Origin of the sequence: Actibacterium ureilyticum (assembly GCF_002285435.1) — a bacterium.
GTDB classification, from domain to species: domain Bacteria; phylum Pseudomonadota; class Alphaproteobacteria; order Rhodobacterales; family Rhodobacteraceae; genus Actibacterium_C; species Actibacterium_C ureilyticum.
Genome location: NZ_NSBT01000037.1, coordinates 1 through 55876 on the forward strand (window position 1 = coordinate 1; position 55876 = coordinate 55876).

55 protein-coding genes, 2 tRNA genes and 1 pseudogene (1 of these 58 cut by a window edge) are annotated in these 55876 nt (G+C 64.6%); 38 read left to right on the top strand and 20 right to left on the bottom strand.

The genetic code is table 11. The features are described 5' to 3' along the window. Window positions 1-6: 6 nt before the first annotated feature. Entirely contained in the window at window positions 7-849 is an 843-nt protein-coding gene (locus CLM60_RS12885; RefSeq protein ID WP_095589553.1) for a ferredoxin--NADP reductase, read from the bottom strand. A 225-nt stretch (window positions 850-1074) separates the two neighbouring features. On the opposite strand from CLM60_RS12885, the gene CLM60_RS12890 reads away from it, so the two are divergent. After that, window positions 1075-1530 (top strand): Lrp/AsnC family transcriptional regulator, encoded by a 456-nt coding sequence (locus CLM60_RS12890; protein WP_095589554.1) that lies wholly within the window; start codon window positions 1075-1077, stop codon window positions 1528-1530. Between the two features lie 6 nt (window positions 1531-1536). Here the strand turns inward: CLM60_RS12890 and CLM60_RS12895 are convergent, their stop codons facing one another. Next, window positions 1537-2208 carry a hypothetical protein gene (locus CLM60_RS12895; protein WP_095589555.1) on the bottom strand — a complete coding sequence of 224 codons (672 nt, stop codon included), beginning with the start codon at window positions 2206-2208 and terminating at the stop codon, window positions 1537-1539. Between the two features lie 199 nt (window positions 2209-2407). On the opposite strand from CLM60_RS12895, the gene CLM60_RS12900 reads away from it, so the two are divergent. From CLM60_RS12900 to CLM60_RS12925, 6 genes are all read left to right on the top strand, one after another. Continuing rightward, window positions 2408-3244 carry a glycosyltransferase gene (locus tag CLM60_RS12900; protein WP_095589556.1) on the top strand — a complete coding sequence of 279 codons (837 nt, stop codon included), beginning with the start codon at window positions 2408-2410 and terminating at the stop codon, window positions 3242-3244. A gap of 58 nt (window positions 3245-3302) precedes the next feature. Beyond that, window positions 3303-5108: a sensor histidine kinase gene (locus CLM60_RS12905; protein WP_095589557.1), complete on the top strand. Its 1806-nt coding sequence runs from the start codon at window positions 3303-3305 to the stop codon at window positions 5106-5108. Then, window positions 5105-6337: a sigma-54-dependent transcriptional regulator gene (locus CLM60_RS12910; RefSeq protein WP_095589558.1), complete on the top strand. Its 1233-nt coding sequence runs from the start codon at window positions 5105-5107 to the stop codon at window positions 6335-6337. The genes CLM60_RS12905 and CLM60_RS12910 overlap by 4 nt, the downstream gene beginning before the upstream one ends. 255 nt (window positions 6338-6592) lie before the next feature. Then, window positions 6593-7594 (top strand): TRAP transporter substrate-binding protein, encoded by a 1002-nt coding sequence (locus CLM60_RS12915; protein ID WP_095589559.1) that lies wholly within the window; start codon window positions 6593-6595, stop codon window positions 7592-7594. 84 nt (window positions 7595-7678) lie between these two features. After that, window positions 7679-8365, top strand: a complete 687-nt coding sequence (locus tag CLM60_RS12920; RefSeq protein ID WP_095589560.1) for a TRAP transporter small permease — start codon at window positions 7679-7681, stop codon at window positions 8363-8365. Window positions 8366-8369: 4 nt separating this feature from the next. Then, the gene (locus tag CLM60_RS12925) at window positions 8370-9767 is read left to right on the top strand and encodes a TRAP transporter large permease (protein ID WP_095589561.1); all 1398 of its coding nucleotides are present in this window, start codon (window positions 8370-8372) and stop codon (window positions 9765-9767) included. 205 nt (window positions 9768-9972) lie between these two features. Here the strand turns inward: CLM60_RS12925 and tpiA are convergent, their stop codons facing one another. From tpiA to rimK, 6 genes are all read right to left on the bottom strand, one after another. After that, window positions 9973-10713, bottom strand: a complete 741-nt coding sequence (gene tpiA, locus CLM60_RS12930) for a triose-phosphate isomerase (RefSeq protein ID WP_095589562.1) — start codon at window positions 10711-10713, stop codon at window positions 9973-9975. A gap of 73 nt (window positions 10714-10786) precedes the next feature. After that, a complete protein-coding gene (locus tag CLM60_RS12935) occupies window positions 10787-11158 on the bottom strand; it encodes a HesB/IscA family protein (RefSeq protein WP_095589563.1) in 372 nt (123 codons plus the stop codon). Between the two features lie 29 nt (window positions 11159-11187). Further along, window positions 11188-11907: a DUF3307 domain-containing protein gene (locus CLM60_RS12940; protein WP_095589564.1), complete on the bottom strand. Its 720-nt coding sequence runs from the start codon at window positions 11905-11907 to the stop codon at window positions 11188-11190. 57 nt (window positions 11908-11964) lie between these two features. Then, window positions 11965-12591, bottom strand: a complete 627-nt coding sequence (locus CLM60_RS12945; protein WP_095589565.1) for a hypothetical protein — start codon at window positions 12589-12591, stop codon at window positions 11965-11967. An 86-nt stretch (window positions 12592-12677) separates the two neighbouring features. Continuing rightward, window positions 12678-13040, bottom strand: a complete 363-nt coding sequence (locus CLM60_RS12950) for an SUF system Fe-S cluster assembly protein (protein ID WP_095589566.1) — start codon at window positions 13038-13040, stop codon at window positions 12678-12680. A 35-nt stretch (window positions 13041-13075) separates the two neighbouring features. Next, on the bottom strand, window positions 13076-14512 hold the full coding sequence (gene rimK, locus CLM60_RS12955) for a 30S ribosomal protein S6--L-glutamate ligase (RefSeq protein WP_245848408.1): 1437 nt from the start codon (window positions 14510-14512) through the stop codon (window positions 13076-13078). A 73-nt stretch (window positions 14513-14585) separates the two neighbouring features. On the opposite strand from rimK, the gene tgt reads away from it, so the two are divergent. Further along, a complete protein-coding gene (gene tgt, locus CLM60_RS12960) occupies window positions 14586-15716 on the top strand; it encodes a tRNA guanosine(34) transglycosylase Tgt (protein WP_095589567.1) in 1131 nt (376 codons plus the stop codon). A 122-nt stretch (window positions 15717-15838) separates the two neighbouring features. Then, window positions 15839-16915, top strand: a complete 1077-nt coding sequence (locus CLM60_RS12965) for an alkene reductase (RefSeq protein WP_095589568.1) — start codon at window positions 15839-15841, stop codon at window positions 16913-16915. Between the two features lie 38 nt (window positions 16916-16953). Here CLM60_RS12965 and CLM60_RS12970 read toward each other — a convergent pair whose 3' ends face one another. After that, the gene (locus CLM60_RS12970) at window positions 16954-17826 is read right to left on the bottom strand and encodes a hypothetical protein (RefSeq protein WP_141246507.1); all 873 of its coding nucleotides are present in this window, start codon (window positions 17824-17826) and stop codon (window positions 16954-16956) included. Between the two features lie 313 nt (window positions 17827-18139). Between CLM60_RS12970 and lon the strand changes: the two genes are divergently transcribed. Together lon and CLM60_RS12980 are read left to right on the top strand one after the other, a co-directional pair. Then, on the top strand, window positions 18140-20548 hold the full coding sequence (gene lon / locus CLM60_RS12975; RefSeq protein ID WP_095589570.1) for an endopeptidase La: 2409 nt from the start codon (window positions 18140-18142) through the stop codon (window positions 20546-20548). Between the two features lie 382 nt (window positions 20549-20930). Next, window positions 20931-21005 (top strand) — tRNA-Val (locus tag CLM60_RS12980). 76 nt (window positions 21006-21081) lie between these two features. On the opposite strand, the gene CLM60_RS12985 is transcribed toward CLM60_RS12980, so the two are convergent. Beyond that, a complete protein-coding gene (locus tag CLM60_RS12985; RefSeq protein ID WP_176473871.1) occupies window positions 21082-22020 on the bottom strand; it encodes a glucokinase in 939 nt (312 codons plus the stop codon). 174 nt (window positions 22021-22194) lie between these two features. Between CLM60_RS12985 and CLM60_RS12990 the strand changes: the two genes are divergently transcribed. The 4 genes from CLM60_RS12990 to CLM60_RS13005 all read left to right on the top strand — a co-directional run bounded on the left by CLM60_RS12990 (window position 22195) and on the right by CLM60_RS13005 (window position 28667). After that, the gene (locus CLM60_RS12990; protein ID WP_095589572.1) at window positions 22195-23166 is read left to right on the top strand and encodes a TDT family transporter; all 972 of its coding nucleotides are present in this window, start codon (window positions 22195-22197) and stop codon (window positions 23164-23166) included. Between the two features lie 79 nt (window positions 23167-23245). Continuing rightward, entirely contained in the window at window positions 23246-24694 is a 1449-nt protein-coding gene (gene guaB, locus CLM60_RS12995) for an IMP dehydrogenase (RefSeq protein ID WP_095589573.1), read from the top strand. A gap of 42 nt (window positions 24695-24736) precedes the next feature. Further along, window positions 24737-25909, top strand: a complete 1173-nt coding sequence (locus CLM60_RS13000) for an RsmB/NOP family class I SAM-dependent RNA methyltransferase (protein WP_095589574.1) — start codon at window positions 24737-24739, stop codon at window positions 25907-25909. A gap of 103 nt (window positions 25910-26012) precedes the next feature. Further along, on the top strand, window positions 26013-28667 hold the full coding sequence (locus CLM60_RS13005) for an ATP-binding response regulator (RefSeq protein ID WP_141246508.1): 2655 nt from the start codon (window positions 26013-26015) through the stop codon (window positions 28665-28667). An 11-nt stretch (window positions 28668-28678) separates the two neighbouring features. Here the strand turns inward: CLM60_RS13005 and CLM60_RS13010 are convergent, their stop codons facing one another. Next, on the bottom strand, window positions 28679-29287 hold the full coding sequence (locus CLM60_RS13010) for a gamma-glutamyl kinase (RefSeq protein ID WP_095589576.1): 609 nt from the start codon (window positions 29285-29287) through the stop codon (window positions 28679-28681). Between the two features lie 182 nt (window positions 29288-29469). Between CLM60_RS13010 and recA the strand changes: the two genes are divergently transcribed. From recA to CLM60_RS13025, 3 genes are all read left to right on the top strand, one after another. Further along, the gene (recA, locus tag CLM60_RS13015) at window positions 29470-30537 is read left to right on the top strand and encodes a recombinase RecA (RefSeq protein WP_095589577.1); all 1068 of its coding nucleotides are present in this window, start codon (window positions 29470-29472) and stop codon (window positions 30535-30537) included. A gap of 184 nt (window positions 30538-30721) precedes the next feature. Next, complete coding sequence (gene alaS / locus CLM60_RS13020) at window positions 30722-33382, top strand: alanine--tRNA ligase (RefSeq protein WP_095589578.1); 2661 nt, start codon at window positions 30722-30724, stop codon at window positions 33380-33382. Between the two features lies 1 nt (window position 33383). After that, window positions 33384-33674 carry a DUF1330 domain-containing protein gene (locus CLM60_RS13025; RefSeq protein ID WP_095589579.1) on the top strand — a complete coding sequence of 97 codons (291 nt, stop codon included), beginning with the start codon at window positions 33384-33386 and terminating at the stop codon, window positions 33672-33674. Here the strand turns inward: CLM60_RS13025 and CLM60_RS13030 are convergent. Both CLM60_RS13030 and typA read right to left on the bottom strand, forming a co-directional pair. Further along, complete coding sequence (locus tag CLM60_RS13030; RefSeq protein WP_141246509.1) at window positions 33671-34627, bottom strand: hypothetical protein; 957 nt, start codon at window positions 34625-34627, stop codon at window positions 33671-33673. The two genes, CLM60_RS13025 and CLM60_RS13030, sit on opposite strands and share 4 nt — an antisense overlap. A gap of 78 nt (window positions 34628-34705) precedes the next feature. After that, on the bottom strand, window positions 34706-36523 hold the full coding sequence (gene typA, locus CLM60_RS13035; protein ID WP_095589581.1) for a translational GTPase TypA: 1818 nt from the start codon (window positions 36521-36523) through the stop codon (window positions 34706-34708). Window positions 36524-36718: 195 nt separating this feature from the next. Here typA and CLM60_RS13040 point away from each other — a divergent pair, with 195 nt between their 5' ends. Further along, entirely contained in the window at window positions 36719-37777 is a 1059-nt protein-coding gene (locus tag CLM60_RS13040) for a YjgN family protein (RefSeq protein WP_095589582.1), read from the top strand. Further along, the gene (locus tag CLM60_RS13045; RefSeq protein WP_095589583.1) at window positions 37737-38810 is read left to right on the top strand and encodes a M48 family metallopeptidase; all 1074 of its coding nucleotides are present in this window, start codon (window positions 37737-37739) and stop codon (window positions 38808-38810) included. The genes CLM60_RS13040 and CLM60_RS13045 overlap by 41 nt, the downstream gene beginning before the upstream one ends. On the opposite strand, the gene CLM60_RS13050 is transcribed toward CLM60_RS13045, so the two are convergent. From CLM60_RS13050 to CLM60_RS13065, 4 genes are all read right to left on the bottom strand, one after another. Further along, window positions 38807-39136, bottom strand: a complete 330-nt coding sequence (locus tag CLM60_RS13050) for a DMT family transporter (RefSeq protein ID WP_095590693.1) — start codon at window positions 39134-39136, stop codon at window positions 38807-38809. The two genes, CLM60_RS13045 and CLM60_RS13050, sit on opposite strands and share 4 nt — an antisense overlap. 18 nt (window positions 39137-39154) lie before the next feature. Further along, on the bottom strand, window positions 39155-39790 hold the full coding sequence (locus tag CLM60_RS13055; RefSeq protein ID WP_095589584.1) for a YitT family protein: 636 nt from the start codon (window positions 39788-39790) through the stop codon (window positions 39155-39157). A gap of 77 nt (window positions 39791-39867) precedes the next feature. Next, window positions 39868-41082, bottom strand: a complete 1215-nt coding sequence (locus CLM60_RS13060) for an NADP-dependent isocitrate dehydrogenase (RefSeq protein WP_095589585.1) — start codon at window positions 41080-41082, stop codon at window positions 39868-39870. Between the two features lie 135 nt (window positions 41083-41217). Next, a complete protein-coding gene (locus CLM60_RS13065) occupies window positions 41218-41565 on the bottom strand; it encodes a winged helix-turn-helix transcriptional regulator (protein ID WP_095589586.1) in 348 nt (115 codons plus the stop codon). Between the two features lie 99 nt (window positions 41566-41664). Here CLM60_RS13065 and CLM60_RS13070 point away from each other — a divergent pair, with 99 nt between their 5' ends. Beyond that, window positions 41665-42687 (top strand): zinc-binding alcohol dehydrogenase family protein, encoded by a 1023-nt coding sequence (locus tag CLM60_RS13070; RefSeq protein ID WP_095589587.1) that lies wholly within the window; start codon window positions 41665-41667, stop codon window positions 42685-42687. A 39-nt stretch (window positions 42688-42726) separates the two neighbouring features. On the opposite strand, the gene CLM60_RS13075 is transcribed toward CLM60_RS13070, so the two are convergent. Then, window positions 42727-42960: a hypothetical protein gene (locus tag CLM60_RS13075; RefSeq protein WP_095589588.1), complete on the bottom strand. Its 234-nt coding sequence runs from the start codon at window positions 42958-42960 to the stop codon at window positions 42727-42729. 4 nt (window positions 42961-42964) lie between these two features. Next, window positions 42965-43618: an alpha/beta hydrolase gene (locus CLM60_RS13080; RefSeq protein ID WP_095589589.1), complete on the bottom strand. Its 654-nt coding sequence runs from the start codon at window positions 43616-43618 to the stop codon at window positions 42965-42967. Window positions 43619-43775: 157 nt separating this feature from the next. On the opposite strand from CLM60_RS13080, the gene iscR reads away from it, so the two are divergent. From iscR to CLM60_RS13155, 17 genes are all read left to right on the top strand, one after another. Beyond that, window positions 43776-44237 (top strand): Fe-S cluster assembly transcriptional regulator IscR, encoded by a 462-nt coding sequence (iscR, locus tag CLM60_RS13085; RefSeq protein WP_095589590.1) that lies wholly within the window; start codon window positions 43776-43778, stop codon window positions 44235-44237. Between the two features lie 85 nt (window positions 44238-44322). Beyond that, window positions 44323-44763: a hypothetical protein gene (locus CLM60_RS13090; RefSeq protein WP_095589591.1), complete on the top strand. Its 441-nt coding sequence runs from the start codon at window positions 44323-44325 to the stop codon at window positions 44761-44763. Beyond that, entirely contained in the window at window positions 44760-45818 is a 1059-nt protein-coding gene (locus CLM60_RS13095; protein WP_095589592.1) for a cysteine desulfurase family protein, read from the top strand. Before CLM60_RS13090 ends, CLM60_RS13095 begins: the two co-directional genes overlap by 4 nt. 46 nt (window positions 45819-45864) lie before the next feature. Continuing rightward, complete coding sequence (gene sufB, locus CLM60_RS13100) at window positions 45865-47385, top strand: Fe-S cluster assembly protein SufB (RefSeq protein ID WP_095589593.1); 1521 nt, start codon at window positions 45865-45867, stop codon at window positions 47383-47385. A gap of 19 nt (window positions 47386-47404) precedes the next feature. Then, window positions 47405-47752, top strand: coding sequence for a hypothetical protein (locus CLM60_RS13105; protein WP_095589594.1), 348 nt, complete (start codon window positions 47405-47407; stop codon window positions 47750-47752). A 37-nt stretch (window positions 47753-47789) separates the two neighbouring features. Beyond that, on the top strand, window positions 47790-47933 hold the full coding sequence (locus tag CLM60_RS20960) for a hypothetical protein (RefSeq protein ID WP_176473872.1): 144 nt from the start codon (window positions 47790-47792) through the stop codon (window positions 47931-47933). Further along, the gene (locus CLM60_RS20690) at window positions 47926-48111 is read left to right on the top strand and encodes a hypothetical protein (protein ID WP_141246510.1); all 186 of its coding nucleotides are present in this window, start codon (window positions 47926-47928) and stop codon (window positions 48109-48111) included. The genes CLM60_RS20960 and CLM60_RS20690 overlap by 8 nt, the downstream gene beginning before the upstream one ends. A 20-nt stretch (window positions 48112-48131) precedes the next feature. Beyond that, on the top strand, window positions 48132-48455 hold the full coding sequence (locus CLM60_RS13110; protein ID WP_095590694.1) for a heavy metal-binding domain-containing protein: 324 nt from the start codon (window positions 48132-48134) through the stop codon (window positions 48453-48455). 72 nt (window positions 48456-48527) lie between these two features. Continuing rightward, entirely contained in the window at window positions 48528-49055 is a 528-nt protein-coding gene (locus tag CLM60_RS13115; protein ID WP_141246511.1) for a hypothetical protein, read from the top strand. Between the two features lie 12 nt (window positions 49056-49067). Further along, a complete protein-coding gene (locus CLM60_RS13120) occupies window positions 49068-49649 on the top strand; it encodes a hypothetical protein (RefSeq protein WP_095589596.1) in 582 nt (193 codons plus the stop codon). A gap of 117 nt (window positions 49650-49766) precedes the next feature. Beyond that, window positions 49767-50522 carry a Fe-S cluster assembly ATPase SufC gene (gene sufC, locus CLM60_RS13125; protein WP_095589597.1) on the top strand — a complete coding sequence of 252 codons (756 nt, stop codon included), beginning with the start codon at window positions 49767-49769 and terminating at the stop codon, window positions 50520-50522. After that, window positions 50522-51817, top strand: a complete 1296-nt coding sequence (sufD, locus tag CLM60_RS13130) for a Fe-S cluster assembly protein SufD (protein ID WP_095589598.1) — start codon at window positions 50522-50524, stop codon at window positions 51815-51817. Before sufC ends, sufD begins: the two co-directional genes overlap by 1 nt. Further along, on the top strand, window positions 51818-52321 hold the full coding sequence (locus CLM60_RS13135) for a YIP1 family protein (protein ID WP_095589599.1): 504 nt from the start codon (window positions 51818-51820) through the stop codon (window positions 52319-52321). A gap of 11 nt (window positions 52322-52332) precedes the next feature. Next, window positions 52333-52935: a Yip1 family protein gene (locus CLM60_RS13140; RefSeq protein WP_176473873.1), complete on the top strand. Its 603-nt coding sequence runs from the start codon at window positions 52333-52335 to the stop codon at window positions 52933-52935. Further along, window positions 52928-54148 carry a cysteine desulfurase gene (locus CLM60_RS13145; protein WP_095589601.1) on the top strand — a complete coding sequence of 407 codons (1221 nt, stop codon included), beginning with the start codon at window positions 52928-52930 and terminating at the stop codon, window positions 54146-54148. The genes CLM60_RS13140 and CLM60_RS13145 overlap by 8 nt, the downstream gene beginning before the upstream one ends. 24 nt (window positions 54149-54172) lie before the next feature. Continuing rightward, window positions 54173-54649 carry a hypothetical protein gene (locus CLM60_RS13150; RefSeq protein WP_095589602.1) on the top strand — a complete coding sequence of 159 codons (477 nt, stop codon included), beginning with the start codon at window positions 54173-54175 and terminating at the stop codon, window positions 54647-54649. Window positions 54650-54719: 70 nt separating this feature from the next. Next, window positions 54720-54796, top strand: a tRNA-Arg gene (locus tag CLM60_RS13155). Between the two features lie 541 nt (window positions 54797-55337). On the opposite strand, the pseudogene CLM60_RS13160 reads toward CLM60_RS13155, so the two are convergent. Further along, a pseudogene (locus CLM60_RS13160) lies at window positions 55338-55876 on the bottom strand (recombinase family protein) (its annotated part continues 460 nt past the right edge of the window); the annotation flags it as partial.

Below are 55876 nucleotides of genomic sequence, written 5' to 3' on the forward strand. Positions count from 1 at the left end.
CGCCCGTCAGTCCAGAAACGCCTTTTCGACCACGTATTCGGCGGGCTTGGAATTGGCGCCCTCGGTCAGGCCATAGCCTTCGAGCAGCTCCTTGATCTCCAGGTTGAAGGCCAGGTTGCCGCAGACCATCGCGCGGTCGGTTTCCGGGCTCAGTGGCGCGACACCCAGGTCGGCGAACACCTCGCCCGCGCGCATCAGGTCGGTGATGCGGCCCATCTTGGGGCTCTGCTCGCGGGTCGTGGTGGGATAGTACCGCAGCTTGTCGGCGAAGCCCTCGCCGATCAGCTCGGCCAGCATCTCATCGCCGCGGATTTCGTCGATCAGCGCCGCGCCATAGGCCAGCTCGCCGACCTCGCGGCAGGTGTGGGTGATGATCACCTCGTCATAATCGGTAAAGGTCTGCGGGTCGCGCAGCAGGCTCGCGAAGGGCGCAAACCCGGTGCCAGTGGCAAAGAGCCACAGCCGCTTGCCCGGCAGCAGCGCGTCATGGACCAGCGTCCCCACGGGCTTGGGCCGCAGGATGATCTGATCGCCCGGCTGGATATGCTGCAACCGGCTGGTCAGCGGGCCGTCTTGCACCTTGATCGAGTAGAATTCCAGCTCCTCATCCCAGGAAGGCGAGGCGATGGAATAGGCCCTGAGCAGCGGTTTTTGCTTGCCCGTCTTGGGGTCGGGATCGCCCATCAGGCCGATCATCACGAACTCGCCCGACCGAAACCGCAAGCTGGCGGGCCGCGTCACGCGGAAGGAAAACAGCCGGTCGGTCCAGTGCGTCACCGCCGTCACGGTTTGCGCATCGGGCAGGGTGGGCAGTTTGGGTGTGGCGGGGTCGTTCACGTCAAGGCTCATCTTTGATCCGTCGTTACCTGTTCCTAGACCGCCGCCCGGGGCGCGAAAACCCCAAACAGGTGCGGCAGATATCGCTTTTGCCACCCTGATGGCGTGCCCACGCCGCCCGCGCCGTGACAAAGATCAAACCGGCGGCGCAAGATCGGACTGGATTGCGGGAAACCGTTCCTGTATGCCAATATCCGATTGCGCGAAACAGAACAAATTCCCGGATAGGAGCCGCCGATGCGACTGGATGCGACGGATCGCAAGATTCTGGCCGAATTGCAGGTCGATTCCGGCCAGTCGCTGGACGAGATCGCCAAGAAGGTCGGGTCGTCGAAAACCCCGGTCTGGAACCGCATCCGCAAGATGCGCGAGGGCGGGGTGATCCGTGGCCAGGCCGCGATCCTGGACCCCGAGGCGCTGGGGCTGGAGGCCTGTTTCTTCGTCCTGATCCGCACCGCCGAACACGAGGCGGATTGGCAGAAGACGTTCCTGGAGGCGCTACGCGCCCGCCCCGAGGTGATGGAGGCCCACCGCCTGGCCGGCGATATCGACTATATCCTGAAGGTGCGGGTGCCCAATGCGCGGGCCTATGACGCGTTTTATCAGGCGCTGATCGCCGAGGTGCGCATTCACAATGTCACCGCGCTTTTGTCGATGGAAGAGATCAAGGCCACCACCGCGCTGCCGCTCTAGCCGCCCTCAGGTGCCGCCAACGGGCGCGCAGGGCGTGCCCAGCACGAAACGGTCGACCGAGCGGCTTTCGATGGCCGACCAGGTGGGCGGTTCGCCGAACATGTCGAGCCCGGTGCCCGCGGGAAACGGCGCGGGAGAGATCGAGATCCGCTGCTCGACCCGGTTGACGAAGAACTTGCCGCGAAACGACAGGCAGACATCGATCTCCGAGACCGTGCCCGCAACATCCGTCTTGGGCACTGCGCCCCGGATCTGGCTGTCGCGGGCCTGAAGCATATGCGCGCCCTTGAAATGGTCGCGATAAAGCACCCTGTCGCCGTCGCGCAGGGCGAAATGTACCGTGACATCGTCGGCATCGCGTTCCGACGTGTTGGAAATCAGCAGGATATAGGATTTGAAGCGGTCGGGGATCGCGTCGATCTGCATCTGTTCGGTGGCGAATGCGCGGGCGGCGGGCGCGGTCATGCTGCCCGGTTGCAGGCTGGCCTTGAGCGTGTCGGTATAGGCGCGGACCTGTTGTTCGGTCGGTGCCTCGATCGCGGCGACATCCAGTTTCGCGACGGCAAAGCTGTAATCGGTGCCGATGATGCCCGATATGTCGGCCACCAGCCCGACCGCCGCCAGAAGACCGGCGATGATGACGGTCTTTCGGTTGATGAACTTCTCGTAAAGTGACATGCCGCGCCGCCGCTCTTTGTGATCCCTTGCCCAACACCGCCCCGGCCCGGTCCGGCGCCCGGTCGATCCGCTGGTCGTCCCCGCAGATTAACCGCAAAGGGGGGCGGCGCAATTGTTTATCCCGCCGGGCGCGCGGCGCGGATCCAGTTGAAATGCGGCCCCGGGGGGGCTAGGACAGCGACAGGCAGACGAGGGTTGCATGCGCACCGAACTGATCATCTCGACCTATAACAGCCCCTGGGCGCTGACGCTGACGCTGTTGTCGGTCAGCCGCCAGACCCGGTTGCCCGACAGTGTCTGTATCGCCGATGACGGCTCGGGTCCCGAAACCCGCGATACCATCGCGGCGCTGCGCGACCGGCTGCCAGAGCTGACTATCCGCCACGAATGGCACGAGGATCGCGGCTTTGAAAAGAACCGCATCCTGAACCGGGCGATTGCCAGCTCGGATGCCGAGTACCTGATCTTCATCGACGGCGATTGCCTGATCCATCCCGGTTTCATCGCCCGCCACCTGCAAGTGGCGCGGCCCGACCGGTTCTGTTCCGGCAGCCTGATCCGGCTGGACGATCCCACGACCCGATCGGTCACGGAAGAGGACGTGCTGTCGGGCCGGGTGTTCGACCGGGCCTGGCTGCGCGAAACCAACACGCTGCGCCGGTTCACCACATGGCTGAAGACCGCGCCGCTGCCGCTGCCGATGCTGGCGCTGATCGAACATGTCTATCCGGTCGGGCGCAACTGGTGCGGGGGCAATGCCTCGGCCTATCGGTCGGCGATCCTGCGGGTGAACGGCATGGACGAAGAGATGAAATACGGCGGCGGCGACAAGGAATTCGGCATTCGGCTGGCCAATGCCGGGGTCAAGGGGCGGCATCTGCGGTTCAGCGCGCCGCTGGTGCATCTGGATCATCCGCGCGGGTACAAGGACCCTGAAAAGGTCCGCGCGCACCGGCGCAAGATCGACGCGGCCCGGCGCCAGCGCCTGGTCTGGACCACCGATGGCATCGAAAAGGGCAAGGCGGCCCCGGCCTAGGGGCACCTGTCGCACGCGCGGGCCGGGCCCGCACCACAAGGAAAACGCAGGAGGTCGCATGACACGGATCGTCCCCGCCATTGCCGGTTTCCTGATGCTGGTCGCGGCGGTGTTCGCCGGGGTCTGGTGGGTTAGCTATCGCGCGGGTCTGGACCGGCTGGCCGATCGCGGACAACTGGACCTGTCGCTGGCCTCGGCCCGGTTGCTGGGCGCGTTGCAGCAATATCGCGAACTGGCCGTGGTGATGGCCGAACATCCGACGCTGCAGGCGGCGCTGCGGGGCGACCCGGCGGCGATGGCGGCGGCGGAAACGGTGCTGCTGCGCACCGCCGACAAGACCAACACGCTGGATCTGCATGTGGTGGGGCCCGATGGGCGGGTGCGGTTCAGCTCGCAGCGCAAATCGCCGCTGTCGGAAAAGACCCGCGCCGACATGCCGTCCTTTCGCCGGGCGATGCAGGGCGCGCTGGGGGTGCATCACCAGCAGATCGACGGGGTCGAGGGGCGCGCGTTCGTCTTTTCGGCGCCGGTTTTCGCGCCGGGGGGCGGGGTGCTGGGCACGCTCGATGTCGATGTGAACATATGGGAGGTTGAATCCGCCTGGCTGGGCGATCCGCAGGCGATCTATTTCACCGATGCGGCGGGGGTGGTGTTCATCACCAACCGGAACGAGTTGCTGTTTCGCACCCGCGATCTGGAAACCGCGCTGCGGATCGGCCAGCCCCGTTACGGCTATGCGCGCGACATGCTGAGCGCGTTTCCGGCGGCGCGCGAAACCACGCGGTTCGGGCACGAGGTCTGGGCGCTGGACGGGGGGCGGTACCTGCCGCAGCGGGCGCTGCATCTGGTGCAGGATCTGCCGGTGATCGGGATGCGCGGCGAATTGCTGCTCAGCGTCGACAGTGCCGCGCGCATCGCCTGGTTGCAGGCCATCGCGGTCAGCGCGGTGATCCTGATCTTCGGCGGGCTGCTGCTGATCGTGTCCGAACGCCGCCGCGCGCTGAGCGAACGGCTGCGGATCGAGGCCGCCGCCAACGCCCGGCTGGAGGAACGCGTGCGCACCCGGACCCGCGCGCTGTCGGATGCCAACGCCACCCTGCGCCACGAGGTCGCCGAGCGGCTGGAGGCCGAGGCCGCGCTGAAACGCGCGCAGCAGGATCTGGTGCAGGCGGGCAAGCTGTCGGCCCTGGGCAAGATGTCGGCGGGGCTGAGCCACGAGCTGAACCAGCCGCTGATGGCGATCCGGTCCTTTGCCGAAAACGCCAACCTGTATCTGGAACGCGGCGCGCCGGAAAAGGCGGCCGAGAACCTGACGCGGATTTCCGAACTGGGCCGCCGCATGGGGCGGATCATCCGCAACCTGCGCGCCTTTGCCCGGCAGGAAACCGAGCCGATGACCGATGTCGATCTGGTGGCGGTGATCGACACGGTGCTGGAGCTGAGCGCGCCGCGCATCGCCGCCGATCAGGTCACGCTGGTCTGGGCGCGGCCCGATCGCCCGGTGATGGCCCGCGGCGGCGAGGTGCGGCTGCAACAGGTGGTGCTGAACCTGGTGACCAATGCGCTGGATGCGATGGGCGCCAGCGCCGAACGGCGGCTGGACATCACGCTGGACCGCCAGGCGGGGCGCATCGCGCTTTCCGTGGCCGATACCGGCAGCGGCATCGCCGAGCCGGAAAAGATCTTCGATCCGTTCTATTCCACCAAAGAGGTCGGCCAATCCGAAGGCATGGGGCTGGGGCTGTCGATCTCCTATGGCCTGCTGCAAAGCTTCGGCGGGTCGATCAGCGGGCGCAACCGGGACGGGGGCGGAGCGGTCTTCACGATCCTGCTGGACCCCGCCAAACGGCAGGAGGCCGCATGAACACCACGGTGCTTCTGGTCGATGACGACGCCCCCGTGCGCGAGGCGCTGGGGCAGACGCTGGAGCTGGCGGGGCTGTCGCCCATTCTGGCGGGGTCCTATATCGAGGCCAAGGATCACATCTCGCCGGTGTTTCAGGGCGTGGTGGTCAGCGATATCCGCATGCCGGGCAAGGACGGGTTCGCGTTGCTGGAATTCGTCCACCAGATCGACGCCGACCTGCCGGTGATCCTGTTGACGGGCGAGGGCGACGTGCCGACCGCCGTGCGCGGCATTTCGGCGGGCGCGTTCGATTTTCTGGAAAAACCCTGCTCGCCCGGCGATTTTCTGGCCATCGTCGAAAAGGCGCTGCGGACCCGCGCGCTGGTGCTGGAAAACCGGCATCTGAAGCACCAGCTGGAAAACGGTGATGCGGCGGCGCGGCTGCTGTTCGGGCAATCGAAACTGGCCGAGGATCTGCGCGCGCGGGTGCGGGCGGTGGCGCGCGCCTCGGCCGAGGTGCTGATCACCGGCGAGCCGGGCACCGGCACGTCCAAGGTGGCCGAAGTCATTCACATGCTGTCCGGCGCGGCCCAGCACCCGTTCCAGAAACTGTCTGCCGCCACCGCCACGCCCGACATGCTGAACGCCTGTTTCGAACGGGCCGAGGGCGGGTCGCTGTTTCTGGACGAGATCGCCCGGCTGCCCGCGCCGGGGCAGTTCACGCTGCTGGATCTGCTGGACCGCAACGCCGCGCCCCGGGTGCTGGCGGGCACCTATGCCGATCTGTCGGCCGAGGTCGAGGCCGGGCGTTTCAACCCCGACCTTTACTACAAGCTGGACGTGATGCGGGTGCGCATCCCCGCGCTGCGCGAACGGACCGAGGATATCCCGGTGCTGTTTCGCCATTACGTCGCGATTGCCTGCGAACAGGCCGCGCTGCCCATGCCCGAGATCACGCCCGACGTGATCGCCCGGCTGATGGCGCAGGACTGGCCGGGCAATGCGCGGTCGCTGATGAATGCCGCGATGCGCTTTGCCATGGGCCTGTCGGAACTGGACGAGGCGCGCAGCCTGGGCTTGGCCGAACAGATGGCACAGGTCGAACGCTCGTTGCTGATCGACGCGCTGAAACGCGCGCAGGGCCGCGCGACCGAGGCCGCGCAGGCGTTGAAACTGCCGCGCAAGACCTTCTATGACAAGCTGGCCAAGCACGGGCTACGGCCCGAAGATTTTCGCGCCCGCGACTAGGGGCGAATCCCGGATCTGTGCGGAAATCCGCACAAATCCCGGCGTGGCCTGTGCGGATTTCCGCCACAAAGCCGTCTGTCGCCGGCTGGATGGTCAGAAACGGTCGGATCAAGCCTTTGAAAAACAATAATATTGCGGGCGCTTCGGCCGGTCCGGCATTTCCCGGTTGAGCCGCCCGATCAGGCCGGTTCTGTTACTGTCAGGCCGGCCCTCGTGCCGCCAGACCTGTTCAAAGGAAATCTGGGAGGATTCCAAATGAAATTCGTAACCGCTGCGGCTGCTGCCGTTGCCATGTCCCTGTCGGCCGGTGCCGCCACCGCGGCCTGTGAAGATGGCGAGATCGTCATCAAGTTCAGCCACGTGACCAACAGCGACAAGCACCCCAAGGGCATTGCCGCGACCCTGCTGGAGCAACGGGTGAACGAGGAAATGAACGGCAAGGCCTGCATGGAGGTCTATCCGAACTCGACCCTTTACAACGATGACCAGGTGCTCGAGGCGCTGCTGCAGGGCGACGTGCAGATGGCCGCGCCGTCGCTGTCGAAATTCGAGCAGTTCACCAAGAAATTCCGCATCTTCGACCTGCCGTTCATGTTCTCGAGCATGGAAGCGGTCGATGCGTTCCAGGCCTCGGAAACCGGGGTGGCGATGAAGGAATCCATGGTGCGCCGCGGCGTTCTGGGCCTGGCCTTCTGGCACAATGGCATGAAACAGTTTTCGGCCAACAAGCCGCTGCTGGATCCCAGCGACGCCAAGGGCCTGAAATTCCGCGTCCAGACCTCGGATGTGCTGGTCGCGCAGATGGAAGCCCTGGGCGCCAGCCCGCAGCCGATGGCGTTTTCCGAAGTCTATGGCGCGCTGCAGACCGGCGTTGTCGACGGGCAGGAAAACACCTGGTCCAACATCTATGGCAAGAAGTTCTTCGAGGTGCAGGACGGCGTGACCGAAACCAATCACGGCGTGCTGGATTACCTGGTCGTGACCTCGACCGATTTCTGGGACAGCCTGCCTGATGACGTGCGCACGCAGCTGGCCACCATCATGCAAGAGGTGACCGACACCCGCAACGCCGAGGCCTTCGCCGTGAACGAGGCCGCCAAGCAGTCGATCATCGAACAGGGCGGCACCGTGCGCGAACTGACGCCCGAACAGCGTCAGGCCTGGGTCGATGCGATGAAGCCGGTCTGGGATCAGTTCGAAGCCGATGTGGGCGCCGAGAACATCGCCGCCGCACAGGAAATCAACGCGTCGATGTAAGCCGTTTCGGCCAATGCTGTGGCGACCCGATCCGTCGGGTCGCCCTTTTCATATCACCGATCACAGCCAAAGGAGGGGACAGCGATGGCCGGATCAGCCGAACAGCCTGAACTGTCGGGTTTTGCCCGGATCGTGAACGAGATCGAAGAAAACGCCATCGCCCTGATCCTGGGTCTGATGGTCGTGGTCACCTTCGTGAATGTCGTGCTGCGCTATGTGTTCTCAAGCTCGCTGATCTGGGGGCAGGAACTGACGCTGGTGCTGTTTGCCTGGCTGGTGGTGTTTGGCGTCAGCTACGGGTTCAAGGTGACGGCGCATCTGGGGGTCGATGCGATCCTGAACCTGCTGTCGCAGCGCGGCCAGCGGACCCTGGGGCTGATCGCGGCGCTGTGCTGCCTGGCCTATGCGGGGCTTCTGATGAAGGGCGCCTGGGATTACTGGGCCCCCTTTGCCGGGCTGGACGCGACCACCGGGCGCTGGTTCCCGACCGGCTTCGCCGACAGCCGCGACCAGGCCTGGTACGAGACCGAACAGATCCCGATCCCCATCCTGAAGGGCTGGCTGGAGGCCACGTTCAACTTCGGCGAGGAATACGAGAAACTGCCGCGGTTCATCCCCTATGCCATCATGCCGTTCGGCTGTGCCCTGATCCTGTTCCGGATCGTGCAGGCCAGCCTGCGCATCGTGACCGGCAAACAGAAAAGCCTGATCGTCAGCCACGAGGCCGAAGACGCCGTCGAAGACGTCGCGGCCCGGAACGCGGGAGAATAAGAATATGGAAGTCGCCGTTCTTTTTGGCATGATCGTGGGCCTGCTGCTGATCGGGGTGCCGATCGCGGTGTCGCTTGGCCTCAGCTCGATCGTCTTCCTGCTGGTGCTGTCGGACACGTCGCTGGCATCGATCGCGCAATCCTTCTATCAGGCGATGGCGGGGCATTATACGCTCTTGGCGATCCCGTTTTTCATCCTGGCGTCCAGCTTCATGTCGACGGGCGGGGTGGCCAAGCGGATCATCCGGTTTTCCATTGCCTGCGTCGGGCATCTGCGCGGCGGTCTGGCCATCGCGGGCGTCTTTGCCTGCATGCTGTTTGCCGCGCTGTCGGGCTCCAGCCCCGCGACCGTGGTCGCCATCGGCTCCATCGTCATCGCGGCGATGCGGCAGGTGGGCTATACCAAGGATTTCGCCGCCGGTGTGATCTGCAACGCGGGCACGCTGGGCATCCTGATCCCGCCGTCGATCGTGATGGTGGTCTATGCCAGTGCGGTCGAGGTGTCGGTGGGCCGGATGTTCCTGGCCGGTGTCTTCCCGGGCCTGCTGGCGGGTCTGCTGCTGATGGTCACGATCTATGTCATGGCCACGATCCGCAACATGCCCAAGGGCGAATGGGCCGGCTGGTCCGAGATCTGGGCCGCGTTCCGTGACGCGTTCTGGGGGCTGATGCTGATCGTCATCATCATGGTGGGCATCTATGGCGTGCCGGGCGTGACCGGGGCGATCTTCACCCCCACCGAAGCCGCCGCCGTCGCATCGGTCTATGCGTTCTTCGTGGCCTGTTTCATCTATCGCGACATGGGTCCGCTGAAACCGGCCGAAGAGGGCGCGCGCCCGGTGCCGCTGATCGAGAAACCCTATGCGGTGCTGACCGCGCTGTTCCATCGCGACACCCGCGCCACCCTGTTCGAGGCCGGCAAGCTGACCGTCACGCTGATGTTCATCATCGCCAATGCGCTGATCCTGAAACACGTGCTGACCGACGAACAGATCCCGCAGCAGATCGCCGGTGCGATGCTGAACGCGGGCTTCGGCAAGATCATGTTCCTGGTGGTCGTGAACGTCATCCTGCTGATCGGTGGCCAGTTCATGGAGCCTTCGGGCCTGTTGGTGATCGTGGCGCCGCTGGTTTTCCCGATCGCGATCGAGCTGGGCGTCGACCCGATCCATCTGGGCATCATCATGGTGGTGAACATGGAAATCGGCATGATCACCCCGCCCGTGGGCCTGAACCTGTTCGTGACCTCGGGCGTGGCGGGGATGCCGATGATGCGGGTGGTCAAGGCGGCGCTGCCGTTCCTGATGGTGCTGTTCGCGTTCCTGATCCTGGTGACCTATGTGCCCGCGATCTCGACCTATCTGCCGAATGCGGTCATGGGCCCCGAGATCATCACGAAATAGACCAGCAGAATGACTGGGGCAGGGGCCGTCCGGCTGGGCGGCCCTTTTCCGTTCTGTCGGGCCATGCGGGGCGCGCCGGGGGGCAAGCCCCCCGGACCCCCCTGAGTATTTATGGAGCAATGAAATGGCGCGGGGGCCTTCATTTCATTGCTCTGCAAATACTCAAATCCCGAAGGCAGGGCCGGGCGCGTCGTTTGGAGGGGGATCAGGCCTGGGCCAGGGCGTCAATGATGCCCGCGAAATCATCGGCCTTGAGCGAGGCGCCGCCCACCAGCGCGCCATCCACGTTCGAGAGCGCGAAGATCTCGGCCGCGTTGCCGGGCTTGACCGATCCGCCGTAAAGCAGCCGGGTCTCGGCGGCGCTGTCGCCAAAGCGCGCGACCAATTCGGCGCGCATCAGATTGTGTACCTCTTCGATCTGGTCATGGGTCGGCACGCGGCCGGTGCCGATGGCCCAGACCGGCTCATAGGCCACGACGATCTGTGCCCCATCCAGCCCGTCGGGCAGCGAGCCGGCCAGCTGGCTGCGGATCACGTCCAGGGTCTGGCCCGCGTCGCGTTCGGCCTCGGTCTCGCCCACGCAGACGACCGGCGTCAGACCGGTGTTCAGCGCGGACACGGTCTTGACCCGCACCGTGGCGTCGGTTTCGCCATGATCGGTGCGGCGTTCGGAATGGCCCAGGATGACATAGCTGGCCCCGGCATCTTTCAGCATGTCGGGGGCGATGTCGCCGGTATGGGCACCGGAATGAGCGGCATGGCAATCCTGGCCGCCGGTGGCGATGGCGGGACCCGCGGTATCGGATGCGCGGGACAGCAGCGTGGCGGGGGGGCAGATCAGGATATCGACCGGCGCGCTGTCGTAACGCGCGTTCAGCGCCGCGATCTCGGCCAGCGCCGCAGCGGTGCCGTTCATTTTCCAGTTGCCAGCGGCCAGTTTACGCATGTCTCTCCCCCGTTCGCGGTGTTCGGGGGCAGACTAGGTCAGATCGCGCGCGGGGGGAAGCGGGCAGGTTGTCCTACCCGGGCTGGTCCAGTTCGGTCACGTCCTTGAACTTGACCGATTCGCCGCAGCCACAGGCATCGGCGACGTTCGGGTTGCGGAACCTGAAACCCGATTCCAGCAGCGAAACCTCATAGTCGATCTCGGTCCCGAACAGGAACATCTGTGCCATGGGGGCGATCATCACAACCGCGCCGTCCTGTTCGACCCGTTCGTCATTCGGGTCGACCTTATCGACGTAATCCATGGTGTATTCCATGCCCGCGCAGCCGCCTTTCTTGACGCCGATGCGCAGCCCCTTGGACCCGTCGCGTGCCATCAGCTTGGCGATTTGCGTCGCTGCGGCGGGGGTCATGGAGACGGCCTGTTTGCCGGGTATGCCGAACATGTTGGAGTTCCTTCTTCCTGCCCCATAACCTAGGGAAGCGGTCGGGAAATCTCAAGCGCTGGCAGGTGATCCAATGCGGCAAAGGTGGCATAGGCGGCCAGAATCGCCCAGCCGAAGGACGCCAGCGTGCCGATGATCACATATTCGGCGCTGCGCTGGTCGCGGGTCGCGGTGCCGAAGCGCAGCACCGATTTCGCCGCCACAAGGAACCCCACGCCCAGCGGCTGGCCCAACCCGATCAGGGCAAATATCAGCCCGCGTTCCAGCATCCCGATCACCCGGCCGCCGTTCCGCAGCCCCGCATTGTTCACCCGCCCGCGATAGGGGCGCATCAGCAGCGCGATGGCGTATTCGCCCGCGCGCAGGGTGACGATCAGCCCGGTCAGCAGCACCATAAGGTGCAGCAGCGCGGGATAGGGCGCCCAGGCGCCCGCGTCCCACAGACCGGGCCAGATCCACACGAGGACGCAGATCGTGGTAAGATGCGCGGCCTGATCGACCAGAAAGGCCCGCAGGTCCCGAAACCCGCCGAATGTCTTGACCGCGTCGATGGCCATATGCGCCCCGACCAGCGCCGCCAGCGGCAGGGGCGCGGGAAAGCCCAGCGCGATCCAGGCGGTCAGGGCGACCACCACCGCATGGGCCAGAAAGCCCTTGGCCTGCGTCTTGTGCGCGATCATCCAGTTGGTTTGGAACACGAAATCGGCCAGCACATGGGCGAAAAGCAGGGCGGTCAGGGTCGCGATCATCGCCGTGCCCCCTGTTGGTGCAGGTGAAAGGGCTTGCTTTCGGGGAATGCAGGTCGATCAGCTTGCATGAAAATCCCTTTCGAACAGGGCGATGGCCTGGTGCAACGCGGGATAACCGGCCGCGCCCAGGGCCTGATCCACCGCCTGGCGGCTGATGCCCAGCGCCTGCGCGGCCGCGGCATGGGTCATGTCGGTTGGGGGCAGCATCCGGGCCACGGCCCGCGCCTGCGCCGGGGTCCAGCCCGCGCTGATATGGTCGGCCAGCCGGAACACCGCGTCGCGCGCGCCGCCTGCGGCCCAGACCAGTTCGGTGCCGCGCGGCATGGCGTCCAGCGCCCGGCCCGAGGCGACGAAGTTGGGCCCGGTTTCGCCCGACAGGTCCGGCCCGGCGCCCAGCGCCTCGACCCCGGTGGCCAGCGCGATCCGGGTGGCAAAGGGTTTGCCCAGCACCCGCAGGCTGGCGCGCAGGAACAGCGCCGCGCGCAGCGCGCGGGCCGGGTCGCGCAGCACCATCTGCCAGCCATCGCCGCGATAGGGGGTGAAGCGGGCGGGCGCAGCGTCTGGCCAGCCGGAAATCTGCCCGGCCGCGTCGCGCAACGCCGCCATGGCCGCCGCCACCTGTCCGTCGGGCAGGGCGGTCGATCCGATCAGGTCGCCGGTCAGGACGCAGAGTGGCTGTTCCATGGCGCAAGCGTAAGCCGCACACGCGCCTTAAGGCAAGTAAATTCGCTTGCAAATGAAAAAGGCAAGCGATTAAGCTTGCCTTTGGATCACATGAAGCCCAGTTCCAGCCGGGCCTCGTCGGACATCATCTCCATCCCCCAGGGCGGGTCCCAGGTGATGTCGACATCCACCTGCTTGACGCCATCCAGCGGCTCGATCGCCTCGGCCAGCCAGCCCGGCATCTCGCCCGCCACGGGGCAGCCCGGCGCGGTCAAGGTCATCAGGACCGAAACCGCGTTCTCGGCGTCGATCTCGATCGTATAGACCAGACCCAGATCATAGATGTTCACCGGGATCTCGGGGTCATAGACGGTCCGGCAGGCCTCGACCACCTTGTCATAAAGCGGGTGATCGGTGGTTGACGGTTTGATCAGGGGCGCCCCTTCGAGGGGCTGCGAAGCGTCGGTCATCGGCCTGTCCTTATTTCCGACCAATCATATAGGATTTAACGGCCGGGCCGTAAAGTGCCGGGCTTGGCCGATGCGCCACGTTTGCGGGCCGGGGCCGGGCGGACACGCTTTTCGATCTCGTCGAACAGCAGGCCGGCCACGTTCTTGCCGCTGGCCTTTTCGATCCCCTCGAGCCCGGGTGAGGAATTCACCTCGAGCACCTTTGGCCCCTCGGACGAGCGCAGCAGGTCCACACCGGCCATATGCAGCCGAAAGGCGCGGGCGGCGCGCAGGGCGGCCTCGCGTTCGTCCTTGGTGATGCGCACGCGCTCGGCCTTGCCGCCCTGATGCAGGTTCGACCGGAACTCGCCCGGCTCGGCCACCCGGCGCATGGCGGCGACGACCTTGTTGCCGATCACCAGACAACGCACATCCTCGCCCGCGGCTTCCTTGACGAAATGCTGGACCAGGAAGCTGGCCTTCAGCCCGCGAAAGGCGGAAATCACCGATTGCGCGGCCTTCTTGGTTTCGGCCAGCACCACGCCCTTGCCCTGGGTGCTTTCCAGCAGCTTCACGATCAGCGGCGCGCCGCCCACCAGCCCGATCAGGTTGTCGGTATCCTTGGGCGAGGCCGCAAAGGCCGTCTGCGGCATCCCGATCCGGTGCCGCGCCAGGATCTGATGCGCGTGCAGCTTGTCGCGGCTGGCGGTGATCCCGTCCGAGCCGTTGACGCAATAGGTGCCGATGGTTTCGAACTGCCGCACCACGGCGGTGCCATAGGCGGTGACCGACGAGCCGATGCGCGGGATCACCGCGTCATAGCGCGGCAGGCGCTGGCCGTCATAGAACACCTCGGGCGAGAGCGCGTTCATCGCCATGTAGCAGCGCGTGGTGTCGATCACCTCGATCACGTGGCCGCGGCTTGTGCCCTCTTCGACGATGCGGCGGGTCGAGTAATTGGTTTCCTCGCGGCTCAGCACGGCAATGCGCAGGGCCCGGACCGGCTGCGCGGCCAGCGTGGCGGCGGAATGATAGGCGTCGTAATCCAGCACCGGCTGGCAGAAACTGTCGGTGGGCGCAATCAGGATGTCGTCCAGCAGCGCCTGGCGGCCCAGCAACATGCGATAGGCCATGCTGCCCCGGTCGGTCAGCGTGACCTCGATCGGCCAGTCGCGCCCGCCGATATGCAGCTGCGTGCGGATGACATAGCGCAGCTCGGTATCGCCATTGGATGATGTCACCTCGCGCCGGTCCACGATTTCAGCCGAGCAGGGGATCGACAGATCGTCGCGCCCCGGGATGGGGTGCACGGCAAAGCGCACGCGCGGCTGGCTGGCCGGGCCGAAGGGTTCGATCTCGGACGCGTGCAGCGCCGATGTCTTCGCCCCTGTGTCGACCTTGGCGCACAGCGCCGGCAGGCCCAGTTCGGGCAGGGAAACCCATTCCTCCCAGCCCAGACGGAACGGGGCGGGCGTTGTCATTTCATCGTTCATGACGGCGTCCTTCTTGGAATTCGTGCCGAATCGCCTATACCGGCGCATCCGAGGCAGGACTGCAGGTAACGGAATGGGCGCACATTTCAACTTTGAACTTAAGGCCACCGACGGCACCGCCCGCACGGGCGTGATCGAAACGCCGCGCGGCGAAATCCGCACCCCGGCCTTCATGCCGGTGGGCACGGCGGCGACGGTCAAGGCGATGATGCCCGAAAGCGTGGCCGCGACGGGCGCCGATATCCTGCTGGGCAACACCTATCACCTGATGCTGCGGCCTACGGCGGAACGGATCGACCGGCTGGGTGGCTTGCACCGTTTCATGAACTGGCAAAAACCGATCCTGACCGACAGCGGCGGGTTTCAGGTGATGAGCCTGGCGGGGCTGCGCAAGCTGACCGAAAAGGGCGTGACGTTCAAAAGCCATATCGACGGGTCCAAGCACGAGCTGACGCCGGAACGGTCGATGGAAATCCAGCGCCTTTTGGGCAGCGATATCGTGATGTGCTTCGACGAATGCCCCGCGCTGCCCGCCGACCGCGACCGCATCGCCGACAGCATGCACCTGTCGATGCGGTGGGCGGAACGCTCGCGCGCGGCCTTTGGCGACCGGCCGGGGCATGCGCTCTTTGGGATCATGCAGGGCGGGTTGGAGCCCGACCTGCGCGAGGAATCCGCCAGGGCGCTGCAAGAGATCGGGTTCGAAGGCTACGCCATCGGCGGGCTGGCCGTGGGCGAGGGGCAGGAGGCGATGTTCGGCTGCCTGGACTATGCCACCGGCTATCTTCCCGCCGATCGCCCGCGCTACCTGATGGGGGTGGGCAAGCCCGACGATATCGTCGGCGCCGTCGCGCGCGGGGTCGACATGATGGATTGCGTGCTGCCGTCGCGGTCGGGGCGCACGGGGCAGGTGTTCACCCGCCACGGGGTCGTCAACATCAAGAACGCCCGCCACCAGGACGACCCGCGCCCGCTGGACGAGGCTTGCGGCTGCCCGGCCTGCCGCAACTATTCCCGCGCCTATCTGCACCATGTCTTCCGCAGCCAGGAGATCATCAGCTCGATGCTGCTGACCTGGCACAACCTGCATTACTATCAGGAGCTGATGCAGGGCATGCGCGACGCCATCGCCGCGGGCAGCTTTGCCGCGTTCCAGGCCGATTTCCACGCCCAGCGGGCGCGAGGGGATGTCGCGCAGCTCTAGCGTCGTGCATTCAGGCACGTCGCATGTGCATGGGTGCGCTTGTGCGGGGCGTGTGCGCCCATACCTGTGATGTCTGCGGTACGGGTTGGTCCCGTGCCTGAAACCGTTGCAGGAGCTCCCCGATGACCGAAAAGCTGTTTACCCCTTTTACTGCTGGCGATCTGGATCTGAAGAACCGGGTCGTGATGGCCCCGCTGACCCGCAACCGTGCCGATGACGAAACGGGCGAGGTGTCCGATCTGCACGTGACCTATTACACGCAGCGCGCCGGGGCCGGGCTGATTGTCAGCGAAGGCACCCAGATCAGCCCCGAGGGCAAGGGCTATATCCAGACGCCGGGCATTCACACGCCCGCACAGGTGGCCGCCTGGCGCAAGGTGACGGATGCGGTCCACGCCCAAGGCGGCAAGATCGTGGTGCAGCTTTGGCATGTGGGGGCGGTCTCGCATACCTCGATCCAGCCCGATGGCCAGGCGCCGGTTTCGGCGTCGGCCCTGACGATGAGCACCAAGACCTTCACCCATGACGGGTTCGCGGCGCCCTCAGCGGCCCGCGCGCTGGAGTTGTCCGAGATCCCGCGCGTGGTGCAGGATTACGTCCATGCCGCGCAATGTGCCAAGGAGGCCGGATTCGACGGGGTCGAACTGCACGCCGCCAATGGCTATTTGATCGAACAATTCCTGAAGGACGGCACCAACAAACGCACCGATGCCTATGGCGGGTCGGTCGAAAACCGGGCGCGGCTGCTGTTCGACGTGATCGACGGGCTGTTGACGGTCTGGGACGCGGGCCGTGTGGGCGTGCGCCTGTCGCCGTTTTCGCCCGCCAACGGGATTTCGGACAGCGACCCGCTGGCGACCTATACCCCGGTGATCGAGCGGCTGAACGGCTATGGCCTGGCCTTTCTGCATATGGTCGAGGGCGAGACCGGCGGCGCCCGTATCGGCGATTTCGACACGCTGCGCAAGCTGTGGCAGGGGCCCTATATGGCCAATAACGGCTATGACCGGGACAGCGCCATTGCCCGTGTGGCCGCGGACGAGGCGGACATGATCGCCTTTGGCCGTCCGTTCATCGCCAATCCCGATCTGGTGGCGCGGTTGAAGGCCGATGCGCCGCTGAACGATCTGGATGGCGACACGCTTTATGGCGGCGGCGAGAAAGGGTTCACCGACTATCCGGCGCTGACGCCCGCCTGATCGCGGCGCTTTGCGGTTCCGGCACGCGCCGGGGCCGCTCAGGCCTCCTGTCCGTAGCCCATGGCGGCGTTGATCTGGGCCATCTTGGTCTCGGACTTCTCGACCATCTCGTCCAGCTTGCGCCCGGCCCAGTCGTCGATCCAGTGCATCATCGCGCGGCGGGTGGGGAAGTCATAGCGTTCCCAGCGGATATGCACGGCGATATCGGCATCGCGCGGCTCGAACACCAGGGTATAGACCGGCAGCTTGCCCGACTTGCCGCGCGCGCGGCCCAGAACTTCGTACTTCGTGCGAAACGACCAGCCGCGCTTGATCTGGTCGAAATGCACGATCTGCTCCACGAACATGCCGTTGCCACGGCTGTTGACCACATGCAGCGCGCCGGGCTGATCCGTGACCCGCTCCATCTCGATCAGGGTGTCGTCATAGTAATATTCGCGCGTATGCGGGTCGGGAAACAGAGACAGCCACAGGTCTTCCTGCTCCATCCGGGTCAGGGTGGTGGCGCGGTCGATATGGACCGCCTGGTTCAGGTACTTGTCCGACCACGCGCCATAGAACAGGTGATGCAGCAGCTGCGCGCCGCCCATGAACAGGATCACGTTCACGATGGGGATCGCCGCGCTGTCGACGTTCAGCGCCGGGAAATACAGCGCCAGCACCGCATAGACCAGAAGCATCAGGCCCAGCGCCTCTATCACGAAGCGATAGGCGGGCATCAGCACGCAAACGACCAGCCCCAGCAGGCTCAGCCCCAGGGCGAAGCCCAGGCTGGCGATGGTCGATACCGGCAGCCCGTGCAGGCTGCGGTCGTCGCCGATGAAGAACAGGTACCCCGACAGCGCGGCCATGGTGCCGAAAATCGCCATTCGCCTGCGTTCCCGATAGATGCGTCGGATCAGTGACTGCATTCGCGCCTCGATTCTTCCCTTTTTGCTCTCATTTCAGCCAAAAGCGGTGTTTTTGAGGCGCCTGACCCGCAGAAACGCGGAAAAACCGGGCCTGTTGCCAAAACCATGCCTGAATTGTCCGGAAATTTGCGATCCGGGCCGTGAAACGGCGCTTGCCCAGCCCGGGGCTTCCCGGCACACTGTGGGGGAAGAGCAGAACGTATGGTTGAAAGCGGCGGATCGCCGTACCAGATATAGAACCATCAAGCGGGGAAGGCCGAAGGTTGCCGTATGGTCGGGACCGGTGCCTTCTTGCCAAGATCAAGGAAAGTACATGCAAGAGCAACTCAGTCAATCCTATCCCGTCCTGCCGCTGCGCGATATCGTGATGTTCCCGCACATGATCGTGCCGCTTTTTGTGGGACGCGAGAAGTCGGTCCGCGCGCTGGAAGAGGTGATGGCGGATGACAAACAGATCCTGCTGTCCAGCCAGATCGACCCCAGCGTCGACGAGCCGACCGCCGACGGTATTTACGATATCGGTGTGCTGGCCAATGTGCTGCAACTTCTGAAGCTGCCCGATGGCACCGTCAAGGTGCTGGTCGAGGGGCGCGCGCGTGTGCGCATCACCGAATATCTGGAAAACGACGATTTCTTCGAGGCCCATGCCGAGATCCTGGAAGAGGTTCCCGGCGACGATGCTACGCTGGAGGCGCTGGTGCGCTCGGTCAGCGATGAGTTCGAACGCTATGCCAAGGTCAAGAAGAACATCCCCGAAGAGGCGATGTCCGCCGTATCCGAAACCCGCGATCCGGCCAAGCTGGCCGATCTGGTGGCCGGTCATCTGGGCGTCAATGTCGACAAGAAGCAGGAGCTTCTGGAGGTCCTGTCCGTGGCCGAGCGGCTGGAGCAGATCTTTGGCCTGATGCAGGGCGAAATGTCGGTCCTGCAGGTCGAGAAAAAGATCAAGACCCGCGTCAAATCCCAGATGGAGCGGACCCAGCGCGAATACTATCTGAACGAGCAGATGAAGGCCATTCAGAAGGAGCTGGGCGACGGCGACGAGGGTCAGAACGAGATCCACGAGCTGGAAGAGCGGATCGACGCGACCGAGCTCAGCAAGGAAGCCCGCGAAAAGGTCGATGGCGAGCTGAAGAAGCTGAAATCCATGAGCCCGATGAGCGCCGAGGCGACGGTGGTGCGCAATTACCTCGATTGGATCCTGTCGATCCCGTGGGGCACCAAATCCCGCGTGAAAAAGGACCTGGGCCGGGCACAGACCGTTCTGGACACCGACCATTACGGGCTTGAGAAGGTCAAGGAGCGTATCGTCGAATACCTGGCGGTGCAGCAGCGGTCGAAAAAGCTGAAAGGTCCGATCCTGTGCCTTGTCGGCCCGCCGGGCGTGGGTAAGACATCGCTGGGCAAATCGGTCGCCAAGGCCACGGGGCGCGAGTTCATCCGCATCAGCCTTGGTGGTGTGCGTGACGAAAGCGAAATCCGCGGCCACCGCCGGACCTATATTGGATCGATGCCGGGCAAGATCATCCAGGCCCTGAAAAAGGCCAAGACGACGAACCCGCTGATCCTTTTGGATGAGATCGACAAGATGGGCCAGGATTTCCGGGGCGATCCGGCATCGGCGATGCTGGAGGTGCTGGATCCTGAACAGAACGGCACCTTCGTGGACCATTACCTGGAGGTCGAATATGACCTTTCGAACGTGATGTTCCTGACTACGGCGAACTCCTACAACATGCCGGGGCCGCTTCTGGACCGGATGGAGATCATCAGCCTGGCCGGCTATACCGAGGATGAAAAGCGCGAGATCGCGCGTCAGCATCTGGTGCCCAAGCAGATCAAGAACCACGGTCTGCGCAAGGGCGAGCTGGACATCACCGATGGCGCGCTGAACGAGATCATCCGCACCTATACCCGCGAGGCCGGGGTCCGGAACCTGGAGCGCGAGATCGCGCGTCTGGCCCGGAAAGCGGTCACCAAGATTGTCAAGAAAGAGGTCGAAAGCGTTGAAATCACGCCGGAAAACCTGTCCGACTATCTGGGGGTGAAGAAGTTCCGCTATGGTCTGGCCGAGATGCACGATCAGGTGGGTGTGGTGACCGGGCTGGCCTGGACCAGCGTCGGCGGCGACCTGCTGTCGATCGAGGCGCTGCGCCTGCCGGGCAAGGGCCGGATGAAGACCACCGGCAAGCTGGGCGACGTGATGAAGGAAAGCATCGACGCGGCCTCCAGCTTCGTGCGGTCCATCGCGCCGGAAATCGGGGTCAAACCGCCGAAATTCGAAACGATGGATATCCACGTCCACGTCCCCGAAGGCGCCACGCCCAAGGACGGCCCCAGCGCGGGTATCGCCATGGTGACCTCGATCGTGTCGGTGCTGACGCAGATCCCGGTCCGCAAGGACATCGCCATGACGGGCGAGGTCACGCTGCGCGGCAATGTGCTGGCCATCGGCGGGTTGAAAGAGAAACTGCTGGCCGCTTTGCGCGGGGGCATCAAGACGGTCCTGATCCCGGAAGAGAACGAGAAGGACCTGGCCGAGATCCCCGACAACGTCAAAGAGGGGCTGACGATCATCCCCGTCGCCCATGTCCGCGACGTGCTGGCCCAAGCGCTGGTCCACCCGCCCGAACCCATCGAATGGGACGAGGCCGCCGAAGAAGCCGCCGCCCAGGCCGCGATGGCGAAGACGGCCCAAGGCCCGAGTGCCACGACGCATTGAGTGGTGCCCTGAAACGAAATGGATTGACCCCCGGCATATTTGCCGGGGGTTTTTCGTTCTCCGTCGCGCCAAATCAGAGGGGTCGATGCAGGCCGCCGTGAGGATTTGAGGGGCCGACGCGCGTGCAGTGTCCCAACTTGGACGCAAGCCAGCGCGCAGAACATGGAAAAATTCTTGCGAAATCACCGACGCAGGGGTGGGGATCTGTTGGAATTGCCGCATCGTTGCCGGGGTTTGCTTTCCCCAATCCCCGAAGAGCCTTGAAGGCGCGGCATTCCATCCTGCGCAAAAGCCTTGTCGCCGCGTTTTTTCCCAATGGACCGAAATCCCTGGCAACAGCCCCTTGCGCCGCGCCGAAAGGCCCGCTATGTACCCCGCTACCGGGTGATTAGCTCAGTGGTAGAGCGCTTCGTTCACATCGAAGATGTCAGGAGTTCAAATCTCTTATCACCCACCATCACTTCGCCGAATGGCCCTTCGCGGGCCGGGAAACGGGCGCTCCCCTTATCGGGTCGAGCGTTCGTTTTCGTTTCTCAGCCCGCGATGACCTGCGCGCAGCCGGTCAGGGCGGCGTAATCGTCGGTGATCTGGATCAGCGGGAAGCGCGCCATCAGGTCGGAAAACCGGCCCTTGGACAGGAAGGCATCGCGAAAGGCGGGACGGTCGAGATAGGGGCTGATCGCGCGGGACATGCCGCCACACAGATAGATGCCCCCGTGCGGCAGAAAGCACAGCGCCAGATCCGATAGGGTCAGCCCCAGCAGCCGCAGAAACGTGTCGACGCTGGCCTGCGCGGCGGGGTCGGTGCCATCGGCATGGGCGGCCAGGATCGCGGCCGCCGTAAGGGTGGTGCCGGTCCGCGCGTGGTGCAGCGCGGCCAGCCCGGGGCCGGAGATCGCCTGTTCCAGCGCGGTGAAGCCCGTGTCATCGGCCAGCCGGTCGGACAGCGCGCGGTCGGCGGGCGTGGGCGTGGGCAGGGCGGTCTGTCCGGCCTCGGCCGCGAAGACCAGCGTCTGGCCGCCCGCGTCGCGCACGGGCGCGATGTTGAACCCGGTGCCGATCCCCACCACCAGCCGGCTGTCGCCCTGCGGCGCGGGGCCGAAAAGCGGCGCGAATGACGCCGCGGGCAGATGCGGCAGGGCGTGCCCCTGTGCCTGCAGGTCGTTCAGGATGCGCGCGCGCGGGGCGCCGGTGGCGGCGATCAGGTCGCTTTCGGATATGCGCCAGTTCAGATTGGTCATCTGCCCCGCGCCATCCTGCACCGGGCCTGCCAGCGCGACACAGACGGCTTCGGGGGCGGGTGCCTGTGTGACCTGCTGGTGATGCACCAGCACCTGCGCCAGCCCCGGAAAATCGGCGTTGCGATAGCGGCAGAGGCTTTCCGGGTCCACGACCCCCGCAACGGCCCGGGCGACACGGGTGTTGGTGCCACCGATATCGGCGACCAGCGAGGTTGCGGGCGGGTGGGCCATGGCTGGGTCCTGTCCTGTGTCCCCGGGCGGGGTTTGCGCTAACATCCCTGATAGGCCGGATCGCCGCGCAACCGCAAGCATCCGCAGGGCGGCGGTTGTGACATTTCCGCTCATGCCCCCGGCGCGGTTCAGGGTATAGACCCTGTATCACCGCAACCAGTCAGGACCGCCCCGATGGACCCGTTCCCCATCCGCCCGAAATTCGCAACCCGCACCCCGCCCGCGATCTTTCCGCCGGTCTTTGGCCTGTTCGGGCTGGGGCTGGCCTGGCGCCGGGCGGGGGACACGTTCCAGATGCCCGCCGCATTGGGCGAGATGATCCTGGGCGCGGTCACGCTGCTGTTTGTGTTCTGTGCGCTGGCCTATGGGATCAAGGTGGCGCGCCGCCCGGCGGTGATCGCCGAGGATCTGCGCGTGCTGCCCGGACGGGCGGGGTTGGCGGCGGCGGTCTTGTGTACCTATCTGCTGGCGGGGGTGCTGGCGCGGATGGATGCGGGCGCGGCGCGGCTGGTGCTGTGGCTGGGGCTGGGTCTGAATGCCGGGCTGATCGGGCTTTACCTGTGGCAGCTGGTCACCGGGCCGGCGGAACAGCGCGTGGTGACGCCGGTCTGGCATCTGATTTTCGTCGGGCCCATCGTGGGGGCCATGGTGGCGGCACAGCTTGGCGCCGGGGCGTTGGCACAGGGGATCTTCTGGGTCACGCTGCCGGTGGCCTTCGGCATCTGGGCGGCCAGCCTGGTGCAGCTGTGGCGCACCCGCTTTCCCGCGCCGCTGCGGCCGTTCCTGGCCATTCACCTGGCGCCCGCCTGTCTGTTGGGGATCGTGGCGCTGATGCTGGGGCGGGTCGGGCTGGCGGTTCTGCTGGGCTATGGCGCGATTGCGATCCTGGCGGCGCTGGTTCTGGCCGGGCGCTGGCTGACGGCGGGGGGCTTTGGCCCGGCCTGGTCGTCCTTTACCTTTCCACTGGCGGCCTTTGCCACGCTGATGCAGCTTCTGGCCAGCGCCGGGCAGGGCGCGGGGTTCCGGCTCGCGGGCGGACTGGCGCTGGTGGCGGCCACGCTGATCGTGCCGGTCATCGCCTTCAAGGTGATGCAGATCTGGGCCAAGGGCCAACTGGGCGCCAAAACCAACGCGGCATCGGCGTGAAAGGCGATTACGGGCTTTTCTTTTGCCCCGGCCCGTGAAATAGGGAAGCGCCAAACGAAAACTCCCAAGGAGGCCGCTCATGGAGATTCGCGAGGCGCTTACATTCGATGATGTTCTGTTGGTTCCGGGCAAAAGCTCGGTCCTGCCGTCGACCGCGAATACGGCGACGCAGGTGACCAAGTCGATCCGGCTGAACATCCCGCTGCTGAGCTCGGCCATGGACACGGTGACCGAGGCGCGGATGGCCATCGCGATGGCACAGGCGGGCGGCATGGGCGTGATCCACCGCAACCTGACGCTGGAAGAACAGGCGCGCGAGGTGCGCCGGGTGAAGCGGTTCGAAAGCGGCGTGGTCTATAACCCGATCACCCTGCGCCCGGAACAGACCCTGGCCGACGCCAAGGAGCTGATCGAGCGGTACAATTTCACGGGTTTCCCAGTTGTGGACGATCGGGGTCATGTCGTGGGGATTGTCACCAATCGCGACATGCGCTTCGCCTCCTCGGACGACACGCCGGTGCACCGGATGATGACCGCCGACAATCTGGCGGTGCTGCGCGAGCCCGCCGATCTGGACGAGGCGAAAAGCCTGATGAAGGCGCGGCGCATCGAAAAGCTGCTGGTCACCAATGCCGAGGGCAAGCTGACCGGCCTGCTGACGCTGAAGGACACCGAACAGGCGGTTCTGAACCCTCATGCCTGCAAGGACGAGCTGGGCCGGCTGCGCGTGGCGGCGGCGACCACCGTGGGCGATGCCGGGTTCGAAAGGTCCGAGGCGCTGATCGACGCGGGTTGCGACCTGATCGTGATCGACACCGCCCACGGCCATTCCGAAGGGGTTGCGATTGCCGTTGAGCGGGTCAAGAAGCTGTCGAACGCCGTTCAGGTGGTCGCGGGCAACGTCGCCACGGCCGAGGCCACGCGCGCCCTGATCGGCGCGGGCGCCGATGCGGTCAAGGTGGGGATCGGGCCGGGCTCGATCTGTACCACGCGGATGGTGGCGGGCGTGGGCGTGCCGCAGTTGACCGCCATCATGGATTGCGCGGCGGCGGCGGGCGACACCCCGGTGATCGCCGATGGCGGCATCAAGTTCTCGGGCGATTTTGCCAAGGCGATTGCGGCGGGCGCGTCCTGTGCCATGGTCGGCTCGATGATCGCGGGCACCGATGAAAGCCCGGGCGAAGTCATTCTGTATCAAGGGCGTAGCTTCAAAAGCTATCGCGGGATGGGCTCGCTTGGGGCGATGGCGCGCGGGTCGGCCGACCGCTATTTCCAGAAGGATGCCGCCAGCGACAAGCTGGTGCCCGAAGGGATCGAGGGCCAGGTGCCCTATAAGGGGTCGGCCAATGCGGTGGTGCACCAGCTGGTGGGCGGTCTGCGCGCGGCGATGGGGTATACCGGTTGCGCCACGGTGGACGAGATGCGGCGGAACTGCAATTTCGTCAAGATCACCGGCGCGGGGCTGAAGGAAAGCCATGTCCATGACGTGCAGATCACGCGCGAAAGCCCGAACTATAGAATCATGTGATTTCACAATGGGTTCTGGTGTGTTCCTGATGCGGTTTCCGGTATGACGCCCGGGGGCCGTGTGGCGGCAGCGATCGAGATTCTGGATCAGGTTCTGACGGGTGAACCGGCGGAAAAGGTCCTGACCAATTGGGCCCGCCGCAGCCGGTTTGCCGGGTCGGGCGACCGGGCGGCGATCCGTGATCTGGTGTTCGATGCGCTGCGCTGCCGTCGGTCCTTTGCCGCACTTGGCGGCGGCGAGACCGGGCGCGGCCTGATCCTGGGCGGTATCCGCGCGGCGGGTGACGACCCCGCCGCGGTTTTCACCGGCGAGGGGCACGCGCCCGCGCCGCTGGATCCGGTCGAGGCCGCCTTGAGCGTCCAATACGACGATCTGCCCGAACCGGTTGCGCTGGACTGTCCCGATTGGCTGGCCGACGATCTGCGCGCTAGTCTGGGGGCCGATTTCGCCGCGGTGATGCAGGCGCTGCGGCACCGCGCGCCGGTCTGGCTGCGGGTGAACCTGTTGAAGGCCACGCGCGATGCGGCCCGCGACGCCCTGACCGAGGACGGGATCGAGACCGAGGCGCATCCCGATTGCGCCACCGCCCTGCGGGTTCTGACGCACCCGCGCCGGGTCCAGAACAGCGCCGCCTACAGCACCGGTCTGGTGGAGCTTCAGGATCTGTCCTCGCAACGGGTTTCTACATTCATTGCGCCGCGCAAAGATCAGAAAATACTGGATTATTGCGCGGGAGGCGGCGGCAAGTCTCTGGCCCTTGCGGCACAGACCGGCGGGCCGGTCTTCGCCCATGACGCCGCGCCCGAGCGGCTGCGCGATCTGCCCGTGCGGGCCGGGCGTGCCGGCGCGGATATCCGGTGCCTGAGCGGCGCCCAGGCCTCGGCACAGGCGCCGTTTGATCTGGTCCTGTGCGACGTGCCCTGTTCCGGCAGCGGCGCCTGGCGCCGGTCGCCCGATGGCAAATGGCGGTTTTCGGCAGCGGATCTGGACCGGCTGCGCGCCACGCAACGGGCGATCCTGGCCCAAGCCGCGACGCTGGTCGCGCCGGGCGGCTGCCTGGCCTATGCCACCTGTTCCTTCCTGCGGGCCGAAAACGAAGATCAGATCGCCGATTTCACCGCCGCCCATCCCGGCTGGACGATGCAGCGCGACCTGCGGCTGTCACCGTTGCAAGGGGGTGACGGTTTCTATGCGGCGCTTCTTTTGCGGGCGTGAATGGGTTTCGAACAACCTGAAGGTGTTTAGTATCCTCTCTTAATCCGGGCTTAAGGTTTTCGCGCGGAAAGTGGTTCAGATCGAATCGAAGAGGAGAGCCCTGGTGTCAGGCCGCGCCTTACTACCTGCCAGTTTCGAAAAATCCGCGCAGGCGATGGCGGGGCGGGCCATGTGGCTGTTGCTGCTGGCCGGGATCCTTGTTCTTGCCTCCCTGCTGCCGGTGCCGCGGCTTTCGGTGATCATGCTGCTGACGGCGGCGACAACGCTGTTTGCGCTGGTGATCGTGTTGCTGCTGATGGCGGCGGTCGCGGGGCGCGATACGCGCGGGGCGGTGCAGAACGCGCAGGCGTTCCATGCCACCGATATCGCGCCGGGCTTTGCCACCGACCTGGACGGCGCGGTGCTGTTTCGCAATGACGCCGCGGTCGAACGGTTCGGCGGCGACCGCGCGCCCACGCTGGCGCGCGCGCTGGGTGAGCTGTTCGCCGATCCCAGCTCGGTCATCTATCGGCTGCAGAACCGGGCCGAGGCGCGCGGCAACGCGATGGAGGATGTGGTGACCCGGCGCGGGCATGTGCGCATCTCGGTCCATCGTGTGGGGCGCGACGCGTTCTATTGGCGCTTTGACGAAATGGAAGACCGCAGCGCCGCGCGCGGGGCGGAAACGCTGAGCCTGCCGTTGATGACGGTGGGGCGCAACGGCACGGTCCTGTTCATGAACGAAGCCGCGCGCAGCCTGCTGGGCGGGCGGGCGCGCAATGCCGAAACCGTTTTGGGGTCGGGCAAGCTGACCTCGGGCGTGGTGATGACGCTGGACGGGGCCGAGGGGCCGTTCCAGGCGCGGGTGATCGACATCAGCGGCCGCAGCGGCCGGCGCGAGATTTATTTCCTGCCGGTAACCGAGGTCGAACAGACCAACCTGCTGGACGATCAGTTCTTTGATGCGGTGCCGGTGGCGCTGATGAAACTGGCGCCCGATGGGCGGATCCTGTTGGCCAACCGGCTGGCGCGCAACCTGCTGTCGATCCCCGATGGCCTGCGCAATTTCAACCAGCATGTCGACGGGCTGGGCCGGTCGGTGCTGGACTGGCTGGAAGATGTCCTGAAGGGCCGCGCGCCCAACAGCGCCGAGGTGCTGCGCGTGCAGCGCGATGACCGCGAGATCTTCGTGCAGGTGACGCTGGAACGGGTCTATGACGCCGGGCAGCAGGCGATTGTCGCGGTGTTGCAGGACGCCACAGAGCTCAAATCGCTCGAGGCGCAGTTCACTCAAAGCCAGAAGATGCAGGCGATCGGGCAACTGGCCGGTGGCGTTGCGCATGACTTCAACAATCTTTTGACTGCGATTTCAGGGCATTGCGACCTGTTGTTGCTGCGCCACGAGCCCGACGCGCCGGATTATGGCGACCTGATGCAGATCCATCAGAATGCCAATCGCGCGGCCAGCCTGGTGGGGCAGCTTCTGGCATTCTCGCGCAAGCAGACCCTGCGGCCGGAATTGGTCGACCTGACCGATGCGCTGGGGGATCTGACCCATCTGCTGAACCGGCTGGTGGGCGAGACGATCCGGATCGACCTGATCCACGACCCGGACCTGGCGATGATCCGCGCCGACAAGCGGCAGTTGGAGCAGGTGATCATGAACCTGGTGGTCAATGCGCGGGACGCGATGGCTGACGGGGGCGAGATCCGGATCGAAACCGAAACGGTCGAGCTGCGTGACGATCTGCAGCGTGACCGCGCGGTGGTCCCGGCGGGCCGCTACGTGCAGGTGCGCGTCACCGATCAGGGCAGCGGCATCCCCAAGGACAAGATCGACAAGATCTTCGAGCCGTTTTTCACCACCAAGAAACTGGGCGAGGGGACGGGGCTGGGCCTGTCGACCGCCTATGGCATCGTCAAGCAGTCGGGCGGGTTCATCTTCGTCGACAGCCAGATCGGGCAGGGCACGCAGTTCACCCTGTTCTTCCCCGCGCGCGAGGAAGAGGTCACCCAGCCGGCGCAAACACCAGACGCGGCCTTGCCTGCCGAGCCGTCGGAACCGGCACTGGTCCTGTCACCGGCCGCGCGGGTCCCCGAAGACGCGCCGTTGAATACGGCAGAGGATCCGGACACGGCAGAGGATGACGCGCCCAACGCGCCGCTGCTGGAGCCCGACGAGATTCTGTTCCACACCCGGCGGCTGCCCGCGACCGGTCGCGATACAGACCCCGAAGAAGACGGTTTCAATCTGTTTTCCCCGCAGACCGACCTGGACGAACCGCTGCAGAATGTCCGCGCGCTGCTGCGCGACCCCGCGCCCGACGCGCCGCAAGCGCCCGCCGATGCCACATCTGAGGCGCCCGAACCGGCCACGACCCCGGCCCCGGCGACCGAAGCCGACACAGCGGCCGGAAATGGCGTCGTGCTTCTGGTCGAGGACGAGGCGCCGGTGCGCGCCTTTGCCTCGCGCGCGCTGCGGATGCGCGGCTTCACGGTGATCGAGGCCGAGAATGCCGAAGATGCGCTGTCGACCCTGCAGGATCGGGCGCTGTCGGTGGATGTCTTCGTGACCGATGTGGTCATGCCGGGGATGGACGGGCCAAGTTGGGTGCAGCAGGCGTTGCAGGACCGGCCCGATACGCGCGTGGTTTTCGTGTCAGGCTACGCCGAGGACTCGTTTTCCGACACCCAGTCGCGGATCCCGAACTCCGTCTTCTTGCCGAAGCCGTTTTCGCTGACCGAATTGACCAGCACGGTCGACGCCCAGATGCAGTGAGCGTGCGCGGGTCAGGCCGGTTCCGTCATCAGGCGCTGATGCAGCGCGATATCCGGCGCCAGACGGTCGTGCAACCTGTCGCGCAGCCCCGCCGGCAGGCTCAGGTCCCCATCGGGCGAGACGTTCAGCCGGGGCGGGGCGGGAATATCGGCGCCCAGCCTGTCGGACAGGAACCGCCGCAGCCCGTCAGGGCGTTCATAGGCGAACAGGTGCTTGACGATCACCTTGCCCTGGCGGTTCGACACGAAACGGGCCTGTGATCCCAGCGCGGCCCAGGGCGGCGGCGCGTCCGACAGATACCCGGCGACGAAATCCGCAAAGCAGAGCCCGGCGGTCGATTTCGCATCGCCCTCCAGCTGCGCCCGGCTGCGATAGCGGTACCAGCTGCCCAGCCAGTCGACCGGATCGCGGATCACCGCCACCATGGACAGATTTCGATCGCGATCCGGGTCCAGAACCGGCAGTATTTCACGGCGGAACCGGCGGGCGGGCATGTGCTTCATCGCCTGCGGATGGCGCAGCACGATATCGGCATGCTGGTCCAGAACCGCGGCCCAGGCATGGGTGCCGGTCTTGGGCACCGACAGGAACACCAGCCCGGCCTTCCAGAAAATCATCATTGGTTGCTGCCCGCTCAGGTTTTTCTTTGTCGTAAACTACTCTTTAACCAAGCGTGCGCAAAACTGATTTTCAGAAAACTAACTTGAAATGTTCCCCTTTTGTCTGCATAGCTAAAAGAACAAGAGGCGAACAAGAGCAATGATTGCCGCCCGCGCACGGGTGTGAAATAAGGAACCGACAAATGGCAACGGCGAACCTTCTGGACATGGCTGACAAGCGGAATTCTGACAAGGAAAAGGCCCTGGAATCGGCGCTCGCACAGATCGAGCGGCAATTCGGCAAGGGCTCGATCATGAAACTGGGCGCGGACAATCCGGTGGCCGAGATCGAGGCGACCTCGACCGGGTCGTTGGGCTTGGATATCGCGCTGGGGATCGGCGGCCTGCCCAAGGGGCGGATTATCGAGATTTATGGCCCCGAAAGCTCGGGCAAGACCACGCTGACGCTGCATTGCGTGGCCGAGGAACAGAAAAAAGGCGGCGTCTGCGCCTTTGTCGACGCCGAACACGCGCTGGACCCGCAATATGCGAAAAAGCTGGGCGTGAACCTGGACGAACTGCTGATCAGCCAGCCCGACACCGGCGAACAGGCGTTGGAGATCACCGATACGCTGGTGCGTTCGGGCGCGGTCAGCATGGTTGTCGTCGATTCGGTCGCGGCGCTGACGCCGAAATCCGAGCTTGAGGGCGATATGGGCGACAGCAGCGTGGGCGTGCAGGCCCGCCTGATGAGCCAGGCGATGCGCAAGTTGACGGGTTCCATCGCGCGGTCCAACTGCATGGTGATCTTCATCAACCAGATCCGGATGAAGATCGGCGTGATGTTCGGCAGCCCCGAAACCACCACAGGCGGCAACGCGCTGAAATTCTACAGCTCGGTCCGGCTGGACATCCGCCGCATTGGCGCGATCAAGGACCGGGACGAGGTCGTGGGCAACCAGACCCGCGTCAAAGTGGTCAAGAACAAGGTCGCGCCGCCGTTCAAACAGGTGGAATTCGACATCATGTATGGCGAGGGCATCTCGAAAACCGGCGAGCTGCTGGATCTGGGCGTAAAGGCCGGCGTGGTCGAGAAATCCGGCGCCTGGTTCAGCTATGGCGACGAACGGATCGGCCAAGGGCGCGAGAACGCCAAGAATTTCCTGAAGGAAAACAAGGCCATCGCGCTGCAGATCGAGGATAAGATCCGCGCCGCGCACGGGCTGGAATTCGACCTGCCTGAGGATGACCCGGACGTGATCGACGCCTGAAACCGATAAAAGATGCAAAAGACTGGCCGGGGCGACCCGGCCTTTTCTTTTGAACCCGGCCGCGCACGGGCGCAAAGAAATGCGGGCAAGGCCCCCGGTTTGACACCCTAGCGGTGGACACGCTGCCAGCGCGGGACTAAACCCTGTTGAACCAAACGCAAATCGCAGCCGAGACCCGCAGATCATGGCCAGTCTGAACGACATCCGCTCTACTTTTCTGGACTATTTCCACCGCAACGGGCACGAAATCGTCCCAAGCTCGCCGCTTGTGCCGCGCAACGACCCGACGCTGATGTTCGCCAATTCCGGCATGGTGCAGTTCAAGAACCTGTTCACCGGGGTCGAGACGCGCGATTACAAGCGCGCGACCACGGCGCAGAAATGCGTGCGCGCCGGCGGCAAGCACAATGACCTGGACAATGTGGGCTATACCGCGCGGCACCATACGTTCTTTGAAATGCTGGGGAATTTCAGCTTTGGCGATTACTTCAAAAATGAAGCGATCCCCTTCGCCTGGGAGCTGATCACCAAGGATTTCGGCATCGCCAAGGACCGGCTTTACACCACCGTCTATCACACCGATGACGAGGCGTTCGAGATCTGGAAGAAGGTCGGCGTGCCCGAGGATCGGATCATCCGTATCGCCACATCCGACAATTTCTGGCAGATGGGGCCGACCGGGCCCTGCGGGCCCTGCACCGAGATCTTCTATGACCACGGCGATCACATCTGGGGCGGCCCCCCGGGCAGCCCCGAGGAGGATGGCGACCGCTTCATCGAGATCTGGAACATCGTCTTCATGCAGAACGAGCAGTTCGAGGACGGCTCGATGCGCGCGCTGGACATGCAGTCGATCGACACCGGCATGGGGCTGGAGCGGATCGGCGCGCTGTTGCAGGGCAGCCATGACAATTACGACACCGATCTGTTCAAGGCGCTGATCGAGGCCTCGGCCCACGCCACCAGCGTCGACCCCTATGGCGACAAGAACGTGCATCACCGGGTGATCGCGGATCATTTGCGGTCGACCTCTTTCCTGATTGCGGACGGGGTGATGCCCAGCAACGAGGGGCGCGGTTACGTGCTGCGGCGGATCATGCGCCGGGCGATGCGGCACGCGCATCTGCTGGGGTCGCAAGAGCCGCTGATGCACCGCTTGGTGCCCGCGCTGGTCACGCAGATGGGCGCGGCCTATCCCGAACTGGGCCGGGCGCAGGCGTTGATCGAAGAGACCCTGAAGCTGGAGGAAACCCGCTTCATCCAGACGTTGGATCGTGGGCTGAAGCTGCTGGATGACGAGCTGGCCAAGCTGCCCGAGGGCGGCGATCTGCCCGGGGCGGCGGCGTTCAAGCTCTATGACACCTATGGCTTTCCGCTGGACCTGACGCAGGATGCGCTGCGCGAACAGGGCCGGGCGGTGGATGTGGCCGGGTTCGACGCGGCGATGGCCGAGCAAAAGGCCAAGGCGCGCGCCGCCTGGGCGGGCACCGGCGAAAGCAAGGATGCCGCGATCTGGTTCGATCTGGCCGATGGGATCGAACCGACGGATTTCCTGGGCTATGACACCGAACTGGCCGAGGGGCAGGTGCTGGCGCTGGTGGTCGATGGCAAGGCGGTCGATAAGATCGACGCGGGCCAGACCGGCTGGATGGTCGTGAACCAGACGCCGTTCTATGCCGAAAGCGGTGGCCAGGTGGGCGACAGCGGGTCGTACCTGAAACCGCATGGCAATGGGGTGATCGGTGACACGCAGAAGATGCCCGGCGGGTTGTTCGCGCATCAGGTGACGCCCGAAAAGGCCGTGCTTTCCGTGGGCGATGCGCTGGAACTGCGGGTGGATCACGCCCGCCGGACCGCCATTCGCGCCAATCACTCGGCCACGCACCTGCTGCACGAGGCGCTGCGCGAGGCGTTGGGTGATCACGTGGCGCAGCGCGGGTCGCTGAACGCGGCGGACCGTTTGCGCTTCGATTTCAGCCATTCCAAGGCGCTTACGGCGGCCGAGCTCGAATCGGTCGAGCGGCAGGTGAATGAGTTCATCCGCCAGAATTCGGCGGTCGAAACCCGGATCATGACGCCCGACGATGCCCGCGCCATCGGTGCGCAGGCGCTCTTTGGCGAGAAATACGGCGACGAGGTGCGCGTGGTCAGCATGGGCCGCGCGGCGACGGGCAAGGGCAGCGACGGCCAGACCTGGTCGATCGAGCTGTGCGGCGGCACCCATGTGAAGCAGACCGGCGATATCGGTGTCTTCGTCACGCTGGGCGACAGCGCGTCGTCTTCGGGCGTGCGCCGGATCGAGGCGCTGACCGGCGCGGCGGCGTTCGAATACCTGTGCCAGCAGGACCGGCGGCTGGGCGACATCGCGGGCGCGTTGAAGGCGCAGGCCGCCGAGGTGCCCGAGCGCGTGCGCGCGCTGATGGACGAGCGCAAGGCGTTGCAGAACGAGGTTGCGCAGCTGCGCCGCGAGCTGGCCATGGCCGGCGGGGCCGGGCAGGGCTGCGGGGCCGAAGCGAAAGAGGTCGCCGGCGTCCCCTTTGTCGCGCAGGTCCTGTCGGGCGTGTCGGGCAAGGATCTGCCCAGCCTGATCGACGAGCACAAGGCCAAGCTGGGCACCGGCGCGGTGCTGCTGATCGCCGATGCGGGCGGCAAGGCGGCCGTGGCCGCGGGCGTGACCGCCGATCTGACCGACCGTGTGTCGGCGGTCGATCTGGTCAAGGCCGCGGTGGTGGAACTGGGCGGCAAGGGCGGTGGCGGCCGCCCCGACATGGCGCAGGGCGGTGGCCGCGATGCCGCCAATGCCGAGGCCGCGATCAAAGCCGCCGAAGCTGTGTTGGAGGGATGAGATGAGCGCGCTCTGGATTGCCCATGTGCATGTGACCGATGAAGAGGCCTATGGCCGTTACGCGAAGCTTGCCACCGGGGCGATCGCCGCGCATGGCGGTGTGTTCCTGGCCCGTGGCGGGCGGTACAAGCAGCTTGAGGGGAACGACCGCCCGCGCAATGTGGTGGCCCGGTTCCCGTCGCTTGAGGCGGCGGAAACCTGTTATTACTCAGATGCTTACCAAGAGGCCTTGAGCCACGCGCGCGGTGCGTCGGAGCGCGATCTGATGATCGTCGAGGAAATCGGCGACTAGAAGTTCCGCATCTCGGCCTGTGCGGTGCCCGGCGACGTTTTCAACGCGCAGGGGGTCAGCAGGATCAGCAGCGTTTCGGTCAGCCGGACCGGGCCGGGGAAGGGCAGCGGCAGATCCTCGGGGTTGCGGAACGGGATCGCGCGGCAGGCAAAGCTGCTGCCGCGTGCGTCGGTGACGAAGAAGGGCGCCGCGATCGGGGCCATCTCGAGGTCGATATTGTAAAGCGCCCGCGACAGCACCCGGTCGGCGCCGGGATCGGCAAAGCGCACCCGCCCTTGCAGCGACAGGGTCAGCAGATCGCCGCGTTCCAGGATCAGCGCGCCCCGGTCATTGCGGAATTTCAGCCGCCCGGTCCGGTCCAGCGCGATGATGGCGGTTGTGCCGGGCTCCATCCCCTCGCGGTAGATGCGGTTTTCCAGCCCCAGCGTGCCGATCTGGTTGTTGATCCTGAACGCGTTCTGCAGATGCGGCACCAAAAGCTGCGCCAGCGCCAGCCAGTGCGGTTCCAGCCGGTCGATATCCTTTTCGCGGATGCAAGAGCCGAAGGCCACCACCTGGTCGGCATCGTTGATCAGGATCGCGCCGCCGCTGTTTGTGATGTCGCCCTGCGGCCGGATCCAGTCGGCGTAGAATTCGGTCTTTTTCAGCGCGCGCGGATCGACAATCCGGTCCGAGGCGATGACCTGTCCCACGGGCAGTGCGCCAAAGCGCTGCGCCCAGGGGTTCAGCTGCGCGTAATAATCGGAAAAGCTGTTCACGAAGGACGGGTCGAACCCGTGCTGGATCAGGCCCAGACCGCTTGCGGATTTCAGGTCGAAGACATGCGCAAAGACCCGGATGCCGCCCGCAACGCGCGACAATCTGGCCAGAAACCACTCCCACTTTCGGCTGTCCAGCCCGGCAGCATAGGCCATGCTGACGAGCTCGCAGACATCTTTTTCGTCAAGACGCACCGCACCGCTCCTCTTGATCGAAGAGTCTGAAGCGTCTTGCGCCGCGATTCAAGCACTAGCTGCGGCCGGGCCGATCAATTATTGCGCGGCGCGGGCCTGGCGTTTGCGTTCATGCGGGTCCAGGAAGCGCTTGCGCAGCCGGATCACGTTTGGCGTGACCTCGACCAGCTCGTCGTCGTCGATATAGGCGATGGCCTCTTCCAGGCTGAAATTGATGTGCGGCGTCAGGCGCACGGCCTCGTCGCTGCCCGAGGCGCGGACGTTGGTCAGCTTCTTGCCCTTCAGCGGGTTGACCTCAAGGTCGTTGTCGCGGCTGTGCTCGCCGATGATCATGCCCTGATAGACCTTTTCCTGCGGGCCGATGAACATGCGGCCCCGCTCTTCCAGGTTCCACAGCGCATAGGCCACGGCCTCGCCGTCTTCCATGCTGATCAGCACGCCCGCGCGGCGGCCCGGGATCGGGCCCTTGTGCGGCGCCCATTCGTGGAACACGCGGTTCAGCACGCCGGTGCCGCGCGTGTCGGTCAGGAATTCGCCGTGATAGCCAATCAGCCCGCGCGAGGGCACATGGGCCACGATGCGGGTCTTGCCGCCCTGTTGGCGCATATCGACCATCTCGCCCTTGCGGGTGCCGGTCAGCTTTTCGATCACCGCGCCGGAATATTCGTCATCCACGTCGATGGTGACCTCTTCGACCGGTTCCATCGTGGTGCCGTTTTCTTCGCGGAACAGCACCTGCGGGCGGGAGATCGACAGCTCGAACCCCTCGCGGCGCATGTTCTCGATCAGGACGCCCATCTGCAATTCGCCGCGGCCCGCGACCTCGAAGGCTTCGCCGCCGGGGGTGTCGGTGATCTTGATCGCGACATTGCTTTCGGCTTCTTTCATCAGCCGGTCGCGGATGACGCGTGACTGGACCTTCTTGCCGTCGCGGCCCGCCAGCGGGCTGTCATTGATGCCGAAGGTGACGGTGATGGTGGGCGGATCGATGGGCTGGGCGTCCAGCGCCTGGTCCACTGCCAGGGCACAGATCGTGTCGGCGACGGTCGCCTTGGACATGCCAGCCAGGCTGACGATATCGCCGGCCTGCGCCTCTTCGATGTCCTGCTGCGCCAGCCCGCGGAAGGCGCGGATCTTGGTCACGCGGAATTGTTCGATCTTCTGCCCGATGCGCGACAGGGCCTGCACCGTCGCGCCGACCTTCAGCGTGCCGCTTTCGACGCGCCCGGTCAGCAGGCGGCCGACAAACGGGTCGCTGCCCAGCGTGGTGGCCAGCATGCGGAAATCGTCGGACTGGCGCGCGATCTGGCGCGGGGCAGGGACGTGGTTCACGACCAGATCGAACAGCGCGTGCAGATCCTTGCGCGGCCCGTCCAGATCGGCATCGGCCCAGCCGGCCCGGCCCGAGGCATAGAGATGCGGGAAATCGAGCTGGTCGTCATTGGCGTCCAGCGTGGTGAACAGGTCAAAAACCTCGTCCAGCGCGCGGTCGGGTTCGGCATCGGGCTTGTCGACCTTGTTCAGCACCACGATCGGGCGCAGCCCCAGCGCCAGCGCCTTGGAGGTCACGAACTTCGTCTGTGGCATCGGGCCTTCGGCGGCATCGACCAGCAGGACCACGCCATCGACCATGCTCAGGATCCGCTCGACCTCGCCGCCGAAATCGGCGTGGCCGGGGGTGTCGACGATGTTGATCCGCGTGCCCTTCCATTCAACGCTGGTCGCCTTGGCCAGGATGGTGATCCCGCGCTCGCGTTCCAGGTCGTTGCTGTCCATGGCGCGTTCGGCCACGGCCTGATTGTCGCGAAACGCGCCAGATTGTTTCAGAAGCTCGTCCACCAGCGTGGTCTTGCCGTGGTCGACGTGAGCGATGATCGCGATATTGCGCAGGTCCATGGGTTCGCCTTTTTCCGGGTTGCCGGGGCCTTACCGTGCAGGTGCGGAAAAGGCCAGTGGGAAAATCCCCGCGCCCGACGCGTTTTCGGCAATGCCGTTTGCATTATTTCGAAATTCGCGACGATCTGCCGTTTTCTTGCCAATATTCCCCCCCTATGGTGCTGCCAGTTTTTTGCGCAGTTTACCGAGGGTCCAATGCAAAATCCCACCATTCACAAAGTTGAATTTTCCGGCAACGCCCGATCCTATTTCGGGATCTGGATCGTCAACATCCTGTTGTCCATTGTCACATTGGGGATCTATTCCGCCTGGGCCAAGGTGCGCACGCGCCGCTATATGTACCAGCACACCGCCATCGACGGCCGGCGGTTCGATTATCACGCCACGGGGATGCAGATCTTCATCGGGCGGCTGATCGTCGTGGCCGGTTTCATCGTGTTCTCGATTGTCTCGGCCATTCCGATCATCGGCCTTGTGGCGATTTTTGGCCTGTTGTTCCTGGCGCCCTGGCTGATCAATCGCGGGATGCTGTTCAATGCCCGCGTGACCAGCTGGTCGGGGCTGCGGTTCGGGTTCGACGGCAGCTATTGGCGGGCGTTCCGGGTCTATATCCTGTACCCGTTCCTGTCGCTCTTCACGCTCTATCTGGCGATCCCCTTCGCCATCCGGGCGCAGCATTCCTATTCGGTGAACAGCCACCGGTTCGGCACCGCGAAATTCCATTTCGAAAGCAGCGTGAAGCCGTTTTATGTCGCGTTCCTGCTGGCCATCGGATGGATGGCTCTGGCCGGTCTGCTGATGTTCCTGGTGCTGGGCGGCGGCGAGATCTTTGCCGAGATCGCGATGGCCGAACGTACGGGCCGCGCGCCCGATGACGCGCTGATGCTGCGCATGGGGATCTTCTATGTGCTGCTGATCCTGGCGGTGCTGCCGGCGGGCTTCATCTATCAGGCGTTCCTGCGCAATGCGGTCTATGGCGCCACGTCGCTGGCGGGCGGGCATGAATTCCGTTCGGACGTGAAGCCGATGCAGCTGGTCTGGATCGGCGTGTCGAACGCGGTGGCGATCATCTGCAGCCTTGGCATGCTGTTGCCCTGGGCCCATATCCGGATGATGCGGTACCTGTCGGATCACACGTTCATCCTGGCCAACGGGTCGCTGGACGATTTCACCGGCCAGCAAGAGGAATCGGTTGGCGCCATCGGTGACGCCTATGCCGATCTCGAAGGGTTCGATGTCGGGCTTCCCGTCTGATCCCGGCACACCGGTTCCGGGCCATGCCTATGGCCCGGGATCGTCGCGCCGGATCGCCGCCAGCCTGCGGGTTGCGGATGATCAGGCGACGCTGTTCGGCCCCCAGGGCGAGCGGCTGGTGGTGGGGCACGCCCGCCGCCGCGACCGCATCGGGGCGGGGCCGTCGCTGATCGATATCGACGACGGCTGGCGGTTCGAGACCGACGCGCATGAGATGATCGACACGCTTCTGGGCCACGAGCAGAAGGCCGGGTTGATGGAATACGAACGGTTCCATCCCCGTCTGGTGCTGGTGGTGCTGGCCTGTTTCGCGGGCGTGTTCCTGATCTGGCGCTTCGGGTTGGGCGTGCTGGTGGCCATCGGCATCGCGCTGACACCGGCGCCCTTCGTGTCGGCCATCGACCGGGGCAACATCGCCGCGATCGACCGGGTGTTCGCGCAGCCCTCGCGGCTGGATGCCGACCGCCGGGCCGAGGTGCGCGCGATCTTCGACGATCTGGCACAGGCCGCGCCAGAGCCGCCCTATGGCGATTATCAACTGCATTTCCGGCATATCCCCCGGCTGGGCGCCAACGCTTTTGCGCTGCCCGGCGGCAATATCGTGATGACCGACGCCTTTGTCCGGCAGTTCGGGGATGACGACATCATCGCCGCCGTTCTGGGGCACGAGATGGCCCATGTCACCGAAAAGCACAGCCTGCAGCAGCTTTACCGGTCGCTGTCGATCTATCTGCTGATCGCGCTCATCGCCGGGGATGTGGGCCCCGTGGCCGAGGATATCCTGCTGGAGGGCGGCGCGCTGATGTCGCTGGCCTATAGCCGCGAGCATGAGAGCGAGGCCGATGCGATCGGGATCCGCGTTGCAGCCAGGGCGGGCTATGATCCCGCCGCGCTGGCGGTGTTCTTTCGGCGGCTGGACGGGATGACCGGCGGCGGGGACGGCCCGCAATGGTATTCGACCCATCCCGCCAGCCGCGACCGCGCGGCCGAGATCCGCCGCCAGATCGAGGAGCTTGGCCTGAGCGCGGATTAATGCGTGGCGCTGTCGGAAAACAGGTGAATGACGACGATGCCCGCGATGATCAGCCCCATGCCGATCATCGCGGGCAGGTCGATACGCTGGCCAAACGCGAAAAAGGCGATCCCGGCGATCAGCACGATGCCCAGCCCCGACCACACCGCATAGACGATGCCCACCGGCATGAACCGCAGGGCCTGGGCCAGGAAATAGAAGGACACCGCATAGCCCACCACGACGATCACCGACGGCAGCGGCTTGGTGAATTGCTGGCTGGCCTGCAGCGCGGTGGTCCCGATGGTTTCGGTGACGATGGCCAGAACCAGATAGACATAGTGCATGGGCATGAGCCGGTATCCTCAGGTGGCGATATAGCGGTCCTTGCGGTGGTTCATGGCGATCATCACGTTGATGACGACCGCCCCCAGAAGCGACCATGCCACACGGTCCACGGGCAGGACCAGAAAGGCAACCGCAAACAGGATGGCATCGAAAATCAGCTGGGTCCAGCCGGCGCGAAAACCGGTCCTGTCCTGCAGGTAAAGCCCCAGCACCCCGATCCCGCCCAGCGACCCGCCATGACGGAACAGCACCAGCAGCCCGACGCCGGTACAGGCCGCGAAAAGCAACACACCGGGCAGGGGCGACAGCTGCGCGATCACGAATTGCTGCGGCAGGATCGCGGTCATCGCCGACAGCATCGCCACGGCGATGAAGCTTTTGACCGTGAACCGCGCGCCCATGCGCAGCCAGGCCAGCGCATAGAAGGGCAGGTTCACGACAAAGAACACTGCGCTGAAGCCCCATCCGGTCAGGTACGAGATCAGCACCGCCAGCCCCGCGGTCTGGCCGGTGATCAGCCCCAGATGGGTCAACATCAACAGCCCCAGCGCACACAGGCCCGTGCCCAGGGCAAAGGCCATCGCATCCTCGGCCGGGCGGTGATCCAGCGCGGTCTTGTGCGGTTCTTTCCGGTCGGGTGTTTGCTGTGCCATGGCTTCGGGTCTAGGCGGGATCGGCGCAAAAGAAAAGCCGCCCCGAAGGGCGGCCTTGCCGGGGGCGGCGGTCGGGCTTAACCCGCCAGCGCCTTGTTCAGGTTTTCATCGATCTTTTCCAGGAACCCCATCGTGGTCAGCCAGCCCTGATCGGGGCCGACCAGCAGCGCCAGATCCTTGGTCATCGAGCCGCTTTCGACCGTGTCGATGATCACATGTTCCAGCGTTTCGGCAAAGGCGCGCAGGGCGACGTTGTCATCCAGCTTGGCGCGGTGTTTCAGCGCGCCGGTCCAGGCGTAGATCGACGCGATGGAGTTGGTCGAGGTCGCCTCGCCCGCCTGATGCTGGCGGTAATGGCGGGTGACGGTGCCGTGGGCGGCCTCGGCCTCGACGATCTTGCCGTCGGGGGTCATCAGCTGGCTGGCCATCATCCCCAGGGAACCGAAGCCCTGCGCCACGGTGTCGGATTGCACGTCGCCGTCATAGTTCTTGCAGGCCCAGACAAACCCGCCATTCCATTTCAGCGCACAGGCCACCATGTCGTCGATCAGCCGGTGCTGGTATTCGATCCCGGCCTCTTTGAACTGGTCTTCGAATTCGGCCTCGAACACCTCCTGGAACAGGTCCTTGAACCGCCCGTCATAGGCCTTGAGGATCGTGTTCTTGGTCGACAGATAGACCGGCCATTTCAGGTTCAGACCATAGTTGAACGAGGCGCGGGCGAAATCGCGGATGGAATCGTCCAGATTGTACATCGCCATAGTCACCCCGGCGCCGGGGGCGTCGAAGACCTCGCGCTCGATCACCTTGCCATCCTCGCCCTCGAACTTGATGGTGATCTTGCCTTTGCCCGGAAAGCGGAAATCGGTCGCCTTGTACTGATCGCCGAATGCATGGCGGCCCACCACGATGGGGCGGGTCCAGCCCGGCACCAGACGCGGCACGTTGCGGCAGATGATCGGCTGGCGGAAGACGACGCCGCCCAGAATGTTGCGGATCGTGCCATTGGGGCTGCGCCACATCTTTTTCAGGCCGAATTCCTCGACCCGTGCCTCGTCGGGCGTGATGGTCGCGCATTTGACGGCGACGCCGACCTCCTTGGTCTTTTCGGCGGCCTCAACGGTGATCTGATCCTCGGTCCGGTCGCGCTCTTCGATCCCCAGATCGTAATACAGCAGATCGATATCCAGATAGGGCAGGATCAGCTTGTCTTTGATGAACTGCCAGATGATGCGGGTCATTTCATCGCCGTCCATTTCGACGATGGGGTTGTCGACCTTGATCTTCGTCATAGGGGCCTCGCGTTTTCGGGGTGAACCTGAGGACCGCTATAGAGGATCGGGGCGGGCAAGGAAAGATGTATGCAATGGTATGCAGTACAGTGCCGCGAAGTTTCACCTGCGAAACAGGCGGCCGTGCCTCGCCGATTACGTGCGGGGGTGTGTGCTGCCCCAGGCATGCAGGGCGCGGATCACCGGGGCAAGCGCGGCGCCCTTGTCCGTCAGGCTGTATTCCACCCGCGGGGGGACCACTGCGAATACCTTGCGTGACACGATGCCGTCTGCTTCCAACTCGCGCAGCTGTTTGGTCAGGCTGCGCTGTGTCACCGACCCCACGCGCCGGGACAATTCATTGAACCGCAGCGTCTGTGACATCAGGTGATAGATAACCAAGCCTTTCCATTTTCCGGCGATCTGTTCCAACGCGCCCTCCACCGGGCAGCCCGTGTTGCAGTCGATCCGCGTGAAGCGCTTGGTGCGTTTTACAGTATCCATTTGGCCCCTATAGGCAAAAATGTTGCGTACTTGTTCAATATACAGGTTTGCCTGTAGCTCTCAATCCGACGCGCAGTAAGCATGAACAGGGGGCAGACCATGAAAGCCGTTGGGTATTACGACAACCTTCCAAGCCGCGATCCGAAATCGCTTGTGGATATCGATCTGCCCGTGCCCACCGCATCGGGCCGCGACATTCTGGTCGAGGTCAAGGCGATATCCGTGAACCCCGTCGACACGAAAGTGCGCCGCAACCGCGCCAGCGAGGGCGGCCAGCCCGTGGTTCTGGGCTGGGACGCGGCCGGTGTGGTCGTCGCAACCGGGCCGGATGCAACCGCGTATCGGCCCGGCGACCGGGTCTGGTACGCCGGCGATATCTCACGCCCCGGGACCAACAGCGAATTTCACCTTGTCGACGAGCGCATTGTGGGCCGCATGCCGGAAACCCTGGACTTTGCGGCGGCGGCGGCCCTGCCGCTGACCTCGCTCACCGCCTATGAGATGCTGTTCGACCGGCTGGCCGTGCGCCGGGCGGTGACGGGGGGCGCGCATGCGATATTGATCATCGGTGCCGCAGGGGGCGTGGGGTCGATCACGATCCAATTGCTGCGCGCCCTGACCGATCTTACGATCATCGCCACCGCGTCGCGTGATGAAACCAGATCCTGGGTCAGGGAGCTGGGCGCGCATCACGTGATCGACCATTCCCGCCCGCTTGCCGAACAGGTTGCGGATCTGGGTGTGGGCGCACCATCGTTCGTGTTCTCGACCACCCATTCCGAGACCTATGTCGCGGATGTGGCATCGCTGATCGCGCCCCAGGGGCGCTATGGGCTGATCGACGATCCGACCGGGTTCGACATCATGCCGTTCAAGGGCAAGAGCATCTCGATCCACTGGGAACTGATGTACACGCGGTCGCTGTTTCAAACCGCGGATATCCTGCGCCAGCGCGAAATCCTCGATCAGGTCGCCGCGCTGATCGACGAAGGGAAAATCCAATCGACCAAAGCCGCGTCGGTCGGTCTGATCACGGCGGAAAACTTGCGCCTGGCGCATGAGGCGCTGGAAAGCGGAAAGACCAGGGGCAAACTGGTTCTGGCAGGGTTTCCCGACGCGTGATCCAATGGGCCGGGCCGTGACTGGCGTCGTCCGCCCCGGTCAGGACGGGTCTGATTTGGCGGCGGCCGCCGCAAGGCGCCTTTCCAGATAGGCCCGCGCCCGCTTTTCCGACAAGCGGATCCGGACCGAGGTCATATAGGCCTCGTGGCTGGTCGAGGACAGCGCCTTGAGCTGTTCGGCCACATCCTCGATCAGCTTGGGATCGTTCAGCTTTTCCGAGGCCGCGATCGTGTCCTTGGCCAGGTTGTCGGCCAGATCGTCAAAGATGCCCATCAGATCACCGTGTGTTTTCGGTCAGGCGGCGGGTGACGTAATCGGTCACGTTGCCGATCATCGTGTCCATATGCGGCTCTTCGAAGAAGTGATCGGCGCCTTCGATCTCCTGGTGGGTGATCGTGATGCCCTTTTGCTCGTGCAGCTTTGCGACCAGGCTTTGGGTGTCGGCGGGCGGCGCCACGCGGTCGCGGGTGCCGTTGATGATCAGGCCCGAACTGGGGCAGGGCGCCAGGAAGCTGAAATCATACATGTTGGCCGGCGGGCTGACCGACACGAAGCCGGTGATTTCGGGCCGCCGCATCAGCAGCTGCATCCCGATCCACGCGCCGAAGCTGAACCCCGCGACCCAGCAATGCTTGGCGTTCTGGTTCATCGACTGCAGGTAATCCAGCGCCGAGGCGGCATCCGACAGCTCGCCCACGCCCTGGTCGTATTCGCCCTGGCTGCGCCCCACGCCGCGGAAGTTGAACCGCAGCACCGTGAAGCCCATGTTGTAGAAGGCGTAATGCAGGTTGTAGACGACCTTGTTGTTCATCGTGCCGCCGAATTGCGGATGCGGATGCAACACGATGGCGATGGGGGCGTCTTTTTCTTTCTGGGGGTGGTAACGGCCTTCGAGCCGGCCTTCGGGTCCGGGAAAAATGACCTCGGGCATTCGCGCCTCTTTGTGATACGGGGTGACGGCGCATTTCTTGACGAAACGGCTCTGCCAACCTAGAGCATTTGAAAACAGGGCCCTCAAGGCCCTTACGGGTGGATAGTCACGTAATGATAGAGCCGCCCGCAGTCAACCATTTGACCGGGGAGGGGACATGAAACTGAGCACCAAGGGGCGCTATGCCATGGTTGCGCTGACCGATCTGGCGCTGCAACCGGCCGATGCGCTGACCACACTGGCCGATATTTCCAAGCGGCAGAACCTGTCGCTGCCGTATCTGGAGCAGCTGTTCGTGAAGCTGCGCCGCGCGGGCCTGGTCGAATCGGTGCGCGGGCCGGGCGGGGGATACCGGCTGGCGCAGGCGGCGTCCGAGATCCGCGTGGTCGATGTGCTGGCCGCGGTGGACGAGACCGTGAGCGCGCTGCACACCGGGGCGGGCGCGTCGGGGGGCATGTCCGGGTCCAAGGCGCAGTCGCTGAACAACCGCCTGTGGGAGGGGCTGAGCGCGCATGTTTATGTGTTCCTGCACCAGACGCGGCTGTCGGATGTGATCAAGAACGATCTGACCCCGTGTCCCGCTGTGCCCACCCTGTTCGAGGTCGTCGAAGAGGGCTGAGGTCAAGCCCGGTGGCGGCTGTCGGAGCGAGGGGCGCTGCCCCTCGCGCTCCCCGGAGTATTTGGACCAAGAAGAAGGAGGGCTCATGGCCGGACTGGACGGGCTGTCGAAGATTCTGCTGAAAGATGCCAGTGAAGGGGACGGTTCGGTGTCGGCGGCGGGAAAGGCGCTGGCCAGATCTAACCCGATCGTCAGGTTGGCCGGCGGTTTCGCGCAAATCGCCGACAAGGCCTATATGAGCCCGGAGCATTGCTATCTTTATCTGGCGCGGCGCGTGGCCACGGCGGAATTGGCGGCCGCGCGGGCGGGATGGATCGGTGGCCGGCTCTATAACCGGCTCAGTGGCACGCGCGCCGATTACGTTCCGCTGTCCGGTGCTGTTGTGTCGGGGATACTTCGCCTTGCAGGAGAGGCGCCCCCCGAGGCGATGGATCGTGGGGCGCAGTATCTGGTGCGACGCGATGTGGCACGCGATTATTTGGAACGGGCGGGTGATTGGGCACGGCAAACGGGGCTGGTTTCGTGACACGGACATATCTGGATTACAACGCGACCGCGCCGCTCAGGCCCGAGGCGCGTGCGGCGATGTGCGCGGCGATGGATGTGGTGGGCAACCCGTCTTCGGTGCATGCCGAGGGGCGCGCGGCCAAGGCGCTGGTCGAGCGGGCGCGGGGGCAGGTGGCGGCGGCGGTGGGCTGCAAGCCGCAGGAAGTGGTCTTTACCAGCGGTGCGACCGAGGCGGCGCGGGTTCTGGCCACTGTCGCGGGCGATGTGATCGTGGAAGAGACCGCGCATGACGCGCTTTGGTCGCATGCGGGGCCGGGGTCGGGCGCGGCGGGGTCGGTTCTGGCGATGGGGCTGGCCAATAGCGAGACCGGGGTCATCGCGCCAGTGCCCGAGCGGGTCGACGGCCAGTGGCGGCTGGGCGCGCTGCGGGCCGATCTGTTGTGTCTGGACGTGACGCAGGCGATTGGCCGGGTGCCGTTCTCGTTCGACTGGAGCGGCGCGGATCTGGCGATTCTGTCGGCGCACAAGCTGGGCGGGCCCAAGGGCGTGGGGGCGCTGATCGTCCGGCAGGGGCTGGACATTGCCAGCCTGGCCACCGGCGGCGGGCAGGAGATGGGCCGGCGGTCGGGCACGGAAAACCTTGTGGGGATTGCCGGATTCGGTGCCGCAATCGGCGCCGCGCTGCATGATCTGGAGGCAGGGACCTGGGCGCGGATCGAGGAATTTAGAAACATTCTAGAAAATGTGATTGCGCAAACCGCGAATGAGACTATTTTTGTCGGGAAAGACGGAAAACGCTTGCCCAATACCTCGTGTCTTTCGACGCCGGGGTGGAAGGGCGAAACACAGGTGATGCAGATGGACCTGGCCGGGTTCGCGGTTTCCGCGGGATCGGCCTGTTCCAGCGGCAAGGTCAGGGAAAGCCGGGTGCTGCGGGCGATGGGGTATGACCCCGACGTGGCCAGATCGGCAATCCGTGTGTCCCTGGGACCCGCGACGACCGAGGACGAGGTGCGGCGCTTTGCCCAAGCCTGGTGTTCGGCGCATCGCAGGTTCCGCGCACGCAGCGCCTGAGAACAGACAACGGACGGGGCGCAGGCCCCGCAGAGAGGAAGCACGCATGTCCGATCCAGTGACCGAAATCCGCGAAGGTGTGGACCGCGAGACGGTGGAAACCGTCGAGGCGATGGCCGGCAAGTACAAATACGGCTGGGAAACCGAGATCGAGATGGAATACGCCCCCAAGGGGCTGACCGAGGATATCGTGCGGCTGATCTCGGAAAAGAACGAAGAGCCGGAATGGATGACCGACTGGCGGCTGCAGGCCTATCGCCGCTGGGTGCAGCTGGAAGAGCCCGATTGGGCGATGGTCGACTATCCGGACATCAATTTCCAGGACCAGTATTACTATGCCCGTCCGAAATCGATGACCGAGAAGCCGAAATCGCTGGACGAGGTCGACCCGAAACTGCTGGCGACCTATGAAAAGCTGGGCATTCCGCTGAAGGAACAGATGATCCTGGCCGGTGTCGAAGGCGCCGAGGATGCCCCGGCCGAGGGGCGCAAGGTGGCCGTGGATGCGGTGTTCGATTCCGTATCGGTGGGGACCACGTTCCAGGCGGAGCTGAAGAAGGCCGGCGTGATCTTCTGCTCGATCTCCGAGGCGATCCGTGAACACCCCGAGCTGGTGAAGAAATACCTGGGCTCCGTGGTGCCGGTTTCCGACAATTTCTATGCAACGCTGAATTCGGCGGTCTTTTCCGACGGCTCGTTCGTCTATATTCCACCCGGCGTGCGCTGCCCGATGGAACTGTCGACCTATTTCCGGATCAACGCGGAAAATACCGGCCAGTTCGAACGCACGCTGATCATCGCCGACAAGGGGTCCTACGTGTCCTATCTGGAAGGCTGCACCGCGCCGCAGCGCGATACCGCGCAGCTGCATGCCGCTGTGGTCGAGATCGTGATCGAAGAAGATGCCGAGGTCAAATATTCCACCGTCCAGAACTGGTTCCCGGGCGACGAGGAAGGCAAGGGCGGGATCTATAATTTCGTCACCAAGCGCGCCGATTGCCGGGGCGACCGGGCAAAGGTGATGTGGACCCAGGTCGAGACCGGATCGGCCGTCACATGGAAATACCCCAGCTGCATCCTGCGGGGCGACGAAAGCCAGGGCGAATTCTATTCCATCGCCATCACCAACAACATGCAGCAGGCCGATACCGGCACCAAGATGGTGCATCTGGGCAAGAACACCCGGTCGCGCATCGTGTCCAAAGGGATCAGCGCGGGCAAGGCGCAGAACACCTATCGCGGGCTGGTTTCGATGCACCCCAAGGCAAAGGACAGCCGCAACTATACCCAGTGCGACAGCCTGTTGATCGGCTCGGAATGCGGGGCGCACACGGTGCCCTATATCGAGGTGAAGAATAACAGCAGCCGCGTGGAGCACGAGGCCACGACATCCAAGGTCGATGACGACCAGCTGTTCTATTGCCGTCAGCGCGGCATGGACGAGGAAGAGGCCGTGGCGCTGGTGGTAAACGGATTCTGCAAAGAGGTGTTGCAGGCCCTGCCGATGGAGTTTGCCATGGAAGCGCAGCAGCTTGTGGCGATCAGCCTGGAAGGCTCTGTGGGATAAGCGACGGCAAGGGGCAGAAGTGTTTGGAAGCGACGAGAAAGATCACACGCTGCGAAGCCTGCCGCATCCAGGATACTGGGATGGTGGCCGGGAGGGCTTTTATGCATTTGCCACGGTGTGCCTGATTTCTTTGCTGATCTTCGGGACCAGTGACGTCTCTTGGATGCCGACCTATTGGAAAATCGCTTCGACGTTTCTTATCGCTGCTCCGGTGTCCTATTGGATCGGTAGTTCCACGCGTCGCAAGCGTGTCGGTAAACGTGCGGAACACGCGATTGCCTACCGAGACGCGCAGAACGCGGAAACGGAAAAGAAGATCGCTGAAATGCAGGCGAAGAATTCTCGAATTCCCAAGGTGAAGAGATGATCAGACTTCGCGGAAACATGGCAGAGGCAGAGGCCAGATGACCCGCATCGACGATATCCGCAGGGCGTTGGACGACGGTCGTCCGGTTGTCAGCGACAAGCTTGGCGTGTTGCGCGCGCAGGTCAATGCGCTGAAACCGCATTTCCCCGACCCCGAACCAGAGGTCGCCGATCATGCGTAGGGTTCTGATGGGCGCCGTTCTGACCGGGCTGTTCTGTGCGGTCTTTGCCATCGTGGTGCAGATGCTGACCAGCATGCTGGGCCTGGGGCAGGTGGCCGGGGTCAGTTTTGTCAGCGGCTTTCTGGGCAGCCTGTTCGCGCAGACCGTCCTGGGCCAGTGGCGGGGGCAGGCGCGATGAACCCCTGGGGAGGCAAGGCCATGATCGTCACCACCACACCATCCGTCGAAGGCCGCCGGATCACCGCCTATCACGGCGTTGTCGTGGGCGAGGCGATCCTGGGCGCGAATGTGTTCCGTGACCTGTTTGCCGGGATCACCGACATCATCGGCGGGCGCTCGGGCGCCTATGAGAAATCGCTGGGCGAGGCGCGTGACACCGCCCTTCGCGAGCTGCAGGAGCGCGCCGCCGCCCTGGGCGCCGATGCGGTCGTGGGCGTCGATCTGGATTACGAGGTGATCAACAACATGCTGATGGTGTCGGCCTCGGGCACCGCTGTGACGTTGGGTCAGTCCGTAGAATGATCATCGCAATTCCAGAAACTCGCCACAATCGCGCACCAACCTGTCCCCGAGCAGATGCAAGGGGGGAAACCCGTGACGCTGGACGTCAACAAGACGCGCTTCGAGGAGCGTCTGACGCGGATCGACAAGGGCCGGCAATGGGCGCCCGAGGGTGTGGTGACGCGCGACATGTATGCCAAGCGGGCAGCGCGGGCCAAGACGGTCAAGGCGCACAATCCGCTGGCCAATATCCTGTATCCCGTGGGCATCTTGATGGCGCTTCTGGCCGGGCTGATCTCGGTCCTGGCGGCGCGCTATGCGCAGTTTCACCTGCTGTCGGACAGCGTCGCGGACATGTCGTCCGATCTGCTGCTGGCGGGCGAATTCGCGATGGCATCCTGTGTGGGCATGGTCCTGCGCATGGCGATCGCGGTGCAGGGCAAGGACAAGCTGATGGCACAGACCGTCGGCGTCTGGGCCGGGATCGTGGGGCTGCACAACCTGGTGCATCTGGCGCCGGATCTGTTCACCACGCTGTTTTCGCCCGGCTGGGTGGCCTCGGTCATGGCCTCGGCCCCGTTTCAGAGTATACTGTTCCGCGGCGTGGTGTTTGCGATGTAGGGAACGGGTGCGATGAACCGGCAGCAGCAGGATTTCCAGGAGCGGTTGGCACGGCTTGGACATGCAAGCCAGACCCCCGAGCCACAGGTCATCCCGCCGGAACACGAGCCGTTGCCCGACAAATACACGCCGCGCAACGTGGCGCCGCTGGACGGCTGGCGACAGAACGCGCGCTATCCGCTCAAGCTTGCGGGGGCGTTCCTTTTCGGCATGCTGGCGGTCTTTGCCGCGCGCTATGTCCGGTTTCACATGAATGGCGGGGCGTTGACCGGCGAGGATGCCGATCTGATGATGGTTCTGGACGCCGGCATGGCCGCCGCCGTGGGGTTTGCGATGACGCAGGCCTTCCGGCTGGACGGCAAGGAGTTTCAGGCCGCCCAGACCTTTGGCGTGGCCGCCATGGTGGCCACGATGCACAACGCGGTGCACTGGGCGCCGAAACCGTTCGAGGCGATCTTTTCCCCGCAATGGGTGTCGGATGTGCGCGAATTCACCGAACCCAACTCGATCCTGTTCCGGGGCGTGTCCTTCATGCTGACGCCCGATACGGACGCCCGCTCTGGCGCGCCGAAGATCAACCGCCCCGGCTTCTGAATTTCACCCCATTGACGGCAGCCTTGCCCTGGCCCCTGCGGGCCGGGGGCCTTGGTCTGTCGTTCCTGTCATCCACGGCGCCCGCCCCGGTGCGCGCCCAATCAAAAGGTCAGAAAGATGCTTGAAATCAAAAACCTGCACGTCAAGCTCGAGGAAGAGGAAAAGGTCATCCTGAAGGGTCTGGACCTGACGGTCGAGGCCGGCAAGGTCCACGCGATCATGGGGCCGAACGGGTCGGGGAAATCGACCCTGTCCTATGTGCTGTCAGGCCGGGATGGCTATGAGGTCACCGATGGTTCCGCCGAACTGGACGGCGAAGACCTGCTGGAGCTGGAACCCGAAGAGCGCGCGGCGGCGGGCCTGTTCCTGGCGTTCCAGTACCCGGTCGAAATCCCCGGCGTCGGCAACATGACCTTCCTGCGCACCGCGCTGAACGCCCAACGCAAGGCGCGCGGCGAGGAAGAGATCAGCGCCGCCGATTTCCTGAAGCTGATCCGCGCCAAGGCCAAGGATCTGCAGATCGATGCCGAGATGCTGAAGCGCCCCGTCAATGTGGGCTTTTCGGGCGGCGAGAAGAAGCGCAACGAGATCCTGCAGATGGCGATGCTGGAACCCAAGATGTGCATCCTGGACGAGACCGACTCGGGCCTGGACGTGGATGCGATGAAGCTGGTGGCCCAGGGCGTGAACGCGCTGCGTGACGCGGGCCGGTCGTTTCTGGTGATCACCCACTATCAGCGGCTGCTGGATCACATCAAACCCGACGTGGTGCACATCATGGCCGACGGTCGCATCGTCAAGACCGGCGGGCCGGAACTGGCGCTGGAAGTCGAACAGAACGGTTACGCCGACATCCTGGCGGAGGTGGCGTGATGAGCGCGCTTCTGCAAGCCAAGCGTGACGCGGCCGAAAGCCGTCTGGCGGGGCTGCGCCTGCCCGAGGGCGGCTCGGCCTGGGCCAAGGCCGCGCGCGAGGATGCGCTGTCGCGGCTGCGCCTGAGCGGCCTGCCGGGGCGGCGGGACGAATACTGGAAATACACCGATCCCACCACGTTGGTGACCGCCGATGCGCCCGGCGCGGCGGTGTTCGACGGCAGCGACGAAAGCCCGGTCTTTGATGGGATCGACTGGGTCGAGCTGGTCTTTGTCGACGGTGTCTTCGATGCCGATGCCTCGGACGATCCGGCGCTGGCCGGGGTCGAGATCGAGCGTCTGAGCACCGCGATGCAGGCCGATATCCACTGGGCGCGGGATCTTTACGGCGTGCTGGAAGCGCGCGGTCAGGTGCCGGTCGAACGGCCGCTGGCCACGCTGAACACCGCTTGCGCCACCGATGGCGTGGTGATCCGCGCCACCGGCAAGGCCGCCAAGCCCGTCAACCTGATCTATCTGCATCAGGACGACGCCTCGGACGCGATCCTGCATCACGTGATCAAGGTCGAAAGCGGCGCCGAGCTGACGGTGCTGGAAAAGGGCCCGGCGGCGGCGCGGTTCAACAAGGTGATGGAGGTCGACGTGGCCGATGGCGGCACGTTCCATCATGTCCGCACCCAGGGGCGCGATCACGAACGTCGCGCGGTCACGCATGTCTTTGCCCGGCTGGGCACGGAATCGGTGTTCAAAAGCTTTACCCTGACCGCCAATGGCGTGCTGACCCGCAACGAGGTGGTGATCGAGCTGACCGGCGACGATGCGGTGGCCCATGTGGCCGGTGCCGCGCTGGGGGATGGCGATTTTCACCATGACGACACGGTGTTCATCACCCATGACGCCGAACGCTGCGAAAGCCGCCAGGTGTTCAAGAAGGTGCTGCGCAACGGCGCGACCGGCGTGTTCCAAGGCAAGATCCTGGTCAAGCCCGGCGCGCAGAAGACCGACGGTTATCAGATCAGCCAGTCGCTGCTGCTGGACGATGACAGTCAGTTCCTGGCCAAGCCCGAGCTTGAGATCTATGCCGATGATGTGGTCTGCTCGCACGGGTCGACCTCGGGCGCGATCGACGAAGAGGGGCTCTATTACCTGCGTTCGCGCGGCATCCCCGAGGGGCCCGCGACCGATCTGTTGACGCTGGCCTTCCTGGCCGAGGCGATTGACGAGATCGAGGACGAGGCCCTGGCCGAGGATATCCGTGGCCGGCTGGAAAGCTGGTTGAGCCGCAGGCGGGGCTGAATGGCGGTCACGACCGATATCTTCCGCAGCTGGCGGGCGCCGCGCGATGTCCTGCGCCGCCGGTTGCAGGGCGGCGTCCGCGAGGATCGCGCGCTGGCCATCCTGATGGCGGCCTGTGCGCTGGTCTTCGTGGCGCAACTGCCGCGGTTGGCCCGCCTGGCGCATCTGAGCGACGAGATCCCGTTGCAGGCGCTGCTCAGCGGCGCGCTGCTGGGCTGGGTGTTCCTGGCGCCGCTGTTCTTCTATGCGCTGGCGGCGGTCAGCCATCTGATCGCGCGGGCGCTTGGCGGGCGGGGCAGCTGGTTCGGCGCGCGCCTGGCGCTGTTCTGGGCGCTGCTGGCGGCCAGCCCGGTCTGGCTGTTCCAGGGGCTGGTGGCGGGGTTCATCGGCCCGGGCGTCGTGCTGTCGGCGGTGTCCGGCCTATTGGCTGTGCTTTTGCTTTATATCTGGCTATCAGGGTTGCGCGAGGCCGAAGGGTTCGGCCGCACCGCGTCAACCGCATGAGTGAGGCCGGGATGAATTCATATTGGGAAACCTGTGTCGCGCTGGCCCGCGACACCCTGCGCGACCCGCGCCAGGCGGCGCGTCAGGTGCTGGCGCTGGACCTGCCGCGCGAGGTGGTCTGGAGCCTGCTGGGGCTGGTCGCGGTCGGCTCGCTGGCGGCAACGCTGATCGGAGACCGGATGCTGCCGCAGGGCACGATGGCGATGATGCCGTTTCTGACGCGCGCGCCGATCCTGGGGGCGCTGTTCCTGGCGGCGGCGATGGTGATCCTGTCGGCGGTGCTGTCGCGGCTGGGGCAGCTTTTCGGCGGGGCGGGCACGTTCGATCAGGCGCTGCGCCTGATCGTCTGGTCACAGATCCTGATGCTTGCGCTTCAGCTTCTGCAGACCGTTTTCATCCCGATCAGCCCGACGATTTCGGCCCTGATCGGCCTTGTCGGATTCGTGTGGTTCATCTGGCTGGCGGCGGCTTTCACCGCCGAGCTGCACGCGTTCGACGGCGCGGGCAAGGGGCTGGTCGTGGCGGTTCTGTCGGTCTTTGTGACCGCCTTTGCGCTGATGATCCTGATGGTGATGCTGGGCATCAAACCGATGGTGGAGGCTGCCAATGTATGATGTCGCGAAGATCCGCGCCGATTTCCCGATCCTGAGCCGCGAGGTCAACGGCAAGCCGCTGGTCTATCTGGACAATGGCGCCTCGGCCCAGAAGCCCAAGGCGGTGATCGATGCCATCACCCATGCCTATTCGATGGAATACGCCAATGTGCATCGCGGGCTGCACACGCTGTCGAACCTGGCGACCGAGAATTACGAGGCCGTGCGCGGCACCATCGCGCGCTTTCTGGGCGCCGCGGACGAGCGCGAGATCGTCTTTACCAGCGGCACGACCGAGGGGATCAACCTGGTCGCCCATGGCTGGGCCATGCCCCGGTTCGAGCCGGGCGACGAGATCATCCTGAGCGTGATGGAACACCACGCCAATATCGTGCCCTGGCATTTCCTGCGCGAACGGCAGGGCGCGGTGCTGAAATGGGTCGATGTGGATGCCAATGGCGATCTGGACCCGGGCAGGGTGATCGACGCGATCGGCCCGCGCACCAAGCTGATCGCGATCACCCATATGTCGAACGTGCTGGGCACGGTTGTCGACGTGAAAACGATCGTTCAGGCCGCCCATGAACGCGGCGTTGCGGTGCTGGTCGATGGCAGCCAGGGCGCGGTGCACATGCCGGTCAACGTGGACGAGATCGGCGCCGATTTCTATGCCATCACCGGGCACAAGCTTTACGGCCCCTCGGGGTCCGGCGCGATCCATATCCGCGCCGACCGCATGGCCGAGATGCGCCCGTTCCTGGGCGGCGGCGACATGATCCGCGAGGTTCACAAGGACAGCGTCACCTATGCCGATCCGCCCATGAAGTTCGAGGCCGGCACCCCCGGCATCGTCCAGCAGATCGGGTTGGGCGTCGCGCTGAACTATCTGATGGATGTCGGCATGGACAATGTGGCCGCGCATGAACGCGCCCTGACCGACTATGCCCGCGCCCGCCTGGACGGGCTGAACTGGCTGAACGTACAGGGGCGGTCGGCGACCAAGGGCGGGATCTTCTCGTTCACGCTGGATGGGGCGTCGCACCCGCACGATATCTCGACCGTGCTGGACAAGCGCGGCGTGGCGGTGCGGGCCGGCCACCATTGCGCCGGGCCGCTGATGGATCATCTGGGCGTCACCGCGACCTGTCGCGCGTCATTTGGCATGTACAATACGACGCAAGAGGTCGACACGCTGGTTGACGCGCTGGAGCTTTGCCATGAACTCTTTGCCTGAAGGATTCAGCCAAAGGGATATTTCATGCGTTTTCTACTTGCCGGGCTTCTGACGGCCTGGGCCGGGGCGGCCAGTGCCGATATCCAACCCCGCAGCGGCCAATGGGCGGGCGAATATCACTTCGTCAATGCCGTGGGCTGTCCCGCGCAGATGGTCGCACAGATGCAGGCCGCGCCGCCGCAGATGCGCAACTACAGCACCCGGATCGACTTTCCCGATCCGTTCGACCCGGCCGCGTTTCAGAACAACGATGTCAATTTCGTCTGGCACAAGCTGGGCCCGGACCAATGGGCGGCCAGCCACAGCCAGGCGCAGGAAACCGGGATGGGGCAGATCATCACCGTGTCGAACTTCACCCTGCATGTGCTGTCGGAAACCGAAATGCGCCAGGATGCCGAGCTGATCGCCACCTTTCCGCCCGCGCTGTCACAGATGATGGGGATGGCGGGCAGTGGCTGCGTGGCGCGCTCGGTCGTCCAGCATCGCTATCAGGCGCCGTGATGAAAGCGGCACGGGGGCGGGCGAAATCGCTTGAACTCGCCCCGGCGCCCCCATATACGAAACCGCACTGGCACCTGTAGCTCAGCTGGATAGAGCGCTGCCCTCCGAAGGCAGAGGCCAGAGGTTCGAATCCTCTCAGGTGCGCCATTTCACTTTCGGCAGTTGAAATTTCCTCCAACACCTTGAAAGGGAAAGAAAAAGTCGGGGTTCGAACACCCTGATTTCGGCTGTATCGAACAGGCTCCGAAAATGCCAGTCGAAGCACCGTTTTTTGCCACTCAATCCGACCGTTTTTCCAGATATTCCAAGGGCTTGACAGGAAGCGTAGGGCGAGTTCGAACGACTCCTCCAGAGTGTTCGCTGGTTTGCCGCCCGTAGCGATACGTTCTTCCAGCAGGACTTTTTCGGATTCGAGCTTGGCGATGCGCTTCTCATAGGCCGCAATCACGCTGCCTGTGCTCGCTTCCACGATACGATCAAGCAGAGATTCAATTTGTTTCTCAATCTTGTGGATATCTCGTTTCAGCACCTTCGACGTATCAGATGCTTGTGCCAGACGCGCATTCCAGATGTCCTTGAACATTGCCTTAGCGAGATGGAACAATCCCTTGGACGGCTCCAGGCGCTGGAGCAGCTCTTCGAAGTCGCCTTCGATCTGGTCGCGCTTGATCGACTTACGATAGCTGTCGCACCCCTTGGTCTTACACAGATAGTATGGATGTTTTTTGCCCGTCTTGCTGGTTGACCAGCAGGCGGTCAGAGCTTCACCACAGTCATCGCACTGAATGAACCCGCGCAGCGGGAAATCCAAAGAGATATCCTTGCGGGCAGGGGCCTTGGCCGTGCTCGTCAGCCGTTCCTGAATCTTCAGGTGGGTCTCATAAGAGATGAGACCTTCATGCTGGCCCTTGCGCACCGAGATGCCCCAATCGGCATGCTCGACATAGCCCGCATAGAGACATCGCGTCAGCATCTCATAGACACGCTGATTGCGAATCTCCTTGCCGTTCAGGTCTTTCGGGAAGGCGGGCTGGCGCTCAAGAAAGCGCTTCACTTCGACTTGCGTCTGGAAGCGCCCGCAGGCGTAGCCTTCCAGCGCCTCCTGCAAGATCGACGCGTTGGGCTCATCGCGCACCAACATCTTGCCGTGGCCTGCGCTGGAGCGCTCATAGCGATATCCGATTGGTGCCTGAAAAGGCCAATAGCCGTTCTGGAGCCGTGCCCGCA

Bases quoted from the DNA above. Each gene is read 5' to 3' on its own strand.
- CLM60_RS12885 (WP_095589553.1), bottom strand. From the start codon at position 849: ATGAGCCTTGACGTGAACGACCCCGCCACACCCAAACTGCCCACCCTG.
- CLM60_RS12890 (WP_095589554.1), top strand. From the start codon at position 1,075: ATGCGACTGGATGCGACGGATCGCAAGATTCTGGCCGAATTGCAGGTC.
- CLM60_RS12895 (WP_095589555.1), bottom strand. From the start codon at position 2,208: ATGTCACTTTACGAGAAGTTCATCAACCGAAAGACCGTCATCATCGCC.
- CLM60_RS12900 (WP_095589556.1), top strand. From the start codon at position 2,408: ATGCGCACCGAACTGATCATCTCGACCTATAACAGCCCCTGGGCGCTG.
- CLM60_RS12905 (WP_095589557.1), top strand. From the start codon at position 3,303: ATGACACGGATCGTCCCCGCCATTGCCGGTTTCCTGATGCTGGTCGCG.
- CLM60_RS12910 (WP_095589558.1), top strand. From the start codon at position 5,105: ATGAACACCACGGTGCTTCTGGTCGATGACGACGCCCCCGTGCGCGAG.
- CLM60_RS12915 (WP_095589559.1), top strand. From the start codon at position 6,593: ATGAAATTCGTAACCGCTGCGGCTGCTGCCGTTGCCATGTCCCTGTCG.
- CLM60_RS12920 (WP_095589560.1), top strand. From the start codon at position 7,679: ATGGCCGGATCAGCCGAACAGCCTGAACTGTCGGGTTTTGCCCGGATC.
- CLM60_RS12925 (WP_095589561.1), top strand. From the start codon at position 8,370: ATGGAAGTCGCCGTTCTTTTTGGCATGATCGTGGGCCTGCTGCTGATC.
- tpiA (WP_095589562.1), bottom strand. From the start codon at position 10,713: ATGCGTAAACTGGCCGCTGGCAACTGGAAAATGAACGGCACCGCTGCG.
- CLM60_RS12935 (WP_095589563.1), bottom strand. From the start codon at position 11,158: ATGTTCGGCATACCCGGCAAACAGGCCGTCTCCATGACCCCCGCCGCA.
- CLM60_RS12940 (WP_095589564.1), bottom strand. From the start codon at position 11,907: ATGATCGCGACCCTGACCGCCCTGCTTTTCGCCCATGTGCTGGCCGAT.
- CLM60_RS12945 (WP_095589565.1), bottom strand. From the start codon at position 12,591: ATGGAACAGCCACTCTGCGTCCTGACCGGCGACCTGATCGGATCGACC.
- CLM60_RS12950 (WP_095589566.1), bottom strand. From the start codon at position 13,040: ATGACCGACGCTTCGCAGCCCCTCGAAGGGGCGCCCCTGATCAAACCG.
- rimK (WP_245848408.1), bottom strand. From the start codon at position 14,512: ATGAACGATGAAATGACAACGCCCGCCCCGTTCCGTCTGGGCTGGGAG.
- tgt (WP_095589567.1), top strand. From the start codon at position 14,586: ATGGGCGCACATTTCAACTTTGAACTTAAGGCCACCGACGGCACCGCC.
- CLM60_RS12965 (WP_095589568.1), top strand. From the start codon at position 15,839: ATGACCGAAAAGCTGTTTACCCCTTTTACTGCTGGCGATCTGGATCTG.
- CLM60_RS12970 (WP_141246507.1), bottom strand. From the start codon at position 17,826: ATGCAGTCACTGATCCGACGCATCTATCGGGAACGCAGGCGAATGGCG.
- lon (WP_095589570.1), top strand. From the start codon at position 18,140: ATGCAAGAGCAACTCAGTCAATCCTATCCCGTCCTGCCGCTGCGCGAT.
- CLM60_RS12985 (WP_176473871.1), bottom strand. From the start codon at position 22,020: ATGGCCCACCCGCCCGCAACCTCGCTGGTCGCCGATATCGGTGGCACC.
- CLM60_RS12990 (WP_095589572.1), top strand. From the start codon at position 22,195: ATGGACCCGTTCCCCATCCGCCCGAAATTCGCAACCCGCACCCCGCCC.
- guaB (WP_095589573.1), top strand. From the start codon at position 23,246: ATGGAGATTCGCGAGGCGCTTACATTCGATGATGTTCTGTTGGTTCCG.
- CLM60_RS13000 (WP_095589574.1), top strand. From the start codon at position 24,737: ATGACGCCCGGGGGCCGTGTGGCGGCAGCGATCGAGATTCTGGATCAG.
- CLM60_RS13010 (WP_095589576.1), bottom strand. From the start codon at position 29,287: ATGATGATTTTCTGGAAGGCCGGGCTGGTGTTCCTGTCGGTGCCCAAG.
- recA (WP_095589577.1), top strand. From the start codon at position 29,470: ATGGCAACGGCGAACCTTCTGGACATGGCTGACAAGCGGAATTCTGAC.
- alaS (WP_095589578.1), top strand. From the start codon at position 30,722: ATGGCCAGTCTGAACGACATCCGCTCTACTTTTCTGGACTATTTCCAC.
- CLM60_RS13025 (WP_095589579.1), top strand. From the start codon at position 33,384: ATGAGCGCGCTCTGGATTGCCCATGTGCATGTGACCGATGAAGAGGCC.
- typA (WP_095589581.1), bottom strand. From the start codon at position 36,523: ATGGACCTGCGCAATATCGCGATCATCGCTCACGTCGACCACGGCAAG.
- CLM60_RS13040 (WP_095589582.1), top strand. From the start codon at position 36,719: ATGCAAAATCCCACCATTCACAAAGTTGAATTTTCCGGCAACGCCCGA.
- CLM60_RS13045 (WP_095589583.1), top strand. From the start codon at position 37,737: ATGCCGATCTCGAAGGGTTCGATGTCGGGCTTCCCGTCTGATCCCGGC.
- CLM60_RS13050 (WP_095590693.1), bottom strand. From the start codon at position 39,136: ATGCACTATGTCTATCTGGTTCTGGCCATCGTCACCGAAACCATCGGG.
- CLM60_RS13055 (WP_095589584.1), bottom strand. From the start codon at position 39,790: ATGGCACAGCAAACACCCGACCGGAAAGAACCGCACAAGACCGCGCTG.
- CLM60_RS13060 (WP_095589585.1), bottom strand. From the start codon at position 41,082: ATGACGAAGATCAAGGTCGACAACCCCATCGTCGAAATGGACGGCGAT.
- CLM60_RS13065 (WP_095589586.1), bottom strand. From the start codon at position 41,565: ATGGATACTGTAAAACGCACCAAGCGCTTCACGCGGATCGACTGCAAC.
- CLM60_RS13070 (WP_095589587.1), top strand. From the start codon at position 41,665: ATGAAAGCCGTTGGGTATTACGACAACCTTCCAAGCCGCGATCCGAAA.
- CLM60_RS13075 (WP_095589588.1), bottom strand. From the start codon at position 42,960: ATGGGCATCTTTGACGATCTGGCCGACAACCTGGCCAAGGACACGATC.
- CLM60_RS13080 (WP_095589589.1), bottom strand. From the start codon at position 43,618: ATGCCCGAGGTCATTTTTCCCGGACCCGAAGGCCGGCTCGAAGGCCGT.
- iscR (WP_095589590.1), top strand. From the start codon at position 43,776: ATGAAACTGAGCACCAAGGGGCGCTATGCCATGGTTGCGCTGACCGAT.
- CLM60_RS13090 (WP_095589591.1), top strand. From the start codon at position 44,323: ATGGCCGGACTGGACGGGCTGTCGAAGATTCTGCTGAAAGATGCCAGT.
- sufB (WP_095589593.1), top strand. From the start codon at position 45,865: ATGTCCGATCCAGTGACCGAAATCCGCGAAGGTGTGGACCGCGAGACG.
- CLM60_RS20960 (WP_176473872.1), top strand. From the start codon at position 47,790: ATGACCCGCATCGACGATATCCGCAGGGCGTTGGACGACGGTCGTCCG.
- CLM60_RS20690 (WP_141246510.1), top strand. From the start codon at position 47,926: ATGCGTAGGGTTCTGATGGGCGCCGTTCTGACCGGGCTGTTCTGTGCG.
- CLM60_RS13110 (WP_095590694.1), top strand. From the start codon at position 48,132: ATGATCGTCACCACCACACCATCCGTCGAAGGCCGCCGGATCACCGCC.
- CLM60_RS13120 (WP_095589596.1), top strand. From the start codon at position 49,068: ATGAACCGGCAGCAGCAGGATTTCCAGGAGCGGTTGGCACGGCTTGGA.
- sufC (WP_095589597.1), top strand. From the start codon at position 49,767: ATGCTTGAAATCAAAAACCTGCACGTCAAGCTCGAGGAAGAGGAAAAG.
- sufD (WP_095589598.1), top strand. From the start codon at position 50,522: ATGAGCGCGCTTCTGCAAGCCAAGCGTGACGCGGCCGAAAGCCGTCTG.
- CLM60_RS13135 (WP_095589599.1), top strand. From the start codon at position 51,818: ATGGCGGTCACGACCGATATCTTCCGCAGCTGGCGGGCGCCGCGCGAT.
- CLM60_RS13140 (WP_176473873.1), top strand. From the start codon at position 52,333: ATGAATTCATATTGGGAAACCTGTGTCGCGCTGGCCCGCGACACCCTG.
- CLM60_RS13145 (WP_095589601.1), top strand. From the start codon at position 52,928: ATGTATGATGTCGCGAAGATCCGCGCCGATTTCCCGATCCTGAGCCGC.
- CLM60_RS13150 (WP_095589602.1), top strand. From the start codon at position 54,173: ATGCGTTTTCTACTTGCCGGGCTTCTGACGGCCTGGGCCGGGGCGGCC.